Origin of the sequence: Nostoc sp. (genome assembly GCF_041747015.1) — a bacterium.
GTDB lineage: Bacteria > Cyanobacteriota > Cyanobacteriia > Cyanobacteriales > Nostocaceae > Nostoc.
Genome location: NZ_JBGTFY010000184.1, coordinates 1 through 54,158, shown reverse-complemented (window position 1 = coordinate 54,158; position 54,158 = coordinate 1). Strand labels below are relative to the sequence as shown.

73 protein-coding genes are annotated in these 54,158 nt (G+C 41.5%); 38 read left to right on the top strand and 35 right to left on the bottom strand.

Features of this window, described 5'->3' with window-relative positions; translation table 11 throughout:
- Positions 1-41: 41 nt before the first annotated feature.
- Positions 42-176, top strand: a complete 135-nt coding sequence (locus ACEW80_RS15350) for a hypothetical protein (protein WP_373527425.1) — start codon at positions 42-44, stop codon at positions 174-176.
- A gap of 60 nt (positions 177-236) precedes the next feature.
- On the opposite strand, the gene ACEW80_RS15345 is transcribed toward ACEW80_RS15350, so the two are convergent.
- The gene (locus ACEW80_RS15345; RefSeq protein WP_373527424.1) at positions 237-2,078 is read right to left on the bottom strand and encodes a hypothetical protein; all 1,842 of its coding nucleotides are present in this window, start codon (positions 2,076-2,078) and stop codon (positions 237-239) included.
- 5 nt (positions 2,079-2,083) lie between these two features.
- Positions 2,084-3,211, bottom strand: coding sequence for an AAA family ATPase (locus ACEW80_RS15340; protein WP_373527423.1), 1,128 nt, complete (start codon positions 3,209-3,211; stop codon positions 2,084-2,086).
- A 132-nt stretch (positions 3,212-3,343) separates the two neighbouring features.
- Between ACEW80_RS15340 and ACEW80_RS15335 the strand changes: the two genes are divergently transcribed.
- Entirely contained in the window at positions 3,344-3,526 is a 183-nt protein-coding gene (locus ACEW80_RS15335) for a hypothetical protein (protein ID WP_373527422.1), read from the top strand.
- A gap of 5 nt (positions 3,527-3,531) precedes the next feature.
- Here the strand turns inward: ACEW80_RS15335 and ACEW80_RS15330 are convergent, their stop codons facing one another.
- The 7 genes from ACEW80_RS15330 to ACEW80_RS15300 form a co-directional block, all read right to left on the bottom strand.
- On the bottom strand, positions 3,532-4,758 hold the full coding sequence (locus ACEW80_RS15330; protein WP_373527421.1) for a UvrD-helicase domain-containing protein: 1,227 nt from the start codon (positions 4,756-4,758) through the stop codon (positions 3,532-3,534).
- A gap of 44 nt (positions 4,759-4,802) precedes the next feature.
- On the bottom strand, positions 4,803-4,937 hold the full coding sequence (locus tag ACEW80_RS15325; protein WP_373527420.1) for a hypothetical protein: 135 nt from the start codon (positions 4,935-4,937) through the stop codon (positions 4,803-4,805).
- A gap of 26 nt (positions 4,938-4,963) precedes the next feature.
- Complete coding sequence (locus ACEW80_RS15320) at positions 4,964-5,212, bottom strand: helix-turn-helix domain-containing protein (RefSeq protein ID WP_373527419.1); 249 nt, start codon at positions 5,210-5,212, stop codon at positions 4,964-4,966.
- 70 nt (positions 5,213-5,282) lie between these two features.
- Positions 5,283-5,825: a UvrD-helicase domain-containing protein gene (locus ACEW80_RS15315; RefSeq protein ID WP_373527418.1), complete on the bottom strand. Its 543-nt coding sequence runs from the start codon at positions 5,823-5,825 to the stop codon at positions 5,283-5,285.
- A 12-nt stretch (positions 5,826-5,837) separates the two neighbouring features.
- On the bottom strand, positions 5,838-6,665 hold the full coding sequence (locus ACEW80_RS15310) for a KilA-N domain-containing protein (RefSeq protein WP_373527417.1): 828 nt from the start codon (positions 6,663-6,665) through the stop codon (positions 5,838-5,840).
- A gap of 304 nt (positions 6,666-6,969) precedes the next feature.
- Positions 6,970-7,962, bottom strand: coding sequence for a DUF3644 domain-containing protein (locus ACEW80_RS15305; RefSeq protein ID WP_373527416.1), 993 nt, complete (start codon positions 7,960-7,962; stop codon positions 6,970-6,972).
- A complete protein-coding gene (locus ACEW80_RS15300) occupies positions 7,946-8,224 on the bottom strand; it encodes a helix-turn-helix domain-containing protein (RefSeq protein ID WP_373527415.1) in 279 nt (92 codons plus the stop codon). The genes ACEW80_RS15305 and ACEW80_RS15300 overlap by 17 nt, the downstream gene beginning before the upstream one ends.
- A gap of 256 nt (positions 8,225-8,480) precedes the next feature.
- On the opposite strand from ACEW80_RS15300, the gene ACEW80_RS15295 reads away from it, so the two are divergent.
- The 4 genes from ACEW80_RS15295 to ACEW80_RS15280 all read left to right on the top strand — a co-directional run bounded on the left by ACEW80_RS15295 (position 8,481) and on the right by ACEW80_RS15280 (position 10,695).
- A complete protein-coding gene (locus tag ACEW80_RS15295) occupies positions 8,481-8,795 on the top strand; it encodes a hypothetical protein (RefSeq protein ID WP_373527414.1) in 315 nt (104 codons plus the stop codon).
- A 22-nt stretch (positions 8,796-8,817) separates the two neighbouring features.
- Positions 8,818-9,168 carry a hypothetical protein gene (locus tag ACEW80_RS15290; protein ID WP_373527413.1) on the top strand — a complete coding sequence of 117 codons (351 nt, stop codon included), beginning with the start codon at positions 8,818-8,820 and terminating at the stop codon, positions 9,166-9,168.
- A 107-nt stretch (positions 9,169-9,275) separates the two neighbouring features.
- The gene (locus ACEW80_RS15285) at positions 9,276-9,791 is read left to right on the top strand and encodes a hypothetical protein (RefSeq protein WP_373527412.1); all 516 of its coding nucleotides are present in this window, start codon (positions 9,276-9,278) and stop codon (positions 9,789-9,791) included.
- A gap of 58 nt (positions 9,792-9,849) precedes the next feature.
- Positions 9,850-10,695, top strand: coding sequence for a tyrosine-type recombinase/integrase (locus tag ACEW80_RS15280; RefSeq protein ID WP_373527411.1), 846 nt, complete (start codon positions 9,850-9,852; stop codon positions 10,693-10,695).
- A 60-nt stretch (positions 10,696-10,755) separates the two neighbouring features.
- Here ACEW80_RS15280 and ACEW80_RS15275 read toward each other — a convergent pair whose 3' ends face one another.
- Positions 10,756-11,040 carry a hypothetical protein gene (locus ACEW80_RS15275; protein ID WP_373527410.1) on the bottom strand — a complete coding sequence of 95 codons (285 nt, stop codon included), beginning with the start codon at positions 11,038-11,040 and terminating at the stop codon, positions 10,756-10,758.
- A gap of 168 nt (positions 11,041-11,208) precedes the next feature.
- On the opposite strand from ACEW80_RS15275, the gene ACEW80_RS15270 reads away from it, so the two are divergent.
- A complete protein-coding gene (locus ACEW80_RS15270) occupies positions 11,209-12,726 on the top strand; it encodes a pentapeptide repeat-containing protein (protein WP_373527409.1) in 1,518 nt (505 codons plus the stop codon).
- A gap of 12 nt (positions 12,727-12,738) precedes the next feature.
- On the opposite strand, the gene ACEW80_RS15265 is transcribed toward ACEW80_RS15270, so the two are convergent.
- The 3 genes from ACEW80_RS15265 to ACEW80_RS15255 form a co-directional block, all read right to left on the bottom strand.
- A complete protein-coding gene (locus ACEW80_RS15265) occupies positions 12,739-13,374 on the bottom strand; it encodes a tyrosine-type recombinase/integrase (protein WP_373527408.1) in 636 nt (211 codons plus the stop codon).
- A gap of 55 nt (positions 13,375-13,429) precedes the next feature.
- Positions 13,430-13,696, bottom strand: a complete 267-nt coding sequence (locus ACEW80_RS15260; protein ID WP_373527407.1) for a hypothetical protein — start codon at positions 13,694-13,696, stop codon at positions 13,430-13,432.
- Between the two features lie 159 nt (positions 13,697-13,855).
- Complete coding sequence (locus tag ACEW80_RS15255) at positions 13,856-14,287, bottom strand: hypothetical protein (RefSeq protein ID WP_373527406.1); 432 nt, start codon at positions 14,285-14,287, stop codon at positions 13,856-13,858.
- Positions 14,288-14,875: 588 nt separating this feature from the next.
- Here ACEW80_RS15255 and ACEW80_RS15250 point away from each other — a divergent pair.
- Positions 14,876-15,226 (top strand): hypothetical protein, encoded by a 351-nt coding sequence (locus tag ACEW80_RS15250; RefSeq protein WP_373527405.1) that lies wholly within the window; start codon positions 14,876-14,878, stop codon positions 15,224-15,226.
- Positions 15,227-15,460: 234 nt separating this feature from the next.
- Here ACEW80_RS15250 and ACEW80_RS15245 read toward each other — a convergent pair whose 3' ends face one another.
- The 8 genes from ACEW80_RS15245 to ACEW80_RS15210 form a co-directional block, all read right to left on the bottom strand.
- Positions 15,461-15,601: a hypothetical protein gene (locus ACEW80_RS15245; RefSeq protein WP_373527404.1), complete on the bottom strand. Its 141-nt coding sequence runs from the start codon at positions 15,599-15,601 to the stop codon at positions 15,461-15,463.
- 12 nt (positions 15,602-15,613) lie between these two features.
- On the bottom strand, positions 15,614-16,114 hold the full coding sequence (locus ACEW80_RS15240; protein ID WP_373527403.1) for a hypothetical protein: 501 nt from the start codon (positions 16,112-16,114) through the stop codon (positions 15,614-15,616).
- The gene (locus ACEW80_RS15235) at positions 16,107-17,336 is read right to left on the bottom strand and encodes a hypothetical protein (RefSeq protein WP_373527402.1); all 1,230 of its coding nucleotides are present in this window, start codon (positions 17,334-17,336) and stop codon (positions 16,107-16,109) included. The genes ACEW80_RS15240 and ACEW80_RS15235 overlap by 8 nt, the downstream gene beginning before the upstream one ends.
- 208 nt (positions 17,337-17,544) lie before the next feature.
- Positions 17,545-17,985: a hypothetical protein gene (locus ACEW80_RS15230; protein ID WP_373527401.1), complete on the bottom strand. Its 441-nt coding sequence runs from the start codon at positions 17,983-17,985 to the stop codon at positions 17,545-17,547.
- Positions 17,986-18,001: 16 nt separating this feature from the next.
- Positions 18,002-18,238, bottom strand: coding sequence for a hypothetical protein (locus ACEW80_RS15225; RefSeq protein WP_373527400.1), 237 nt, complete (start codon positions 18,236-18,238; stop codon positions 18,002-18,004).
- Positions 18,239-18,343: 105 nt separating this feature from the next.
- Positions 18,344-18,967 carry a hypothetical protein gene (locus ACEW80_RS15220; RefSeq protein ID WP_373527399.1) on the bottom strand — a complete coding sequence of 208 codons (624 nt, stop codon included), beginning with the start codon at positions 18,965-18,967 and terminating at the stop codon, positions 18,344-18,346.
- A gap of 88 nt (positions 18,968-19,055) precedes the next feature.
- On the bottom strand, positions 19,056-19,595 hold the full coding sequence (locus ACEW80_RS15215; RefSeq protein WP_373527398.1) for a hypothetical protein: 540 nt from the start codon (positions 19,593-19,595) through the stop codon (positions 19,056-19,058).
- Positions 19,596-19,680: 85 nt separating this feature from the next.
- Positions 19,681-19,932 (bottom strand): hypothetical protein, encoded by a 252-nt coding sequence (locus tag ACEW80_RS15210; protein ID WP_373527397.1) that lies wholly within the window; start codon positions 19,930-19,932, stop codon positions 19,681-19,683.
- A gap of 169 nt (positions 19,933-20,101) precedes the next feature.
- On the opposite strand from ACEW80_RS15210, the gene ACEW80_RS15205 reads away from it, so the two are divergent.
- From ACEW80_RS15205 to ACEW80_RS15190, 4 genes are all read left to right on the top strand, one after another.
- Entirely contained in the window at positions 20,102-20,620 is a 519-nt protein-coding gene (locus ACEW80_RS15205) for a hypothetical protein (protein WP_373527396.1), read from the top strand.
- Positions 20,621-20,622: 2 nt separating this feature from the next.
- Positions 20,623-21,237 carry a hypothetical protein gene (locus tag ACEW80_RS15200; RefSeq protein WP_373527395.1) on the top strand — a complete coding sequence of 205 codons (615 nt, stop codon included), beginning with the start codon at positions 20,623-20,625 and terminating at the stop codon, positions 21,235-21,237.
- A 117-nt stretch (positions 21,238-21,354) separates the two neighbouring features.
- Positions 21,355-21,504: a hypothetical protein gene (locus tag ACEW80_RS15195; protein ID WP_373527394.1), complete on the top strand. Its 150-nt coding sequence runs from the start codon at positions 21,355-21,357 to the stop codon at positions 21,502-21,504.
- A gap of 618 nt (positions 21,505-22,122) precedes the next feature.
- Positions 22,123-22,398 (top strand): hypothetical protein, encoded by a 276-nt coding sequence (locus tag ACEW80_RS15190; RefSeq protein WP_373527393.1) that lies wholly within the window; start codon positions 22,123-22,125, stop codon positions 22,396-22,398.
- 337 nt (positions 22,399-22,735) lie between these two features.
- Here the strand turns inward: ACEW80_RS15190 and ACEW80_RS15185 are convergent, their stop codons facing one another.
- From ACEW80_RS15185 to ACEW80_RS15165, 5 genes are all read right to left on the bottom strand, one after another.
- Positions 22,736-22,963, bottom strand: a complete 228-nt coding sequence (locus ACEW80_RS15185; protein WP_373527392.1) for a hypothetical protein — start codon at positions 22,961-22,963, stop codon at positions 22,736-22,738.
- Between the two features lie 279 nt (positions 22,964-23,242).
- Positions 23,243-23,410: a hypothetical protein gene (locus ACEW80_RS15180; RefSeq protein WP_373527391.1), complete on the bottom strand. Its 168-nt coding sequence runs from the start codon at positions 23,408-23,410 to the stop codon at positions 23,243-23,245.
- A 16-nt stretch (positions 23,411-23,426) separates the two neighbouring features.
- On the bottom strand, positions 23,427-23,750 hold the full coding sequence (locus ACEW80_RS15175) for a hypothetical protein (protein ID WP_373527390.1): 324 nt from the start codon (positions 23,748-23,750) through the stop codon (positions 23,427-23,429).
- 443 nt (positions 23,751-24,193) lie between these two features.
- A complete protein-coding gene (locus ACEW80_RS15170; protein ID WP_373527389.1) occupies positions 24,194-24,574 on the bottom strand; it encodes a CopG family transcriptional regulator in 381 nt (126 codons plus the stop codon).
- The gene (locus tag ACEW80_RS15165) at positions 24,571-25,215 is read right to left on the bottom strand and encodes an AAA family ATPase (RefSeq protein ID WP_373527388.1); all 645 of its coding nucleotides are present in this window, start codon (positions 25,213-25,215) and stop codon (positions 24,571-24,573) included. Before ACEW80_RS15165 ends, ACEW80_RS15170 begins: the two co-directional genes overlap by 4 nt.
- A gap of 67 nt (positions 25,216-25,282) precedes the next feature.
- Here ACEW80_RS15165 and ACEW80_RS15160 point away from each other — a divergent pair, with 67 nt between their 5' ends.
- The 8 genes from ACEW80_RS15160 to ACEW80_RS15125 all read left to right on the top strand — a co-directional run bounded on the left by ACEW80_RS15160 (position 25,283) and on the right by ACEW80_RS15125 (position 32,364).
- Entirely contained in the window at positions 25,283-25,699 is a 417-nt protein-coding gene (locus ACEW80_RS15160) for a GIY-YIG nuclease family protein (protein ID WP_373527387.1), read from the top strand.
- Between the two features lie 310 nt (positions 25,700-26,009).
- On the top strand, positions 26,010-26,243 hold the full coding sequence (locus ACEW80_RS15155; protein ID WP_373527386.1) for a hypothetical protein: 234 nt from the start codon (positions 26,010-26,012) through the stop codon (positions 26,241-26,243).
- Positions 26,244-26,355: 112 nt separating this feature from the next.
- A complete protein-coding gene (locus ACEW80_RS15150; RefSeq protein ID WP_373527385.1) occupies positions 26,356-26,943 on the top strand; it encodes a hypothetical protein in 588 nt (195 codons plus the stop codon).
- An 11-nt stretch (positions 26,944-26,954) separates the two neighbouring features.
- Positions 26,955-27,938, top strand: coding sequence for an AAA family ATPase (locus ACEW80_RS15145; RefSeq protein ID WP_373527384.1), 984 nt, complete (start codon positions 26,955-26,957; stop codon positions 27,936-27,938).
- Positions 27,938-28,981 carry a metal-dependent hydrolase gene (locus tag ACEW80_RS15140; protein ID WP_373527383.1) on the top strand — a complete coding sequence of 348 codons (1,044 nt, stop codon included), beginning with the start codon at positions 27,938-27,940 and terminating at the stop codon, positions 28,979-28,981. Before ACEW80_RS15145 ends, ACEW80_RS15140 begins: the two co-directional genes overlap by 1 nt.
- A 105-nt stretch (positions 28,982-29,086) precedes the next feature.
- Entirely contained in the window at positions 29,087-30,166 is a 1,080-nt protein-coding gene (locus tag ACEW80_RS15135; RefSeq protein WP_373527382.1) for an ATP-binding protein, read from the top strand.
- 184 nt (positions 30,167-30,350) lie between these two features.
- Positions 30,351-31,406 carry a hypothetical protein gene (locus ACEW80_RS15130; RefSeq protein ID WP_373527381.1) on the top strand — a complete coding sequence of 352 codons (1,056 nt, stop codon included), beginning with the start codon at positions 30,351-30,353 and terminating at the stop codon, positions 31,404-31,406.
- Complete coding sequence (locus tag ACEW80_RS15125; protein ID WP_373527450.1) at positions 31,336-32,364, top strand: hypothetical protein; 1,029 nt, start codon at positions 31,336-31,338, stop codon at positions 32,362-32,364. The genes ACEW80_RS15130 and ACEW80_RS15125 overlap by 71 nt, the downstream gene beginning before the upstream one ends.
- On the opposite strand, the gene ACEW80_RS15120 is transcribed toward ACEW80_RS15125, so the two are convergent.
- The 3 genes from ACEW80_RS15120 to ACEW80_RS15110 all read right to left on the bottom strand — a co-directional run bounded on the left by ACEW80_RS15120 (position 32,365) and on the right by ACEW80_RS15110 (position 35,332).
- Positions 32,365-33,630, bottom strand: a complete 1,266-nt coding sequence (locus ACEW80_RS15120; protein ID WP_373527380.1) for a hypothetical protein — start codon at positions 33,628-33,630, stop codon at positions 32,365-32,367. It abuts the gene before it with no gap.
- 15 nt (positions 33,631-33,645) lie between these two features.
- Positions 33,646-34,554 carry a hypothetical protein gene (locus tag ACEW80_RS15115; protein WP_373527379.1) on the bottom strand — a complete coding sequence of 303 codons (909 nt, stop codon included), beginning with the start codon at positions 34,552-34,554 and terminating at the stop codon, positions 33,646-33,648.
- A 148-nt stretch (positions 34,555-34,702) separates the two neighbouring features.
- Positions 34,703-35,332, bottom strand: a complete 630-nt coding sequence (locus tag ACEW80_RS15110) for a hypothetical protein (RefSeq protein WP_373527378.1) — start codon at positions 35,330-35,332, stop codon at positions 34,703-34,705.
- An 84-nt stretch (positions 35,333-35,416) separates the two neighbouring features.
- Between ACEW80_RS15110 and ACEW80_RS15105 the strand changes: the two genes are divergently transcribed.
- From ACEW80_RS15105 to ACEW80_RS15065, 9 genes are all read left to right on the top strand, one after another.
- Positions 35,417-35,968 (top strand): thermonuclease family protein, encoded by a 552-nt coding sequence (locus ACEW80_RS15105; RefSeq protein WP_373527377.1) that lies wholly within the window; start codon positions 35,417-35,419, stop codon positions 35,966-35,968.
- A 1-nt stretch (position 35,969) separates the two neighbouring features.
- On the top strand, positions 35,970-36,371 hold the full coding sequence (locus tag ACEW80_RS15100; protein ID WP_373527376.1) for a Tfp pilus assembly protein FimT/FimU: 402 nt from the start codon (positions 35,970-35,972) through the stop codon (positions 36,369-36,371).
- A gap of 602 nt (positions 36,372-36,973) precedes the next feature.
- Positions 36,974-37,471, top strand: a complete 498-nt coding sequence (locus tag ACEW80_RS15095) for a hypothetical protein (protein ID WP_373527375.1) — start codon at positions 36,974-36,976, stop codon at positions 37,469-37,471.
- A gap of 112 nt (positions 37,472-37,583) precedes the next feature.
- Entirely contained in the window at positions 37,584-38,126 is a 543-nt protein-coding gene (locus ACEW80_RS15090) for a hypothetical protein (RefSeq protein ID WP_373527374.1), read from the top strand.
- A gap of 360 nt (positions 38,127-38,486) precedes the next feature.
- On the top strand, positions 38,487-38,687 hold the full coding sequence (locus ACEW80_RS15085) for a hypothetical protein (RefSeq protein WP_373527373.1): 201 nt from the start codon (positions 38,487-38,489) through the stop codon (positions 38,685-38,687).
- 603 nt (positions 38,688-39,290) lie between these two features.
- The gene (locus ACEW80_RS15080; protein ID WP_373527372.1) at positions 39,291-39,671 is read left to right on the top strand and encodes a hypothetical protein; all 381 of its coding nucleotides are present in this window, start codon (positions 39,291-39,293) and stop codon (positions 39,669-39,671) included.
- 30 nt (positions 39,672-39,701) lie between these two features.
- Complete coding sequence (locus ACEW80_RS15075) at positions 39,702-40,211, top strand: hypothetical protein (RefSeq protein WP_373527371.1); 510 nt, start codon at positions 39,702-39,704, stop codon at positions 40,209-40,211.
- Between the two features lie 37 nt (positions 40,212-40,248).
- Positions 40,249-41,343 (top strand): hypothetical protein, encoded by a 1,095-nt coding sequence (locus tag ACEW80_RS15070; protein ID WP_373527370.1) that lies wholly within the window; start codon positions 40,249-40,251, stop codon positions 41,341-41,343.
- A gap of 177 nt (positions 41,344-41,520) precedes the next feature.
- Positions 41,521-41,910, top strand: a complete 390-nt coding sequence (locus ACEW80_RS15065) for a single-stranded DNA-binding protein (RefSeq protein ID WP_373527369.1) — start codon at positions 41,521-41,523, stop codon at positions 41,908-41,910.
- A 332-nt stretch (positions 41,911-42,242) separates the two neighbouring features.
- On the opposite strand, the gene ACEW80_RS15060 is transcribed toward ACEW80_RS15065, so the two are convergent.
- On the bottom strand, positions 42,243-42,437 hold the full coding sequence (locus ACEW80_RS15060) for a hypothetical protein (protein ID WP_373527368.1): 195 nt from the start codon (positions 42,435-42,437) through the stop codon (positions 42,243-42,245).
- On the opposite strand from ACEW80_RS15060, the gene ACEW80_RS15055 reads away from it, so the two are divergent.
- Both ACEW80_RS15055 and ACEW80_RS15050 read left to right on the top strand, forming a co-directional pair.
- Entirely contained in the window at positions 42,436-42,789 is a 354-nt protein-coding gene (locus tag ACEW80_RS15055) for a hypothetical protein (RefSeq protein ID WP_373527367.1), read from the top strand. The two genes, ACEW80_RS15060 and ACEW80_RS15055, sit on opposite strands and share 2 nt — an antisense overlap.
- Positions 42,790-42,911: 122 nt before the next feature.
- Positions 42,912-45,176 (top strand): DEAD/DEAH box helicase, encoded by a 2,265-nt coding sequence (locus ACEW80_RS15050; protein WP_373527366.1) that lies wholly within the window; start codon positions 42,912-42,914, stop codon positions 45,174-45,176.
- A gap of 3 nt (positions 45,177-45,179) precedes the next feature.
- Here ACEW80_RS15050 and ACEW80_RS15045 read toward each other — a convergent pair whose 3' ends face one another.
- Together ACEW80_RS15045 and ACEW80_RS15040 are read right to left on the bottom strand one after the other, a co-directional pair.
- Positions 45,180-45,446, bottom strand: a complete 267-nt coding sequence (locus ACEW80_RS15045) for a hypothetical protein (protein ID WP_373527365.1) — start codon at positions 45,444-45,446, stop codon at positions 45,180-45,182.
- Positions 45,447-45,489: 43 nt separating this feature from the next.
- On the bottom strand, positions 45,490-45,852 hold the full coding sequence (locus tag ACEW80_RS15040) for a helix-turn-helix domain-containing protein (RefSeq protein ID WP_373527364.1): 363 nt from the start codon (positions 45,850-45,852) through the stop codon (positions 45,490-45,492).
- Between the two features lie 169 nt (positions 45,853-46,021).
- Here ACEW80_RS15040 and ACEW80_RS15035 point away from each other — a divergent pair, with 169 nt between their 5' ends.
- The 4 genes from ACEW80_RS15035 (at position 46,022) to ACEW80_RS15020 (ending at position 49,038) form a co-directional block, all read left to right on the top strand.
- Entirely contained in the window at positions 46,022-46,873 is an 852-nt protein-coding gene (locus ACEW80_RS15035) for a MarR family transcriptional regulator (RefSeq protein WP_373527363.1), read from the top strand.
- On the top strand, positions 46,866-47,372 hold the full coding sequence (locus tag ACEW80_RS15030; protein WP_373527362.1) for a hypothetical protein: 507 nt from the start codon (positions 46,866-46,868) through the stop codon (positions 47,370-47,372). Before ACEW80_RS15035 ends, ACEW80_RS15030 begins: the two co-directional genes overlap by 8 nt.
- 198 nt (positions 47,373-47,570) lie before the next feature.
- Positions 47,571-48,479, top strand: a complete 909-nt coding sequence (locus ACEW80_RS15025; protein WP_373527361.1) for a DNA cytosine methyltransferase — start codon at positions 47,571-47,573, stop codon at positions 48,477-48,479.
- Positions 48,466-49,038 carry a hypothetical protein gene (locus ACEW80_RS15020; protein WP_373527360.1) on the top strand — a complete coding sequence of 191 codons (573 nt, stop codon included), beginning with the start codon at positions 48,466-48,468 and terminating at the stop codon, positions 49,036-49,038. The genes ACEW80_RS15025 and ACEW80_RS15020 overlap by 14 nt, the downstream gene beginning before the upstream one ends.
- A gap of 173 nt (positions 49,039-49,211) precedes the next feature.
- On the opposite strand, the gene ACEW80_RS15015 is transcribed toward ACEW80_RS15020, so the two are convergent.
- The 3 genes from ACEW80_RS15015 to ACEW80_RS15005 form a co-directional block, all read right to left on the bottom strand.
- Entirely contained in the window at positions 49,212-49,439 is a 228-nt protein-coding gene (locus ACEW80_RS15015) for a hypothetical protein (RefSeq protein WP_196528084.1), read from the bottom strand.
- 170 nt (positions 49,440-49,609) lie between these two features.
- On the bottom strand, positions 49,610-49,900 hold the full coding sequence (locus ACEW80_RS15010; protein ID WP_373527359.1) for a hypothetical protein: 291 nt from the start codon (positions 49,898-49,900) through the stop codon (positions 49,610-49,612).
- A 129-nt stretch (positions 49,901-50,029) separates the two neighbouring features.
- The gene (locus ACEW80_RS15005) at positions 50,030-50,413 is read right to left on the bottom strand and encodes a hypothetical protein (RefSeq protein WP_373527358.1); all 384 of its coding nucleotides are present in this window, start codon (positions 50,411-50,413) and stop codon (positions 50,030-50,032) included.
- A gap of 245 nt (positions 50,414-50,658) precedes the next feature.
- On the opposite strand from ACEW80_RS15005, the gene ACEW80_RS15000 reads away from it, so the two are divergent.
- The 3 genes from ACEW80_RS15000 to ACEW80_RS14990 all read left to right on the top strand — a co-directional run.
- Positions 50,659-53,193 (top strand): hypothetical protein, encoded by a 2,535-nt coding sequence (locus ACEW80_RS15000; protein ID WP_373527357.1) that lies wholly within the window; start codon positions 50,659-50,661, stop codon positions 53,191-53,193.
- Positions 53,194-53,384: 191 nt separating this feature from the next.
- The gene (locus tag ACEW80_RS14995) at positions 53,385-53,654 is read left to right on the top strand and encodes a hypothetical protein (RefSeq protein ID WP_196528078.1); all 270 of its coding nucleotides are present in this window, start codon (positions 53,385-53,387) and stop codon (positions 53,652-53,654) included.
- Positions 53,655-53,820: 166 nt separating this feature from the next.
- Positions 53,821-54,158: class I SAM-dependent methyltransferase (locus ACEW80_RS14990; RefSeq protein ID WP_373527356.1), on the top strand; the 338-nt coding region annotated here is incomplete at its 3' end.

Here is a 54,158-nt window from a genome sequence, read left to right as displayed (position 1 = left end):
ATGCCTACGCAACTACCAATTAAATTACTTTAGCCGCTACTTTGCCTAATGCTGTCTCCAAACGAGTGGTAAATTCTGAGGAGCGATCGCTTAGTTTCCTCTCAGAATTGGGTGGGGGCGATCGCACGGGAGCGCCTACCAGAGGCTATGGGTTAGGCTTAGGCTGCTCTATCTAGAAGCGATCGCTTACTTTCGGAGGGCTGCCGGGATACCTACTATTCATGCGCCGATTTCTACTAATCTGCTAGATATATATCAACAATTGCCGCAAAATTTATATCTTCTAAACTAATATATCCATTCAAATAATCTGGAGATTCACCAATGATTTGAGAATTATTTTGATAGGAAGGGAGCCAAAAGTAACTTTTAACTTCTAGATTTTTAAAAGTATCTTGCTTTTTAATAACCTGTTGTAAAAGATACTCATATACAAACTGTTTTCTAATATCTTTTTCTTTAATATTGCGGTAATTATCATTATCAGTAAAATATTCTTTTTCCTGGTACTTTACATCGATTATCTTTAAGTAAGATACTGCATAAACAAAATTTTCAAACATTTTAATAACAGAGCTTCTATTATCACTATCCTCCGTATATGGTCTAAACAAAGATTTATTAAAAACATTATCGCCGTAGTAGTTTACATCTAAATCATTATACAAAAAAGTTTTAAATTTGCTTGCAGTGCAAATACCTTTTTTTAAAGCTATATAGAAAACATGGTTAAGCTGAAACATCAACCACAGCATCTGGGAATTTAAGTCATCAGAATCTATATACCAAAATGAATAAAAATTACTAGGTAGTTGATAATTAACAGTTAATCTACCTTTTTGAGAGCTATAAAATTTCTCTAGCTCTGCAAAAGTGTGGCAATCTTTACTAGATTGTCCCTCATAAGCTATCCTTAAGTAAATCTCTTTCGCAGAATTAAATGGTGTGCAATAGAAAGCAGTTTTATATCCACGATCATTCCAATCTATGCCAGAATTCATTACATCTTTTTTTAAAGAAAAATTTATTTTTTTGCCCTGTATTTGTTGGTTGAACCAATTAGGAATTATAACTGCATCTGGCACTAATTGAGTATTATTAATTCTAAACACATTAGCTAAATCCAATACCTTGGGACTGGTGTTAGCTAATGCCGCCACATCATCAGCGAGGAATCTGGTATCCATGTATAAGATATACTCTGATGATACTCTCTTAGCTAAGTATGTTAAGCACATCGACTCCCAAACGCTATGAAAGTTCTTGATCCCCCAAATTTTTCCCTCATCCTGTTGAGATAATTCGCCATATAAAAATAATTCAATCGCATTGTGAAACTGCCAGTAATCGGCATCTTTGAGGGGAGTATGCGATTCGATTATCTCCAAGGTATCTTTAAGTATATCTACAGTTAGGGTGCAGTATTCCTGATGAAATAAACTGTACTCTGCACCTACATATCTATGTTGAAAATCTTCTGCCAGTGCTTGTAATTGAGGAGTGATTTCTTCATCCAACTGCTGTTTGATTTCCCAGAGAATGTAGCAGTACATCGCCACAATATCGGTAGACTGGTACTGTATTTGCTGTCGGGGTAGCGTCATGGCATCAACATATACCGCACCATTATTTAAATATACTGCTCGATGTAAATACTGATGGATTTTGCTATAGTCAATTTTCTCAGTTCTTCCCAACCGAAATGACAAGGACAATATCTTCGGCTCGTCATAAAGGTTGAGAATAGCACTAATCGCATCTAGCTTAGAGTAAAGAATATTGCCTTCTTCATCCTCAGTATTTGGCAAGCTGACTTTTTGAACGCTGCCATCACTCTGAATTACCCCATCTCTATCAGCAGTAGCTTGCAAGTACCCCTTTTGAATACAGATATTCTTAAATTGACGCAATACCTTGTAAAGGCAGAAGAATAAATTCCGCTTGCTATTAAATGTAACGAATAAATCCGGATTAAATCCTTTCGGCAAGCAAAATCTTAGTTGTGAGCCGCGCTTGTCTATGCCAACAAAAGAGTATTTATCATTAATTATTGGTTGTAATTCATTAAAATTTAGCATTTAAACTAAAAACCTTCATCAATATCTTCTTTTACAGAAGTTACACTGTCATGCCAATACTCTAATAGATCAACCGTATAGCTCAAGAAATCAGCATAAGTAGCTAAATTAATATTTTCCTTGTTTAACTTCTCTTTAATAAACTTGGCCAATAATTCTTTATTTCTGGCAAATACACTATCCCATAAATAAAACATTAGCTTATCTTTAATCGGTTCCAAAGTCATCTGTTCGCCAGTAGGTTTAATAAACCACCAACCAATTTGCTTATCTTCTATCCTTCTAATACTTTGGTGATGGAGTTTGATAAATTCGTTTACTCCAACAATACAGCGATACCAATTTAAAGTATTGCCATTAGATAAACATAACGTAAGGTTTAATATCTCTGGCGGTATTTGGCTGTTAGTTATATGAGATGTAGAAGGAGCATCTACATACTGCCAACTCCAACGCCTTTTAAAGGCACTATCTAAATAGTATATCGATTCATCTGAGGTGTTGATAGTTCCAATAATCGATAGGTTAGGAGGAATTCTGATTTTGCTTTGTTTTAAATCTTCTATTAACGCATATCCATTATCGTTATCAAATGGAGATAATTTTTTTTCATTCTCTATATCCAAAAAAAATCTTTCTAATGATGAGTCATTGACTATGATCTTGCCGTGATTAGAAACCTCTGTACGATAACCCATTGTATTTAATAAACCCACTAATTCCATCTCAGAGATATCTACTTCATAAGTTGACCAACCATTATTCTCCCTATCTAATAGCTGAAAAATCAACCCAAATATAGCAGATGCATTACCCCGATTTAATTCATCAATTACTAATAAATAGTTTTTCTTGTTATCATCAATTAATCCGGAATATGCCATCCCCAGCACCTGTAGAAAATGACCGAGGTAGTACTTGTATACTATAGAAGTGCCGTTTGATAAAGGGAGTAGCTTACCCATAAAATCGGAGTAAGTATATTCTGGATGAAATACAGTTTTAACCGTATTTGGTAGTGGGTTAATATTAGGGATTCCTAATTCTTGAGCAATCTTGCGTATGTGATAACTTTTACCAGTGCCAGGACTGCCGAAAAGTATCTTTTGGATTGGTTTAAACTGATGTTCCATAATCTCAAACAGTTTTTTGAATAATTAAGCAAACGCTCTCTAGAAAAAATTACAATATAAACTTTTACTGAAATATTAACTAGAGGTAAGGGTCAATGAACTGGCGTTGTAAGTCAGAGTTATAGCCTTGCTTTGACTTATCAGCTTGGTATACTCGTTATCTGTTATGCCGAGGTTGTTGATTTGGTGGTTGGTCATAGTGTGGTGATGGCGATCGCAACCTTCGCTGCTTTTTCCTCTAAGAATGAAATGCGTAGATACAAGAGCGGCTTTGATAGACATCACTCTTCGTTAGTCTCTCAAACCGCCATCTGACTTTTTTAGTCCACACTATCCAATTGTTCAGGAGAAGTTAAAGCATTCTCTATAATGTCAACAATGGAAGTTTTTGTGTTGTATAACATAACCAAATGGTCTTTTGCCCTGGTCATGGCAGTATAAACACCTGCTTTTTCTTGAAAATCTGCATCTGGATCACCTGGGTATTCTTTAGCTTCATCCAATCCGGCAATTATAACTGCATCAAATTCAACACCTTTTAAGGCATTCCAAGAATCAACAATTACATAAGGTCTATCAACTACATTTTTCTCTCTTTCTTGAGGTTTCATTGGTGCATGATGTTCAACACCTAATCTATATAACTGTTTGCTGATATCTTGCCTTAAAGATTTATATTGAGGGTGAGTCAAAATACCAATAGAAGATTTTGGATAACTCACCAAAGCCAATTGAACTTGTTGGGCAATTACCGATCCCATAGTTTCAGTAGATATTTGTAATAAACTTGGCTTGATATTTGAACTTCTAGATAATTTCTTTTTAGGCTCAATAATACTGCCAATGCTAGGGTTTTTTCCCTTTTTCTCAACTTTCATATTTGCTTGAGCCAGTGCTGGTGTTATAAATTGCCAAGCTGCTTCCAAAATTTCTGGAGAGTTTCTGTAATTAATATCAAAAATTTGGGCGCGACCTACGATATCAATTCCTAGCTTTTTCCATGACCAATCTGATCTTCTTCTATGCGACTGTCCATAAACAGACTGAGTGTTATCGTATACAAAAAATAGAGAATTAGTATCTTGATTTAAGACTGCTAATACCGCTTGAAACCATTCATCATAAAAGTCTTGTGCTTCATCTACTAAAATAGCTTGATATTCTATACCACTTTTTTTTGCTAATTCTATAACGCTTTTTCTTGCCTCATCATCTTTATCAAGCTCATAACTATATCCGAATCTATAGCTCCATTTATGAAAAGTTAAGCACTCTATGTTTTTTACTGTACCTTTCTCTCTTAATTTAGACTGGAGCCATACATTCATAAAACGGTTATAGCTCAAAATTAAAATGTTATCAAAGTCCTCAGCAATCAGCTTTTGAACTCTATTAGTTAACACTAAAGACTTACCAGAACCAGCTACTCCCCGCACCAGTGCGTGTTCACGAGTGCTGAAATTTCTAGCCCTATTTTGTTCTTGATCCAAATCTTCTCTTAGCAGTCTTTGATTAACAGTTTGTTGAAAATCAATCCATTGTCCCATGATTTTTACTCATTTGCTTTTTTGGATGTATTTAGTATTAGTAATTAGGTTCTATTCAGTGCGCGACTGGTGTCAATCCAGTAGCCAATGTCAGCAGAGTTTTCGATATTCCTAGAGGATTCGATAATCTCTGCGATCGCACCCAACAGCGTCACCGAACAGCCCCAAAAAGTAGACATCGCTCACACAAAAACTGAGCAAGCAACTAATTCCGCAAATACTTAGCCAACAAATCTTGCCCCTGACTGCCCATCTCATCAAGCTTCTGCTCAATAAGCTTCATCGCCATCGGCGAGGGTGTTGAGCGTCCATTTTCCCAACGATTAATCGTGGTATAAGTAACGCCTAGATTGGCTGCAAATTGTTCTTGCGTTAGCGCAGCCAAAAGCCGCAGATCACGAATGATCTGCCCCACCTCTGGCTGTTTGATAGCCAAGGCTTTTTTGATAGTCATTTAACTTCTAAACTTGATTCACTGTATCTTTAGTAGCTGGTGCTATATTATCTATTACAAGTTAGTCATTTTAAAGCTGCATACACACCGTATATACACTGAAATATGTTTTTATAGTAAAATTTGTTACTTGAATGAAGGGGAGTTTTTTAAGTGATGTTGAACTTAAATTCTTAGAGGAAAAGTTTGGATGGGCGATCGCCTTGCTGCGATATTTCCTCGCTTGATTGGGAGCGATCGCAGCATCGAAAACTTCCTTGACTAGTTCAACACAGTCGGCATCATCGTAGATGACAAAATCTGTTGGTAATCCAAGCTGACGAGCCTCGATCCGCAGTATGGAGGTACACAAACCATGAAAAGTCTTGATTGTCAAATCATGTAATTGATTTGGACAGTACTGAGATAGCCGCTCACTCATTTCCTTAGTAGCTCGGTTCGTAAACGTTAAGCAGAGAATCCTTTGAGGAGAGATGCCCCTATTTATTGCACATAGAACTCGCTCTGCCAAAACACGGGTTTTACCTGTACCAACTGGAGCAAGTACTAAAATTGAGCCTTCAGTATGTGTGGCGATCGCATTTTGTTGAGAGTTAAGTTCATTGCTATACATAAAGAATTAAATTTAATTATTATCTGAGTAATTACTTGATTTAAGCCTTTTAGTCATTGGCTTAATTTCATAACCAATAGCTTCTGAAATTAACTTGCACTCTTCTGGACTAACAAGCTTCCTGACATATTCAGGGAACTTTTCAGGTATGTAAGTTTCTTCTAACCATTCATGAAATTTTCCTAATAATTCATAGGGATAAATATTTGCAAGCTGCTCACCCCTGCTATCTGGGTAACAATGAATATATTGTTCAAAATCAGTGTCAGTTCCGTTCTTTCTTAGCCAATGACACCACGTTCTACCTACTGAACCATCAACAGTAGCTCTATCGTGTAAAGGCGCTCCTTTAGCTTCTAATTTCCTCATTAGTTTGCCTATTTCTTCAAAAACGCACCATGTACCCTTTGGTAATGTTGTCTTTTGCTCAAACATCATTAAGCGTTCATACCAAACACGCTGGTAAGGATGTAAATTTACAGGTTTTTGAGTCGAAGTTTGACCAGTAAAAAGCCATTGCTCTACCCAGTCCGATACCATCATTTCAAACTCAGGTGAGAGCCACATGGCAAAGGAAACAGCAAGCTTAGGATGAATCCAAACTTCCCTGCTTTTACCTTCTCCTTTCTTCTGCACAAGGTCATAAACCTCAATTCCAGTTTTACTAGATAAAAGTTCTAAATACTCAATAGTTCTATCTTTTTCAAACCATTGATTAGGGTTTCTATATTTGCCAACTTGTTGCTCATATGCTTTTGTTAATTTTGTTGCACTAATATAACCATCAAATTTACGTTGACTAACAATTAATTCACCAACTTTGTGTTCAATATATTGCATAAGTATTTTCTTCTAATAATCTTCACTTCTCCAGCCATCAGCTTATACAGATGAGCCGCCCTATCTCAATCTCTGCTTCCCGGTCTTCTACACCTTGATATTTGACATTAAGGTATTTTTGGACTATGCCTTCGACAGATAGGATCTTCGTGGCAGCTTCTAAATGCTTGATGGTAAGTGGAGAAAGCTAGTGGCAACATCGAGGTTAATTTGCTTCTCGTCTTCAATTTAGACTTTGAGGATAGATTCTGGTTTATGTTAGTAATTGTCGATGTAGTTAAGGAGGAGGAGTATTATGTATCTCCTACGTATATTTATCTCTATTTTCCTGACAATATTTTTCAGCTTCTTTTACCCATAATTCATACCAATACCAAGTTTTAGCTACTTGAACACCAAAAGATTTTTTCGGCTCTTTTGCATTTAAAGACTTCCATAATTCTGTATGATGTTGCATTGCAAATTTTGAGAATCCTTTTTGGTTCATTTGTTCAACAATCTCTTTAGGCAAAAATTTCTTTTTTTCTGTTTCTTTAATAACTGTATAGGTGGCGTTGACATCTTTTGCAAGAGGAGAATCTGCCTTGATAAATTCAATAACTTTATCAGCTTGTCCTTTGTGGTTAACAAGTTTTGCTACAAATAAAACTCTATAAGCAAACTTTGGGCTGTTGTATTCATCTTCTGACAACTTAGCATCAAATCCTTCAATAAGTTTTTTAATATTGTTGGGTAGGTCTTTTCCTTCCTTCAAATTATCAACTTGATATTCATCAATGGATGAAAATTGAAGGCTAAAAGATAGATACTTTTCTATGCCTTTATCATCACCAAAAAGCTGCTTAATGTAAAAGTTATAGTTCAGACAGCAGGCTTGAAACCTAGCACTTAAATATTTATCTATTTTAGTCGTCATTTGATGTTCAATTTCATGACGCAGAAGAATCAAAAATTTAAGATTGTTAGCAGTGTCTTTATCTATAGGAGTATAAATATAATTTAGGCACTGCTCAAGCTCCCAGTGCTTAAATACTCCTGTTTTAGTTCTCAAATATCTTCTCCTTTTTCCTATACTTGATTGGTTAAAATATATATATTTAATTTTCTTCTTCCGATAATAAGCATGAAGTAAATATGTCCATGCAATGCACATAATTACAATGAATATTTCAGATTTAAAAGTTATTTGTGGATTATTAAATATTTGAACGGCAGCTAGAGCAGCTTCTCTGGATTTAAAGATTAGTGCATCTGCTACAGAAGCAATTCTTCTTTTACGTTTAAGCTGCTTTGCCATTACCCCCTAACCTTTGCTCACCAAAATACTTTTGCTTTAAATCCTGGCTTTGTTCACCCAAATCGCGTAGATTATTTTCAATCTTCTCCATCGCTAGCGGTGACGGTTTAGAGCGTCCATTCTCCCAACGGTTAATTGTTGGGTAAGTAACACCTAAAGTAGCTGCAAACTGTTCTTGCGTTAATCCAGTCAAAAGCCTGAGTTCACGAATGAGCTTACCAACTTCTGGCTGTTTGATAACTAGGGGCTTTTTTGTGGTCATTTAGCTTCTGAACTCAAATAACAAACTTGATGTAACACTTGATATATCATTTGCTTTATATTAACTACACCTATGCTTATGTGTTCTCCGTAAAAACTCGGAATTTTTTTGAATTAACAAGATTTTAAGCAGTTTCGTCCAACTGAAAAGGCATAGAATGCGATAACTTCTCTACGAGACGCTCTTGCGTTCGTTAAGCTGCGCGATCGCCCCCTTCGCCCCAGTTCTTTTGGAATTTAACAAGCATAAATTATGTATGCGTGCGTGCGCTATAAAGGGCGGCTCTATGCGATCGCCGATAGCGTCACGGAGAGCGAGTCATCTTCCATCGCCCTTGACTATCCCCATCAAGCAAGTATCACAGCTAACCAGAGAAATTCTTAGAGTCAAAGTTGGGAAACAGCGATCGCACTTTCTTACCCAAGCTAGGCATCGCACCTCATCAAATGGGAACCCTGGTAATAGTTGCGTTTCTCACAGTCATGAAATTCTTAAACCGCTACGCTATCGGTGTCGCCCCTCTCCTAAAATTCTTAGAGGAAAAGTTGCACACTTGAGGAGCGATCGCTAAGAGTACTAGATAAACTGATGCTATGCCTAAGATTCCAATGTGCGATCGCTGTCTCCTTTACGCCCACAATCCCCACCTCGTCTGTGCCGTACATCCGGCGGGGGTTAACGGTAACACTTGCCTAGACTTTCGAGAAAACCCCAACGCCGAACCAGTAGAACTGTGGGAACCAGAAGGGGCAAGCTACTACAACGGTGAATTAATACTGCAACCACAACACCGATTGACGCAACAGCAACAGCTAGAACTGGTAGATACCCATCCTATGTTTACGGGCAGGTGTCCTCGGTGCAATGCTGAGTTTGACCGGGACTGGTCAGCACGGGTGCATTGGGATTGCTCGGAATGTGGCTGGATGGATGATACTGTGTAAAGTGCGATCGCTCCCCCCTAAAGCTCAAGTTTCCTCTAAGAAAATAGCGATCGCTCCTTATCGCTTTTCATCTATCATCAGTTTATTGCTATCAAAATTGATATCAAATGGCTGACCACAAGACCCCACCAAGCGAAATGATTCGCGTGCCTACTGCCTTAATTCCAGTAGTCAAAGAACTATCCAAACTGCACAGAGAGGGACATACAATTGCCTTGCTGCAAGGCTTAGAGGAATTGCTCTCTAGGTTTGATAGCAATATTGATATCGATGTTGCACCTAGCAGCAAATCAGTTTTGCAGCTGGAGAAGAAGCTAGAAACCAAACTAGAGGCTATCTCTGGGCAGTTAGAAAAATTGTCACGGGCTATTTCATCAAATAGATACAACAGTCAACCCAAACAAAGAAGACAAGCGCACCCATACCAACAGCCCCAAGTTGAACTCCTTGCATTACCTCCTGAAAACTTAGCACCGCGACTAGGTTTAACAGCGTCAAGCCTCACAACTGAAAAAGAAAAACTCACCCCCAAAGAATTTATCAGTTGGACTCGTAACCGTGACCCTAGAGGCATAGGTTGGGAATGGAATGCAAAAGACGGACTTTACCATCCGGTGAAATAATTTCAACTGTCCCCTAACTTGGGGTTTAATGTAAGAGCATTCAACATAAGAATGGGCAATGTTGAATACTCCAACGCTCACTAACACCGAACTCATCGACCTTTGGCTCCACGGTAAGAGCAAAAACACCGTTGACGGCTACCGCCGCTATGCCGAGCGGTTTTTTTCTCATGTCAACAAGCCCCTCTCTGATTGCACCCTTATGGATTTTCAATTGTGGGTGATGACACTAAGTAGTTCTGACAATTCCAAGCGGGTAGCAGTGGGTGCAATTAAAAGCCTGTTTTCCTTTGCTAAACAGTTGGGGGTGATATCGGCTAACTTGGGAGTGTTAGTTAAATCACCCAAGGCTCATAACCGATTGGCAGAAAGAATTCTCACCCAAGAGGAAGTACAATTACTGATAAATTCCACGACAAACCCCCGCGATCGCACTATCATCCGTTTACTTTATTTTGCGGGTTTGCGGGTAAGTGAATTATGTAGCCTCAAGTGGCGTGACCTCAAAGCGCGGGGTGACGGGGGGCAGATAACAGTATTTGGTAAGGGTGAGAAAACGAGAACTGTGCTGGTGGGTGCTGGTATTTGGCGGGAGATTAACTCTTTAAAGGGTTACGCTAAACATGATGACCCAGTGTTTGTTTCAGCTAAGGGTGGTCATCTGTGTAGGTCGATGGTTTTTCATATAGTGCGGAATGCTGCAAACCGCGCTCTTATTGAGGGGAATGTATCACCCCACTGGCTTAGACATAGCCACGCTTCCCACAGTCTTGATAGAGGAGCGCCAATTCACTTGTTACAGAAAACGCTGGGGCATAGTTCGGTGGCGATTACTGAAATGTATCTTCATGCCAGGCCGACTGATAGCAGTGGGTTGTATTTGCTCGATGATGATGATGAGTAGGGATGCGATTTTCTTCTTGATGAAGGGCGTAGCTTGCCGCCGTAGGCATCGCAATTAAATTTAAGTTTCATCATCTAACTCGGCTAAAATCTTATCAAGCCTATCGTTAGTGTCCTTGGCAAGCTGAACGCATCGGACGCTTGCAGCCATTCCACCAGCAGCCGTGACTGTTCCTTCTCTAACTTTTCCTAAAAGCAGAAGTCCAGCACCTACAAGACCAATGCAAGCAGACAATGCAGTTGCAGTTAATGCAAGATTAAAACTGTAACGGGCTTGTCTCAAGCGTTCTTGAGCAATGCTTAATTCTATTATTGAGTGAGAGTTAGGAGTTGGCTTATTATTCATGGATTTTGCTCCTGAATTGAAATTTCATACTTCTAATGTGGAGCAAAACCCTTGCAATACTGACTATACAATGATTTTGTTGTAACTAATTTGTGACTATCCTATGATTACCCTATGCCCTAGTTGTGACTGCGTAAATAATCGCTTATAAAAAACTCTAGCCAACCTATGACAGACCCAAGCCTTGGCAGAAAAAAAAGGAAAATTACCATCATCGCCTCTTCAAAAGGTGTTGAAATAGCAGAAAAGGCTTTGGTAAGGCTAGGATTTGATTCAAAAAGCAACTTTGCAAAGTCTCAACTTTTAGCTCGCGCTACAGTTACAAAATTTTTTCAATATGAGCCTATTCAGCTTGATTCCTTTAAAAAGATATGTAAAGAACTGAAATTAGATTGGAGAGAAATTGCGGGAATAACAGAAGAAGAACAATCAGAGCAGTTAGAAAGAAACGATTGCAGTAATTTAGATACTAATAAGGGGGTGGAACCTGTGCAGACACTTCGCCGTAAAGTGACTGTAATAGATGAACCAAGTCAAACAATTCTAGTTGCTATTGTATTAGAAGGTGATATAAATTCAGTTCCAAATCATAAAATTCTTGAATCGATTTTACGAGAGTATTCAGGAAAAACCATCAAAATTCTTGATGTTCAAAAAGGCAGTATTAAATTATTCGTAGAGGGTTCTCAAGAGGATATCGAACGGCTTATATCTCTCATAGACTCAGGAGAACTAACAACAATTAGCGGTTTCCCTGTTAAAGATATTCAAGTTTTAAGCGAAAGTTCAGAGGAAGACGAAAGTAACGAATCTGATGATAAGTGGCGTTTAGTGCAAGAGATTGCCAGTAAAGCAGTTAAAGGTCGAAAATTAAGGGATGCGGACTTGAGCGATGCGAACTTGAGCGATGCGGACTTGAGCGATGTGGACTTGAGCGATGTGGACTTGAGCAGTGCTGACCTAAGCGGTGCTGACTTGAGCCGTGCCGACCTGAGCCGTGCCTTCCTGAGCGGTACCAACCTGAGCCTTGCCTTCCTGAGCCGTGCCTTCCTGAGCCTTGCCTTCCTGAGCCGTGCCAACCTGAGCCTTGCCGACCTGAGCTTTGCCAACCTGAGCCGTGCCAACCTGAGCCTTGCCGACCTGAGCAGTGCCAACCTGAGCCGTGCCAACCTGAGCCTTGCCGACCTGAGCAGTGCCAACCTGAGCTTTGCCGACCTGAGCCGTGCCAACCTGAGCCGTGCCAACCTGAGCCTTGCCAACCTGAGCAGTGCCTACCTGAGCCTTGCCAACCTGAGCCTTGCCAACCTGAGCCGTGCCGACCTGAGCAGTGCCAACCTGAGCCTTGCCAACCTGAGCCTTGCCAACCTGAGCCTTGCCAACCTGAGCCGTGCCAACCTGAGCAGTGCCAACCTGAGCAGTGCCAACCTGAGCCTTGCCGACCTGAGCTTTGCCAACCTGAGCTTTGCCAACCTGAGCTTTGCCAACCTGAGCTTTGCCAACCTGAGCGGTGCCAACCTGAGCGGTGCCAACCTGAGCGGTGCCAACCTGAGCGGTGCCAACCTGAGCGGTGCTATTGTTATGAATGCCTTGTTTGGAGGGAGTGTAGGTCTTACAAAGGATGTCGAGCGTGACCTAGAGCGGCGAGGTGCAATTTTTGGCGATCGCCCTCCAGTTCCAGTTTCTTAGAGGAAACAAGCGCTAACGCCCCAAAATTTCTAACTGTACAGCAGCACGGCGTTTTCTCTCCTCTCCCCGACGGTCATACCGTGCAGTTATGGCAGGGTTTGAGTGACCGGCCAAACTTTGCACAGTTGCAATATCTGTACCAGCTGTAAGCAGGTCTGAAACAAATGTACGCCGCATATCATGAGGCGAGAAATGCTCTATCCCTGCTTCTTCACCCCGTTTCTGCAAGATAAACAGAACCGCCTGGGGTGTAAGCCTTTGCTGAACTACGCGCCCAGACTTGTTAACCTGACACAGCAGCGCTCCAGGTGCGAGGGTTCTAATTTCAATCCAGTCATTAACAAGAGCGATCGCCCCCGGTGACAAGTAAACAGTCCGATCAACTCTTCCCTTACCTGACCTAATTTTTATCTCACCGTCAGATTTAAAGTCCTTCAAATCGAGTTTGACCACCTCAGCCCGACGCAAGCCAGCACCGCGAAGAATGGCTATTAATGCAGCATCACGGAAACCCGCCGGGGTGCGATCGCTAAAACAAACCTTCATTAACGAGTCAATTTCATTTTGACTTAACGCCCGTCCCCTCAGTTCCTTGGACGCTTTCACGCTGGTGATATCAACTGCACGAGCGTAGTCAACAGGTGACATCAACTCTAACCGCAGCGCTTCCTTCAAAACTCGCCGCAGCGCACACAAGACACGGTTAACTGTAGCGGGTTCCTGTAGCGGGTTCGTAATTTTTGATAAGTGCTGCTCGAATGGCGGCGGTGTGTTTGTAACGTAACTCTGCCCAGTTAAGGGTTAAATAATCTGCCTCGCCATTGGTTAAGAGTTTAGCAATTAGGGAGAGCGATCGCTTCATTGTCGGCTCAGACCCCGGCGAAAGTGAAGCAAGATAAACACTAGCTGGGTGTTCCGTCAGCGAGGGCGGAATCCTCAAAACCAGCGACGTAACAGTATTGGTAAACATCACTTATCAAAATGGGTGTTCTAGGAAGAGTTATTCCGCACAGTAATATTTTGATAAGTAATCTACAATAACACTAGCAGCACACAGCACTAAGTATTTTAAAAGGGGCAATCGCCCCCAGAAAATCTTAAAAAAGGAAGTCAGAACTTTCCATCACTGCTATTGCTTACTAATAAACACTTGAGAACTTAATAAGAGACTTTTTAGGACTTCAAGAGCTGCTTCTACCTGTAGTCTCTTATCTTCAGTAAAAACGCCAGTTACGGCAAGAGTCTGTTTAGCTTCTGTTGAATTTAATTCTTCAAAAGAACCTTCAGGGAAGTGAAAATCTACTCTTGTACTATCATTATTCGACTTATCGATTCCTATCCATTCAACAAGTTCTTGCCATTCAGATATTCCAAGAGCATTGCACAAGCCGATAAAGCTAGAAGCTCTAACTGGCTTGCCTTGTAAAAACCGTTTTAAAGTAGATTCTGAAATCATGGACTCATCTAACCAAACCACTGATGTTTTTGTCCACCCTTTCATTAGCCTAGTCTGTTCAACTCTGATCTGACCTTCTTCAGAAAGCTTGTAGGAAGTGTTCATAGTACCTAGTCTTCTATTTTAAAAAAGCTGCCAACTTTTTATTAAAAATTTCTCTCATCATAGCGTAAATAAGTTTAAAAATATAGTTCAATTATGTGTCATTTGCAAAAAATAAAATGACCTAATATTTTTTTTCAGTTTTACTTGACTTATTTTTGATGAGATATTATAGTTACATTAATCTAAGTTGCAAAAATTAAATTGATTCGTGGAATTTGTGAAAGTCATAGGTTAAATATTTTGTAAACAGTTAAACAGTCTAAACAGTTTAAAAGAAGTCAAAAATAATGAAAACCCCAGTACCTAGTCAAGCTGCCAACTTTAAAAGTGTATGAGGGTTTCTAGACTACTGTTGCTGCAAAAACTTGTTCCTTGCAGCAAAAATACGTAATCTTTTGATAATAATAGTTACAGTATTGATGGCTCAACAGTAAATTGAGTTCTTTACTTGTAAGCTGTTTGCAAAAAACAATTATGAACTAAAAAAGACCTAAATCTAGGTCTTTTTTTATTATTCAGTTAATGCTTAAAATGATTATGAGATCAAGTTGGCAGCTTGGCTATTGTTTAGTACTGGAGTAAGAAATCATGAGAACTTCTTCGAGCGAGTATACAAGTTCTGACTATACAAATATGCCTAGTGAAACTCTTCAAAATATGCTAATAAAGCAGCCGGTAGAGGAGTACGAAATCGTTGGTATAGTCGAAAAAAATGCTCTAGAGATAAAAGATGTTTCGGAGCAGATGTCTACTTATAACCCTCTAAAGTATTGGATGAAGCTAACTATTCCATTCTTAAAGCCGGGCGGTAAATATGTTGCTCTCATTTTGTCTTTGGGAGTCGTCTCGATTCCTTTAATGATAAGTGGTAATGTTTGGGTAGCTCCCATACTTGCTACGGCAGCATCCATTGTTGCTATTTGTGCGTGCTGGATGTAAATCTTAACAGTCCAATACATTAGTTCTGATGGGTTAAGAGAATAAGGGAAGTACAGAACCAGTACAGCTTCGGCTGTGGTGTACTCCCTTGTTTTCTTCTTTCTCTAATCTGAACCCTTACAAGGGTAGAGCAGATAATAGCTGATGCTGGCTTTGAGCTTTTTCATGCCAATATTCTTAGAGGATATCGCCGAGCAGTCCACCATAGGCAGACGCTCGATAACTCGCTAACGCTTAATTCTGCTCAATACTATTAATATCTTCTTCCCAAATAATAAACCCTCTTTTTTCCATCTCCTTAAATGATTCTTCTTCAAACAAGCAGAGGGTGTTATCTGGTAAAAGTCTCAGCATAATTTTAATTAGTATTCTCATAATTCTATTTTCTTAGAGGAATTTCGTAAAAAAATAAGCTGCGATCGCTGCTACTAAAATAATTATTCCCGCAATCAACAAAGCAGAGCCTATTTCCGGCACTTCAAACGCTAACCCAGCTTCATTAAGAAAAATCACTTCAATATTCATTCGCCTAAAATCTCGCGCCACACGCGTGGCTTGCTCATACTCTGATGGATCAGTTGGCGCAAGTCCCACAACTACACGGCGTTTAGGAAATATCCAAAACAGTTTAGGGCTATAAAAGGTATAAAGCTCAGTCTGTGCCACAGCATGAAAGATATTATCACGGGTTAGCCACTTTTTCACCTCATATACTGTTAGCCAAGTGCTGATATCAATCCGCCGCATTGATGCGGGAGTTTTTACTACCACTTCATGAGGAGCAGCGAGAAACCACCAACGCTGTAGCCGCTTTTGAATGAGTAATTGTAAATCTCGTTCTGCCCAGTAATCAGGAAGATAGCGATCGCAGAATTCCAAACTATTCATGATTCACCTTTTTCTTAATCTCAACACCAGCATCAATAAGGATTGTGCGTAACCTTGCCCTAGCGCTGCGATATCCGCTACTATCCCCGCTCTTATAACCCCATACCCTCAAGATGAGCGCTTTTTGGTTTCTAACAGGTGGGTCATGGAAACAGTAGAGGTATCCTATCCAGTCGCGCTCCATTTGCCGAATTGCACCGAAGGGGGGAAGCTTCGCCGAAGGCTCTACGAACCTCATTAAACGTTCGTCGAACTCCTTACTAGGTTCTATCGAACTTGGTGCAAATGTTTGCTGTGTAGGAGTTTGAGCAAAATTGTCAAATGATTCGCTTTTTACTATCCGAAGGTTCGGGGGGTTCGGCGTGGGGTTCTGTGGAGGTTCGCCGTCTGGGATATTGCCATAAGGCATCGCAGGTAAACGCACCATTTCTTGAGGCTTAAGCCATATCTGCACAGCACCGCGTAGGGTGGCAAACTTAGGAGCCTCGGCTAATTCCATCTCAATGTGTAGATAATTAGCCCATTTTTCAATTGCTTTCTGTCCACCGTCCTGGGGCTTAAGTCTTGTTACTACATAACCATCAGGATCAATGCCAACGCCTTTAAATTCACAAACCACACGCTTCACCAGCAATAGTTCCATACAGTGACGGACGAGAATCATTTCAAAACTGGAACCTTCGGGGAGTGCTGGGGCTTCATACTGTGCAAGAAGCGATCGCAGTTCATCAATTTCAGATTCTAAAAGGTCAATTTTAGATTGATACTGTGCGATCGCAACTTCAGTTTCCTCTAAGAATTTCTGTTTATCCTTCTCAAATTCAGAATTAGTACTCTCAATACTTTGAGCTAATTCTTGCTGGCGTTCTGCCAATACCTTATTAGCCGTTTCTATTTGTCTTTCTAGCTCTTTCTCACGGGTGATAATAGTTGATTCCCTATTATTCAATTCTTGCTGATGAACCTGTGTCAAATCTTCGAGTTTACGAGGTAATATGGCAATTTCTGAATTTAGTCTTTTAACCTCTCTGACTAAATCGCTACGACGAGAGTTTAGTTTAGTAATGGAGTCAAATATATTAGGTGAAATCTTCCAATAGAGTAACCCACACAATACACCCAAGCCACGAGCATACAAACTATATTGCCCATCCAGTGCAGGATAGGCAACAGTAGAAGCAATATTAATTGAGGCTAGAAAGTATTGTAATGAGGGTTTCATTGCCGTTTATTTAGCGATAATACCAAGCCTAAAATTATCAAAATTGTGCTAGGAACTAAGGGTAAAAGTAGCAATCTATTAGTTGATGAAACAAATTTAAACAGGTCGAATAACAATGAAAAAAGCATTAAGAAAGTGGTGGTTAATACCACCACATATAAAGTAAGATTCATTTAAGCTAACGCTGTACGCATCTCATAGGAAAAATTTATCTTTCTTCTTTAACCTTGGCTTTACTTGTCACAGTTCCTACCAAATCAATCACTTCAGCAGTAGTAGGAGCGATCGCTTTCGCCATAGAGCCAGGATTTATCCCAACTGCATAGGATTTCTTAACTAATCTTTGTCGCCATCCAATCTCGTTAAGTACACCTGCCGCCTGAGTGCCTTTGAGGTTAGTTTCTGCAATACCTTTCTTTTCTTTATCAGTCTGCAACTTAATTTTTTCAGTTTCTAGTTGAACCTCCTGACGCTGCACTTTTACTTCCTGCTTATCAGCCCATTTTTCAGCAGCTTTAGTTTTAGAACGTTCACCGCGTAGTGTATGCGATCGCTGTTTCCCCTTTTCAATGTGTACACCAGCTTGATAAGTCATTTCATCAATCCATTCGGTTTGATTTGATTGAGTTTGAGCCTTTGTTGTAGCCATGTTTGTCTCCTTAAAGTTAGTAACCTTTAACAATCTTTCCTAACCAATTAGGAATTTCCTTAAACTCCCACACTTGCACTTTTTCTTGGCTCTCGCCTTTAGATGCAACACTGATACAGTGTTCTTTAAACTCTGCCCACTCTTCAGCATCATCACTAAAAGTAGTACTTACAATCTTGTGGCGATCGCCTCCTCCAGAAGTTGAATAATGAACATAGGCGTAATTACTTGAGTTGTTGTTTTGTTTGCTCATATTGAAAGTACAAATTTTGCCCCCAAGCGTGTAGATAACCTGAAATAGTGAACTGTGCAAACCAGATAAGACCGAGTGCGATCGCAACCACAAATCTGTGTGCAGTTAAGACTTGCGACGGGAGCGTGGATCTAGGGCTTTTCCCAAATTGCCTAAACCGTTTTTTATGGTATCACTTGCCCCAGTAGTGACTTCCTCTAAGAAAGTCGCGCCGATTTCATTGCCTAAAGCCCTGCCGGCCTGCCGCAAGTTTGCAAGGTTTAAATCCAGAAAGCCACCCAATTCATCAATATCAGTAAAGGTACTTTCCTCACGTTCCAGCATCTCAACGTCAACAACTTCAACAGGTACGATGGCGGCGGGTGCATCAATTCGTTTTTCTGGAAGTCGGTTATATCTCTCCCAAACCTGCTTTTTATAAGTCTCAATGCCAATGCGTTCAGGGTTGGACTGCATCAGAGGTTTTCCGCTATCGTCCCTCAAGATGATACAGTCAGGCGATCGCATAGGAACTTTAGGCGATATTGCAGCCTGAAGGTTGAAAAACTCCTCTCTAGCCCAGGCAGTAAAGCGATCGCCATCTTTTAAATCTGCGACCTTCCACCAGAAAACCTCTTCAAGCTTAGGAAGCCAGTTAGTTCTAATATTTGTGTCACTTGTCCCCAATTCTTTCGCCAAGTCTACAGCTGTGTAAGTTAGTTTTATCTGTTTACTTGCTGTGTCTGCCATTGCACATCCCCTATTTGTGGTTTGGTCATGATGTGATTTACAAGGATGATTGAGAGGGCGATCGCACCACTAATAACTAGAAATTCCATCAAGCCGCCTCCTGAGTATCTATCCCTGCCTCTATCAGTTGAGGCTGATTTACTGATGTTAGAAAGCCTTTGTTTCTTAACCTGTTTCTGAAACTCATCAAAAAAGTAGGGTTAATTTCTTGCATAGCTTCTAAGGTAGAAATTGTTGCACCTTTATAAGCTGCTTTAATATCTGGATCGTTGAGAATTTCTGGGCTTCTCATAACATCGCCCCACATCTGAAAGTACAGCATATAAAAGCTTTTAGCATCTCGCCGTAAAGCATCCTCTACGCCACTAGCAAGAAACTCTTGTCTCAAAGTGTTGAGCATCTCATTAACGACAGGTACATCATTCTGGGGTGTTTCGTTGTATGAGTTAAGCGCATCTTGTACAGTGAAGCCCTGTTTAGTTAAGGGATAAATCACCCTCAGCATCTCAAAATCTTCTGTAGAAATAGGCTCAGTAGTTGGTCTACTAACTTGTTCTAAAATTGCGCGTAGTTCTGCAACATTATTAGCCTCTAACTGGGCTTTTGCCTCTCTGAATGTTAATGACATAAGCAAATCTATTTAGATATGCTTTAACAATAAAAAAGCTGCTTCGTAACAGCAATGTACAATGTACAATTTTTGGCTTAATTTTCTAGGAAACTGTACAAAGTACAGATTTAATAAACTTTTCCCTTAAAGGTGGATTTTCTTTAAATCGTTCGTCTAGTGTTGCCAAATGTGTAAGAATTTGTGGTCTTGGATTACGCCTGCCACATGACCAAGAATTTACAGCGTCAACACATACACCTAATAATCTTGCTAAATCCTCATGTCTCATTGGATGGTTACTAAGAAAATCCTGTAGTGATAAGGCTTTAACAACAAAGTCGCTATTTTGTTCCATAATAAAACTGCCTCCAAGTGCTTTTGGCGGAACTGCCTTTTGGTGGGAGCGATCGCGTCTTTGCCGGGGCGATCGCTTTAACTTTTATATCACAACTATAAACCTTTGGGATAAACTTAGAGCATTACAAGATAAATTTAGAGGTGATACTCAAGGGAAAACAGGCTAGATGGCTTATAAATTCAATGTTTCTACTTTCTATGTGACACCAGACCACCTAGAAAAGATGAGAGAGTTTTCTGAGGCATCAGGACACTCGCAGCAAGACTTAGTAAACCAATTCACCAGGGGGCATATTACAAACCACCGTTCACATTATGAGCAATTGGCACGGTTAGATTTGATAAAACGCGGGATGGATACTGATGAGTGGGTAGAGGTAGTAGTTGGTGAAGGCTTTAAAGCGCTACCTCCATATAAAGAGCAGCCAGTGGCTGAGGAGATTGGTCAAAATCCATTGGGGCATATTATTTTGCCAAGTAATTTAATTGCTCAAGATGGTAATTATATGCACCTGGGAAAACAGAACTTAATTTTGGTAAAGACAGCGCATTATTTTGATGGCTCAAGCATAGCTAGATTTATTTCTAAAATCATCTTTGACCATCTAACTACTAGATGGAAGAAAAACTATGCTCGTCAAATGGAAGCAGAAAAATCTAATGATTGGTTAAAAGGAGATAAATAACAATGGTGCAAGCTTTACAACCACTGACACTAGAAAAAACTCAACAAGCTGTTGATATGATTCTTGAGGTATTGGGAGAACCCACTGATGAATGGCAGCATCAGGCGTTAGCAAAATATAAAAATGGTGATGCGATCGCAACTAAGGAGATTTACGCCAGTCATCTCAGAGACTTTTACTGCAAGTGCTTAGGATTTTTAGCAGCTCTCACTTCCACAACCAATCCGCACAAAGTTTTATCAGCTGCGGCCAACGCTGCTGCTGACCACGCACAGGTGAGAACTTTAGATAAAATCAGTGAGGGGAACGCGATCGCTTTTGTTTCCACTGACCCAGTAGGCAATGCAACCCAAAATATTTTAAGATTCCTTACGCCCCAAACTAAATACCATCAACTCGCGCTAGCTTCCAGAACTAATTACGATGCTCTAAAAGAACTTGAGAAGGAAAATCCAGAGGATAATCTAATCAAAGTTTTGTTGTACCTAAGCAAAGCAAAACCAGATTCATCAGCACTTTTTACCATCATCGCGGAGGCTGGCACGACCACGGCGCTCTACACCAGAAGTTTAGAGCATCAAAAAATTACTGGTGCGATCGCTGCTGCACTTAACTAACAATTTTCTTAGAGGATGCATGGCGATCGCTATCAAGTTGCGTAGGCGCAGCCCCACGTTGGCGCAGCCTCTCGTAGAGAAGCGATCGCTATCAAACTAATCACAATATTTAAAAAAATGCCAGAACAAAAGACTCAGCCTCAACCATTACAAAATCTCTTTAAGCCAATCAAACCGCCAAAAATCAGCGAGAATTTATTGCCAGCGCTTAGTGATATCCTTCAGCCACCACCACAGGCTAAGAACAACAATCGCCTTAATTCTTAGAGGAAAAGGGCGATCGCTGTTTATGGGTGCGATCGCCTTTGTATTTGTACTATTCTATTAATCAATAAGATTTACTTATAAATATTCTGACTCACAAATTAAGGGTCAACCCTTAATTTGTGGGGGTAAGTAGGGGTAAGTAGGGATAACAGGAGGGTAAAATATGGACAAAGTAGGAATAAAAAATATACAAGAATCTAAGAAAAACAGTTTTAATTCAAGCAAAAATGTATAAGATTCAAAAATACGCCAAATACTACCAAATCACCGTTAAGTGATTTTTCACCTAAAAAACGAGATTAATTTTCCAGATTAACATTTTTCAATAATCAACATTCATAAAAAAAAAACTAACTAAATAAAGTATTAAAATTACTAATTTCTCTTGTATGCTAGATACTATGTACAAAGAAACCTAGTACTGATTCCCGTCAGTTCTAGGCTCTTTGCTATTGCTTATGTTAATACTGATTCCCGTCAGTATTTTTATTTATAGCTAATAAGAGGACTAATTCTCATTAGTTCTAGCTTTTAGCTATTTTTCTCTAGTTCACCAAAGTTATCATTACTGGTTCCCGCCAGTAGTGAGCTTTGATATTGTTTTTGGCGCGTACCAAAATGATAACAAAAAATCAACAAAATACAAAAAGTGATTTCTTGCCTGAAACTAATACTGAAGTTCCAGCAATTAACCCTAATGAGCGATCGCCTTCAATAATGCAGCCAACACTATATGACTACTTGACTATCTTGCCAGTCATTATTACTGCTGCTACACCATTAATTCTTGGACTAAGAAGAAAACAAGCAAGTGACTTACTCAAAAGTTCGCATCCTACTAAGAAGCAAGATGAACAGACGACAAAGGACAATAATGATGTAACTGAGAATTAAGCAGGTAATATCTACGCCAAGTAACGCCAAGTAAGTCACTTACAAAACTAAAGCCCCAACTATTAGATTTTTTAATAAATCAATAAAGTAACTTTAGTAAACCTTGTAGGACTACGTTTCAAAACTTTATGCTGATCGCACCTAATCGCCTTTTCCTCTAAGAACTGCTTTTTGGGGCAGTGCCAGGGCGATCGCCATTATTCTTAGAGGAACATGGCAAAAAAACCTGCTCATAAGTGCTATGAGCAGGCTTGAAAGTAGGATGTGTGGGCGATGTCTACGATGGGCTGCACCTACGCACTAGATCGCCTTTTTGATTTTCAGCTAGTGCTTAAAGCTATTTGGGTGAACAAGCCAGCTTTTCAAGTCGGATGTGTGGAAGTGGGAAAATTTTAACATCCAGTTTAGCACCACACTCTGCTGTTGCCATAACCCAAATCCCCGCCAATGCAATTGCACCAGCAACAATAAGCGTGACTATCCCAGCTTTCTTGTCTGGATCTGGCTTATTAGGCTCCTTGCTAGAATCTGGTTTTTTCTGTACAGTGTTGGTCAATGGTTTCATTCCTTAAACTGAGGCCAATTGAGAACAGAGATCAATTAGGTGATTATTTGGTCAATTGGTACTGGTAATACCAATCGAACCTCACCTAATAGCTCTGTTTTGCGTTTCAATCAGATAAAGGCTTAAGAGGCGCTGTGAACTATAAATTATGGCGCTTCTTAATTTCTCTAAACTGATTTAAGCCATAGTATCACCAGTTCAAAGATTTAAGCTAAGACTTTAACGCGATCTGTGGTGTAAATAGTGCGCCCGCCTTTGTTTTTGGCTAAATTTCTTCCATCACCTCATGGGAGAAGAGCGAACAAAAAAACGCGATCTAACTGCGATCGCCTTTGCTTTTGAGTCTAGAAAAAGTGATTCTTCCAGAAGAGAACCAGAACCACAGGCTGGATCAGGGAGTGAAGGAAGAGGAAAGGCGACCAGAACGATCGCCTTCATTTCGGACACGCATTTCCGAAATGACCTATTTAGCTGCTGTCTCAGGTGGTTTGCTGCAAGCCTCCTTTTTAAGTTGAAAGTCCAAAAGGGACGAAGGAGAAGACTTGAAGTTCACTGATGCTCCGCAGTTAGACGACTCGACTACAAAAAGAACGCGCTGCGCTACTACTGCACTAACAACTCCACTAACAACAATGCCAGCTATTAAAACAAGAGGTGAAGTTACTTTGAGCTTTGCTTTTCCCAAAGTGCTTTTGACTCTCGTAGCAAGGTTAACCTTGGGCAGGTCAACCTTTGGCTTATCATTAGGGTTGGTGTTAGTTTGCTTAGAATTGGCTTTGTTCGCCATATTTTTTACTCCATGTAATGTATTCGACTTTGAAAGCTGGTTTGGTTGCCGCCAGACCAGTCTTTTGTAGTGTTTCTGTGACTGCAAAAAATGCGCGTCTTCAGTAGTAGTGTCACCACCACACTTAGTAACTCTGTCAACTGACAGCTGTAGCTGTTATTCCCAGAGTTCAAAAATAGAGTTCCTATTCAATAAAATGTCCGGTGCTTCCGACCTAAGTTGCCCATTTAAGTTGTTGCGGGGAGTATCACCACCTCCTGTAATAAATTTGTCAACTTGACTAAACTGCTATTCCCAGCTTTGCTTAACCTCACGGTTATCGAAACTTATTTGCAGTTTCAGCAAATCAAGCCATAAAAAGCAGGCGATCGCAGTCATTACAACCGGATCGCCTCATAAATACTTATTTACTTAAATACTGCATTACTGCATCAATTACTGCATTATTCTTCTACATCCTTAAGTGCTTCATCCAACAGAAGCCGCACAATCTCAACCTTTTTCCTGCTTGTCTTAGCTGCCAGCACAGATAACTTACGATGCATTGATTCAGACAAGTCAACAGTTAGTCTAATTGTTGGCTCTTTGGAAGGTTGTTGAAGTTGAGACATGAGATTAAACTTAGCTGGTTGCGGATCGGATATAGGTGATATAGGTAATATAGATTGTGATATAGATTCCTGCTCTAGTATTGGCTGAGTCTCGCTTTGAGCTTCTGAGTTTACAGTCTCCTGGCTTGGTAAATTTTCCCGCAGCGTTGATTCACGATAGACAAACTCATGAGCTAGAGCATCATCCAGGGGCTTTCGCTTTTTGGCAGTCATGGCAACATCCCCAGAATTTCCTTAAATAACCGCTCATATTCCCGCGCTGACTCTGCTGCTTGACGGCCAGGTAAATCCCAAATTGTTGCAGCTTGACCAAAAGTATCTGCGATCGCTTGTTTCTGATGAATCACTGTTTTTAGTACAGTTGCCTCTTTGGTTTTTGATAGAAGTGCGATCGCTTCACCTAATAACTTTGTACCCTTAACAGCACGACTGATGAATATAGCGGCTTGGGGCGCACCACCGCGAACAGACTGAGCTTGTCTGATTAACCTAACAGCATCACTCGCTGACTGCAAATCTAACCCTGTGGGCTGACAGGGAACTACAGCTAGATCGGCTCTAAATAATATTGCTCTGCTGGCCTCAGATAAACCGGCTGGCCCATCTATTATTAGATGCTCACATTGTGCTGCTAACTCTGGGATTTGCTCTAAGAGTTCGTCGGGCGATCGCAGTACAGTTGTGGGGACAGGGTTTTCCTCAATCGACTGAAGCCAAATCGAGCTGCTACGTTGAGCGTCGGCATCTAGCAAGTGAACTTTACGACCCTTACGAGATAACCAACAGACTAGATGGACGGCAGACGTAGATTTTGAGCAGCCCCCTTTTTGATTGACAAGGGCAATTACTGACATACTGCATTACTGCATTAATTACTGCATTAAGTATATACTGTATTAGACAGGATATTGCCCATTAACAATGATTGACGTTCACAGGCTGCCATCATTGCCACTGGTTAACCTTTCCCAGTTGCCTAAGTGCAGTTGTATCTACTTTGTAATACACAACTCACGTATCATTTATATTGGTCAAACTATTAACCTAGCTGACAGATGGACTGGACACCACAAGTTAAGCCAGTTAACAAAGTTGAATGATGCTGTAATTGCTTGGTTGGAATGCAGCGATCAAAGTCTCCTTGTTGAGATTGAGTCAGCCATGATTCAGCATTTTCAACCTGAATTAAACAAGCAGGGAGGCGGAAAGCGATCGAACCCTGACTATCGCCAAACCACCATCTATATAAATAAGCAGATTGAGAAGCGGATGAAAGCTGCATTCTTAGAGGATGGGATTGAGGACTTTTCGCAATGGATTGAAGAAAATATAGAGTAATGATTACAGGAGCATAAAAAAATGATAACAGTTCAAGTTAACCACCCTAATACAACAGCTTTTACCATCCTTTAGATAAAGCGAGTATCCAGATGTTTAGGGCAAAAAGTACGGTATACCGAACCTTAACGGTAGAAATAACCGTTGCAAGAAGTGCAATATTATAAATAGAACCTCTGAGCAAACACGTATTAACAGTACGTAAGTTCAGAGGCTCTCCCAAATTCTGACTGCAATCAGGATGAGGGTATCAAATTAAGTAGGTTTTTGTTTTTTCATCGCAGTCTTAAAAGTCTGCGCTAATTTTATAATGGCACAATCTCGTAAGTCTAAATTTTCCATATCAGCTGATCTTGCAATTCCTCAAGCAGCTGTTGTTGCGATGCTTAGTTTTTTGTTTGGTGCAGGTTCTGTTTATGGTGTTATTCGCAATGAGCAAAGTCAGCACCAATCAATCAATCAAAATCAATTGATTGAGCAGCAGTGTCAAGTATTACCACAGAGAAAACAAATTCCTACACTACGTAGGGATATGAAGGACTAGTTAAACGTCATAGTCTGGTGAAACTTCACAATACAACCCGTGGTTTCACCAGACTATATGCCGGATTGTATGCCAGATAATAGAGTAAAAACTGGTATACATTTTTACTTTTATGGCAGACAACGAACCTAATAATATAGAAACTGATGTTGAAAATTTGAAAATTTCAATATTAGAATTACAAAAAAAATACGAGATTGGGCGCGATCCACTGTACGCCAGGATGCGCTACCTACAAGTCAAGACTTGGAAAGTGTCGGGTAAGGCTTATCTAGATGCCGGACAGGTAGCCCACATGGACGCACTACACGACCACATCAAATTGACCGGACGCATGGAAGGCTACACAATACCCGATCCTTCTGGCCCACAAAATGAGCAACCAGAAACGACAAGCGCGATCGCCGTCCAAGAACCTCAGCAGTTAGAAACTAAACCAGATTACACCACAGGGCAACGCCAGCATCAAAGTTCTGAGATGGAAGCGATCGCTGCTCTTGTCCGTTCAGCACAAGGCAAAGCAACGGGTTTCATCATTGCTGAAAATATGCTGACCAATCAATTTATTGAGAATCCCGACTCGCTACCAGAAGAATTAAGAGAAAAAATCAAGGAATCTGCAAAAGTTCCAGAAATCGACCCTTTCGCATACGCCACCACGTTGACCAATTTCGCAAAGGGTTATTCAAGAGCGGCCTAAGATTTCTTGGCATGGTGGCAGCTGGAGCAATTATCGCTATTAATGGGCTAAATCCCTTATCACTTATAGTTTTAGGAGTGGGCGGAACAATAGCGATCGCTCATTCTATCATTTCTAAAGTTTCCTCTAAGAATGATGAGACTCAGCACCCAGCACCAACAATAGAGATACCCGCCACAGGAGAATTCAAAATCTACCGACAAGCTGAGTTAAACCGAACTATAGCTTCACTCAAAGCAAATGGTGCAATTTTGATTGCTGGGGAAGACGGGAGTGGTAAGTCTGTACTAGGTAATGCAGTAATTGAGAAGCTGCAAGCTGAAGGGTTCATGGTCGCGTTCGTTGAACCAACCACACCTAAACAAATGCTCTTGGAAATTGCCCACCAGTTTGATATACCAGTTGAAAATCTGGAGGGAAAATCATTAACAGTTGACAAACTTAAAAGAGCGATCGCAGGATTCTTAGAGGAAAATACAGCCTTCTTAATCCTCGATGATGCTCACGCTTGCGATGTCAAGTTTAGGATGTGGCTCAAGCAGTTACGCCGTAATCATGCACCTATGCTACTTTTGGCGACAGACCCGCCGCGCAGTGACATCTTTATAAATATTCCCCGAATTGAACTCAAACCCTTGCCAGAGTATGCGATTAGAGAGATTATGGTGCAGGCCGCGGCGGAGAGAGCGATCGCACTCAAACCCTCTGAACTATCCAAGCTCCAAGAACGCGCCGGGGGAAATCCGATGTTAGCGGCGAGGGCTGTCGATGAGGAATATTTAGGAATAGAGATGGAGGGCGCTGATCACAGAAGATATTTTGACATCACACCTCTAATACTCTTAGTAGGTGTCATTTTTGTAATTATGAGGTTTATTGGCCTCGGAACCAACGATCAGGCATTGTATATTTTTGGAGGGATTGCAGCTGCTATCTTCCTGGGAATTTCCCGCGTACTGTATCAATTACCACCAGAAGATAGGAGGATACGCTAGTGCTAGGAATATCTCACCTATTAATTAGTGGTACAGCTACCAGTTTGCTGCTTGGAACAGCCAGCCCGACAATTATCGCAGCAGGTGCGATCGCAGGACTCCTCCCTGATATTGATATCTCAACATCACCCGCCGGACGTGTCCTACCCTGGATAAGTTCATTTCTTGAGAGCAGAATGCCTCATAGATCCTGTACTCATAGTTTGGTTGCGAGTGGTGCGATCGCAATTATGGGATACACCGCAGCGCTGTTTAACCCCAGTTTCCTAAACCTCGCTCACGCCTTGAGTGTGGGCTATTTCTTTGGATGGTTTGCAGATATTTTTACTCGTGGTGGGGTGGAGATGTTCTGGCCTTCTCCGGTGCGTTGCGTCTGCCCAGGAAATCGTAACTTGAGATTGAGAACTGGCAGCAATGTAGAGTATTTTGTCCTCGTTGTTTTGATTGCGATCGCACTTGGTACTTTCAGCGTCAATAACTCCGGCGGAATCCTGACCCAGTTCAACCGCCTGATTGCATCTCCATCTGGTGTACAGCATATTTTCAATGAGTCTGGGTCAACTCATTTAATTAAAGCCAATATCAAAGGGGTGAGGACAGGCGATCGCTCTAAAGTTAATGGGCAGTTTCTCATTATCCAAGTCCAAGGGACAGGCTTTTTAGTTCAATCCGACGACGGGCGGATTTACAAAGCTTCAACTGAGCCTGATTCCCAAATATTCTTAGAGGAAATTACCGCTGATGTTGGGAAGCCAGCCATCACCAACATTGAGGCGTTGACTTTGGAGGATGAACCGATAGGACAGGCGATCGCACAATTTAACCGCACTGGGGCAATGGTGTTTTTATCGGGTCAGTTAACTGTTGACGGGTTGGAAACTTCGGGTTTACCGCGCGATCCGTACCAATTCCCTGTAATTAAGGCTACTGATACCAGCATAACTCTAGAAGCTGCACCCCTTGCAATTGTTCAAAGTAAGCTCAGTGAAGAGTTCGCCACAGGTCAGTTGCAAGTGAGGGTCATTAATAGTTCTAGTCAATAACTCCCCACTCCCCTTTTTCTACTCCCCATGCCAAATGACAAATGACAAATGACAAATGACTAACTCCTGATTCCTAACTCCTAACCCCTAACTCCTAACTCCTAAATGAAACCATTACCAACCGCTACATTAAAACCTAACCAAACTAAAAAATCTGCCATAGAGTCAGTAACGGGCGGCATTCTCTTAGGCGACAACATTTATTGGAACCCTACAACACTACCTAATGGCCACCTTGCGATTATTGGCGCGTCTGGTAGTGGTAAAACCCAAACTCTTAAAGCGATCGCTTATGAACTTCCAAAATTTATACCGAGCATACACTGCATAAGCATTGATTTTCATGGCGATTTAGGACTACCAGGTGAGGTATGTTACCCGCTCAATATGGAGTCACCTTATGGTATTAACCCGTTAATAGTTGATTTAGACACTAAAGGCGGTGGGCCAAGTTTACAAGCGATCGCAGTCGCCGCCATCTTAAAAAAAGCCCTCACAATGGGCGTAAATCAAGAAGGCTTAATCATAGATATTCTGACCACTTGTTATAAACAGAGGGGGATTATTCAAGATGAACCAACAACTTGGAAACAGCAGCCCCCAACCTTCGCTGATGTGAGAGAAGAAATAGAGGCTAGGATTGAGGACGGTTGTAAGGAATCATCAAAACTTGCTTTGAAGCTTGCGGCAATGTTTGAGTATGGTATTTTCAATCGTCCGCAGCCGTCGCTTAATCATCAAATTATTCGGTTTGATTTGTCGGCATTGGGTAAAGTGCCGGGGTTGGCTGCGATCGCGGCTGAAACTTTGATTAAACAGGTGATGGATTCTCACCGCATCATGGGAGAAATTGAGGGGAGAATTCCTAGAAGTTACTTCTTTATTGATGAAGTCAAAGAACTTAAATCATCCAGAACTTTAAATATTGTTCTGGGGGATGGCCGTAAATATGGGCTTTGTGCTGCGATCGCTTCTCAACGAAATGCCGAAATAAGTAAAGAAGTCATTGCAAATACTGCAACAAAAATCATTTTACCTGTTGATCAAGCAGAAGTTAAAGCAGTTGCCTCATGCTTCCGTTTTTCTGATAGTTTAATATCTGGCTTGGAACCACTTCAAGCTTTAGTTAGAATGGGTAAAGATGGGTATAAAGTTAATATAAAACCATATTATGAACGTATTTAATAAGTTTGATAAGAATAATTTAATTACATATTCTTTTATAGGAATAACTGCATTAGCCCTTTTCACTTTTAATCAGAGTTCTATAAATAAGGCTGACGCTGCGCGAAATGCGCCACCGGGGATACTCCCCGTGGTCACTTTCGCTAAATTAATGCCTGTAGTAGAAGCGGAAACAGAAAGTTCAGTGGACGATTCAGCAATATCAATTTTGCAGCAAAACCGTCCTCTAAGAATTTCTTTGTCAGTCGATAACCCATCATTTCTTAAGGTAAAAGTTGGTCAGCAAATTAAACAAGGTGATGTAATCTCTGACAATTCACTAGAGCGATCGCGCCTAGACAAACAAAAACAATCCGTCAAACTCCAGGTTGATAACCTCAAGGGTAAGGCTATTCCTAAACCTTTTGAGCCAAAATTAACGGTAGGTGTGAAGCGATTACCACCGGCTATTTTCTCAGAGGAAGAGGCAGCGATCGCACAGTCTAAGATGAAGCGATCGCAATCTCAATCAATCCTAGAGACACGTACACAGCTATTAAATACTGATGATCCAGAGCGCAGGGCAGAGTCGGAGAATGCCGAAGCTGGATTACAAATTGCTGCATCCAAGGTAACAGAACAAGAGCAGATGATCCAGTCGATGCGCGATCTAAAATTATCACCTGAGATTTTGCAACATGAAGAGGCTGAACTTAAAAAGGTGCGATCGCTTCTCGATCAGGCTAACTCTACTCTCGACCAGAGCAAAGCCAAACTTAACGCTTCTGCAATCCTTCAACAACAAGAATTACAACAACTACAAATAAATGTGCGGTTAGCTGAATCTGAATTACAAGTTGCTGAATCTCGTTACACTGCTTCTCTTAATCGCCGTCAACTTACAGAATATGATGCAAATCTCAATGAGGCGAGGCAACAGCAGCAGGAAAACCAGACTCAACAAGAATATTCCCGGCAACTGCAACAATACGCCCAGTCACTTAGAGATAGGGATTATCAACTAGCACAGCTGAATATTTCACTTTCCAATATTGAGGATAAACTCGCACAAATCCCGATGCTGAGAAGTCCCCGCAACGGTTACGTTAGGAGAATTAAGCCTTGGACTGGGGTAAATGGCAAGTACATCACAACTATTACTATTAGCGCTGCTGATTTTTCCTCTCTTGATGGGGGAAGCGATCGCCTTACCAACAATACCGCCACCAGTCAAAATCCCAGTACCAGAGCTACCCGTTAAACCTGTAATCCCGACAATTCCGACAACTACGCTTTCTCCCACAACTTCACCACCAGCCACAGAAAATACACCAGACGATACCACGCAAGACGAGCAACCCCAGGAGAATTTGTCACCAGACGAGGCACCGCAAGCTGATCAAGATGCTGACTCAAAGTTGCCGAAAACTGAGCAGAATCCTTTTACCAAGCCTAGTATTGATGTCATTCTTGAGAGAGAAATGAATGATGATATGTGGAGATTATTAAAAGGTGGATTGCCATGTTTAGAAATATCGTCGATTTGTTTGCAACAGTTACAAGATAGAGCTGTGAGTCAATCACCTTTACTCAAGGAAATTGACACTCGTGTTGCTGAGGCAAATTCTAGAATTGATGAGGCGAAAGTGAGGAATAAAAAATCAATTCAACTTTCTATCTTGACCCCAGGATTGCAATATTTATTAGGCCCGACTCCAGTAGCAGGACAAGCACAAGCACCAGGAACAGGATTAATTGACAATATTGTAGGGATATTCAGTGGAAAAACCAGTTTAATTAATGGGTTGTTGAGTGTAATCGGTGTGCCGTTTTTTCAAGGAACACAGGGCGGGAATGCAGACGCGCAGCGCAATGCGATCGCTATCTCTGATATTCAAGTTAAAGTGGCTGAATTGCAACGCAGCCGCGCACAACTCGCCGACACAATTCGGGATAAAACAGCTGAATCACTCATCAGTTTTGACGAGGCGAGAACCGATTTTCAAACATCTCAGGTTGTAGGGTCAAGAGCGATTGATCAGTTCAAAGTTTTTGAATTGCGTTATGTAAGGGGTAATAGCGATACAGAAACTTACCTGACCAGACAGAATACTTTGGATAATCAGAAAGCCTCGACGTATAGAGCATGGGCTAAGATGCGGCGATCGCTATTTACAATTAAATTGCTTGTTCTCAGCGTTAAGGATGCTGAAATCTGATTATTTACATGGGGCAATTGAGGGAATGTAAACAAATTGAAAGTTAAAATAATCAGGATAATCCTGAATATCTGCCCATTCTCCATTAGCTTTTTTATAAAGTATCGCAACGCTTGCTGGATCACCTTCATAAGTAGCATCAAATCTAAAATTATCAAATTGTGCCCATCCACCAGAATCAGAAGTTGCATATCTATCAACCCATCCAAGATTTCCAGCTGGATAAGCAAGGAGTTCTGTATTAGGTGGTAATCCAATAACTACAAGGGTTCCACCATACTTGCACATTTGGCCTGATACTGGTGTTGGTTTTGGCGTAATACAATTTGGCGGAGTACCTGTAGTACCTGATGGGCAAGATGCCGGAGGCTCCACTGGTGGCGGCACAGGTACGCAAGTTGGAGGAACGCCTATAGTTCCTACAGGGCAAGCTGCTGGCGGCGGTGTAATGCAATTAGGCGGAGTACCTGTAGTTCCTTCTGGGCAAGTTGCACCACTACCGCCTCCACTGCTACCGCCTCCACTGCTACCACCTCCACCACCAGAATTTGGCGGTGAACTCCAAGAAGTTCCGCCACCACCACTGATACTTGCGATCGCTGCACTTGCTGAAAATGAAACAGGATTTTGCGATCGCCATGTAACCGCACTCACAGCAGCTACTATAACCGGGGCAGGAAACGCCACAAATAATTTACCCTTTCTGCAAGCTATACCCCCACCTGATTGCAGCCCTGAAAGCACAAAAGCTTGATTATCAATAATAACTGCACCAGGGCGCGGCTCACCTAATTTAAAAGATAAAAAACCACAAATATTAGCTCTAATACTTCTTGTTGGGGCTGTGGTCAGTAGTCTAATAGTTTGGGCGCTACTTGGTGATAATCCAGAGATATAGGTAGTCCCCTTGTCATCTGTCCAAATTTCCCTTTCAGCCTTGATTGTGCCGTCACACTTTACGGTTTCCTTAATCGGAATATTTGTATTTGTAAAGCCGTAAGTATCACCTTTTTTTTCATCTTTAATTTCAATGCGATCGCTTGCTTTTATCGTCCCACTTGCAGCTATTCTTAATATTCCGCAACTATTAGAATTAGCTGCTCTAATTATCGGCATCCCACCTAAATCAATAGTATATTTTGCATTAGCTTGCAAGCCTTTTATATGGAAATATCCATCAGTTCCAAGATACCCCTGCATTTGAGCTAGAGCAGATGTTGGAGTTAAAGCAATAAAAGTAAGAATAAGTAATAATTTTTTAAGCACTTTTCCTCTAAGAATCTAATTACAAGTTGGTATAGTTGAAGTTTGTTGTAAAGCAGCCCAAACGATTGGAAAAGTTAATCCTTGGCGGCTAATTAAAAAAGCTGATGGGCTTCCAATTTGAGTGCGATCGCTAATCAAACAAGCTTTAGAAGTAACTGTATAAGTCTTTTTCTGCAAGGGGTTAACAGCATTCGTAACTGTATAAGTTCCTGGCGGAATACTCGAAACTATCAAGTAATTCCCATTCTTTGCTACTACAGGCTGGGCGGTAAGTGAAGTTGTAGTAGTAGTTGTTGTAGTGGTTACGGGCGGGGTAACAGTTTGAGTAATTGCATTAGCGATCGCATCTCTGGGATTAAACCCTAGAGGAAAATATAAAACGCTTTTCAAACACAATAAAGGATCTTTAACTGGAAGAGCAGAAAACGCAAAATCTGCTCTGCTTGCTGTAATAGTAGGCAGATTAAGAGTTGATGCTAAAAAGTTGCGAATTTGTACAAATCCACAAGCATTAGCAGTCAGTTGCTTTTTTGCTTTATGATTTGGGTAAGATATTGTGTACGCTGCATTTGGAGTTTTACCAGTGATAGCAATCGCACCTGTGGGAGTCTCAAAGATTTGAGGATATCCCGCCAGTTCTACACAAGTTTTAGGCAATTCACGAATATTAAATTTAGAAGTTGGCGTGACCGTTTGATTCTCTATGGTAAAGGTTTCATCAGACCTAACCACAATTAAGCCACATGAACTAGCCTGAATAGCTCTTTCTAACGACTTTGCAACTTCGATTTCTACAGGTTGATTTGGTGGTAATGCATATAAAAATAACGAGCTATTTTTATCTTTAAATGCTGCGGCTTGTTGTGCAGTTACAGGCAATTGCAAGAAAATAAGTACGGTTAGTGTAGTTAGGAGCTTATTCATAGTTTTAAGCGAAAAGTGAGTGCGTCACGGTTTCCCGAAGTTGCTCCACTTGGGCAAAGCCCAAGACCGCACTTCTCTTCGTGCGCTCAACTTTTTAAGAAAGCGATCGCTTATTCTTAGAGGAAAAGGCAGCGATCGCTGTAATCAATTACCAAGATGCAGGGACATAACCGTAAGGAGTGCCGTCAATCGTGCGGCAATAAGGAGCAGTTACAGCATTTGGTAAGGTTGCAAGAGTGTAGCTAGTCGCGTCTACCATGAATGATGTAGGCAAGGATAGTCCAGTAGTTGGGCGTAGTACACCAAAACCACAAGCGTTTACAGTTACAGTCCGGGTTGTTGGTTGAGGCAAACTAACGGATACAGCAGCATTAACTGTTTTCCCAACAATTACAACTTGATTGCCAGCTGTCTTAAAATTAGCAGCGCGAGGCTCCATAAAAGCCCCACTTACACAACTAGGAAGAGATTGAACTGGAAGAGTAGATGCATCTACTGCAACACCATCAATTTTTAATCCTGCAAAACTTCCTGTTGAGGGAGATGAAATTCTAACTTCACCACAGCTACCAGCAAGCCTAGCGGTAGGTCTATCTGCGCTTCCAAGACTTACTTGAATTCTACTAGCAGGTGTTGCCGAAAATACAACTACTGTACTACCGTTATCCATAGCCTTATATACAGTGGCAGATTGATAAGGAATCGCAGCAGCAGAACCTATATTAGATGCGATCGCACCCACACCAACCAAAAAAGCCAAAATACTTTTAATTTTCATATCGTCGTAACACCATTGACAATTTAGTATGCTGCACTCATCTTAGAGTAGTAATTATTACTTTGTTAAGTGTTGATTCTAAGTATGAAAATTGGTCAACTTCACACAACAAAAATTTATATTTCGATTTTGCTATGTGCGATCGCTACATCTGGGTGTAACCGATTACACACAGCTAATCCACCGATGGCAAACTCTGAAGAATGGCAAGTAATTCGAGTGTCAGATGGAGATACGATCACAGTTCGCCAAATGGACGGGCAAGAAAAAAAGTTAAGACTATGTGGGATTGATGCCCCAGAAAAATCACAGCCTTTAGGGAAAGAATCAAAAGCTAATTTGCAGCGATTAGTTGATGAGATTGATAAAACTGTGATGGTGACAGAGATTGAAAGCGATCGCTATGGCCGCACTGTAGCTGAGGTTTTTTCCTCTAAGAATGGAGTTGAAAAAAACTTGAACTCTGAGCAACTATCAAGCGGAAACGCATATATCTACACTCAATATGTGGGTTCATGCCCGAATAAAATTGCTTTTGGGAATGCGGAGGCGAAAGCCCTTTCTGGACACTTGGGTGTATGGTCGGGTAACTTTGAGAAACCTTGGGATTATAGAAAAAGACTTCGTGGTAATTAATATGAAAAATAATCAGGGATTTACCTTAATTGAATTGCTTGTAGTTATTTTGATGATTGGTATTTTATCTGCGATCGCAGTTCCTAGCTGGTTGGGATTTGTCAATAATCAAAAACTAAACAAAGCGGCTGATAGAGTTGCTCAGGATATAAAAACGGCTCAATCAACCGCTAAAAGATTAAAACTTCTACAGGAAATTCCTACTTCTTCTGTGGATAACGTTTTGATAACCTACCCATCTCCTCAATTGCAATTTGATTATCAGGGTGCTGTAAAGGGTAATACTCCTTATAGAATAAATTTAAGCATTGGGACAAAACAATATTGTGCTGTTGTAATGACTAAACTTGGAGTAGTTATGATGGGCAAAAATACTCAAACGTGCGATCAATTATCGTTATAAAAAATGCTCCAAGACTTGGGATTATCGCAAGCAGCAGCGTAGTAGGTAAAGAAATTAATTAATATTGTTCCAGCGATCGCTGTCCGTTCCAGCGCTGGAAGCACTAGCGGCCAAGTTTATCAACTCCGCTCACGACCCTATAGCTTCCAGCACCTCCACTCCCCTCGATCCCCTCCACGTTCGGCTCACTGCGTTTCGGTGTTGGCAGTTTGTGTTCCATTGGTATCGAAAAGATTGCTGTTGCTTCGCAGTTTCTATTCCCTTCAGTGTGGAGTACCACACCGAAGGAGTCTTTTTTTAGAACCAAAGAGCTATCTTACCATGCCCGAAGACGGGCATGGAATAACTCTTTTTGGGGTTCTAAAAAAAGAATAGCAAATTGTTTTTTACTAAGAGATAAAAAACAAATTGCAGGAGGAAGAAAGAAGAGAAAAAAGGAGAGGTAAAGGTATCTCTGCAATCAAGAAAGATGCTCAAAGATAACCAGTTTCTGCATTCTTTCTTCACTGCTCGCTCACGCTCGCACCCGAAAAAAACATGTTCTATAGCGCGTGTACGTGCTATAGTTAGCTATTATCAGATTTTTGCAGGGCGAAAGCTTTATGTTAAATAGAATTGGTTTTGTTGATAAAAATAAAGTTTGGGATTTTGTTAAATCTCAAGAATATTTATTAGAAGCTGAAAGATGGAATAAAAAACCAAATGTTAGCGGTAGAAAATGTTTATGGTTTGGTTTAGGAGTCGAGCTAGGTTTAAAAAGCTCGATTTTTGAAGGTATTAAAATTGATAATGGATTAAAACAAAAATGTGATTATTTATGGGGTGGAAATGATTGGAATAGCATTTTATTATATAAATATCAAGCAGGTTGTGAGCTTAAAAATCACGTAGATCGGGATATTTTTGATAGCAAAGTTATTTTAATTAATATCAGCGAGGATAGTTTGTTAGGTGGAAATGTTGAGTTTTTTTATGATGGAAATATCGAAATTCTCAGCAATGGGGAGGTTATAGAATTTAACAGCAAAATATCTCACGGGATAAAAAAGCTTAAATCTGAGCGCTGGAGTTTAAGCATCAGAAAGATCCTCACTTCGTGATCCTCACTGCTCGTGGGTCTTGCGCTGCGCGTCTTGCCCCACTTCGCTGATCGCAGTCGCAGTGCAAAAAGAAACCCAGTTTTTAAAAACAATAAAGGTATTATTTTATACTATGCTTTCCACCACTTTCAACTACTACACCTGCTTTGGTTTCTCCGGCTCCCGTAAGTGGGGTCAATCTCCAGCCCCGTTATCTAGCGCTGCTGCTGCTGTTCCCCCTGGCTCCCGTGTTCTTGTCGGTTGCGCTGCGGGTGTCGATGCGTTTTTCCGGTTGGCCTTTCCTACAGCTGAGGTTTTCAGTGTTGCGTCTGGTCAGTGGGGGCGCGGTCGTGGGGCGTTTGCGGCGCGGTCTGTGGCGTGTGTTCGTGCCGTGGTCAATGGCGGCGGTTTATGGGTTTCGTTCCCTAGTTCCCCGTGTCCAGTTGGCCTTGTTCCTGCGGTTTCTCAGTCGCGCTGCTTTTCCGGCTCCGGCTCTGGCTCTTGGGCTTCGTTGGCTTTTGCCCTTGGCTGCTCGTTGCCTTGCGTCGTCTTTTTGGGGTCGTTGCCTGTTCCTGTGGCGTGGGGTCTATCGCCTGTTCCTGGGTTGCCTGGGTGGTTTGGTTGTCCCCAGGTTCTCGCCCCGTCTCAGTCTCCAGTCCAGTTGCCGCTATTTTAGTTTGCAGGGCGGCCACTTCCCGCCCCAGCTTCTCAACGATCGCATCTCTACAAAAATCCCGATAGCGATCGCCCCCAGCTTTTTTTATTTCCTCTAAGAAACGCGGGGTCACTCGAATTGTCAGCGCCTCGGTTTTCTTCTCTTCATTCCCATAGTCAAACTTATATTTTGTCCCGAAATCAGGGTTTCCCCCCGGCCTGCCTCTACCACCCATATTTTTAGCCATAATCTGCATTTTTATTCTAGTTCGTGTACACGCTATATTATTAAAGATTCTGTGAAGACTAGCCTATATTAGCGCGTACACGCCCTATAAATGATATAATTTAAGGGTACCCGACCAAGGACAAAGGCGAAGCCATGACATCTGATAAAACTTGCACAGCATCAATTTTCATCCCCAGCATTAATGATTACGTGGAGATTGTTGGCGGAAAATGTGAACAAATTGATGGAAAGCAATATTTACGAATTATTTGTGCAGATTCTAAAGGCAACGAAGTTTGTTTAAATCCCTCAGATTTAGATGTTTACTTCAAAAGATTTGTTGTTCCTTTTTAATTAGTTAATCTCTGCGATCGCTTCTTACGGGCGATCGCTCTCCCTTCATCCTCTAAGAAAATTACAAGGTATCCGAGCATGACTAAATTTATCGTAGGCAAAACTTACCAATGTAGATCAATCTGTGATCATGAGTGCGTATTCAAATACGAAATAATCGGGAGGACAAAATCATTCATCACCACAAAAAACCACAACGAAATTACAAAGAGAAAGGTTTATCTAGACGGTAGTAAAGAATATTGTTATCCGCAAGGGCAGTTTTCAATGGCTCCAATTTTGAGAGCAGATTCAATAGCTAATTAAGTCTAAGCGATCGCTCCTCATGCGATCGCTCTCTCTTCATCAAGAAAAGAAAATCACAACCATAGGGCAATGACAATAAAATTTAAAGCTGATCTAACCGACACAGAAGGCAGAGTAAGGATAATCGAAATTGAACTCAGCAAAAGAATAACTAATTGCGAGTTTCGGCAGATTATCGAAAAAGAACTACCAGGGTGGAAGTTACTTAGTACCTGGAATTAGTTTAACGCGCGTAGGTTTTAATTCATAAGCGATCGCACCTCTTCATCAAGAAAAGAAAAACTAAGGTATCCGACCATGACAGAAGCAGAAAAAAGACTAAATGTTTACTTCCAAAATAGAGAAGGCGTACAAGCGGGAGACGCGATCAGACTAACTCAACCCTGGAATACTTTAGAGGCAGGAAAAATTGGCATTATTGGCGGAATGCGGCACAGAAAATTAATTTCTGGCAGCATAATCTTTAAATACTCTGCCTTCAGAGACGACAAAGTTGTAAGTTGTTCTGGTGGCCCAGGCACAATTACAACTGATACAAAGTTATTAATTCCAACTGGCGAAAAGATTCTAATTTGGTTTTGGAGATGGAAGGATGGATACCCAAGAGCAAGTAATGGTGAGGATTACGGGGTAATGGTTAACGTCTGGGAGTGGGATGGTAAATCAGAACAAGACTAAATATTACGGCTAATGATTAAGCGATCGCTTGTGGTTGCGATCGCTTCTCTTCATCCTCTAAGAAAATCACAATCACAATCACAGGGCAATGACAATAAAATGGTAAAAATCAAACTAGCGGTAGTCAGAAATAACGGGGAAATCTTGAAACGCGGGATTTATGGAGCATCTAAAGATGCTGCTAACCGCGCACGTAAAGCGGCAGAATTCGCTAAAAATAAATGTTTTGAATCTAGCTTGAGTTGCAAGCTTGAAGAGTTTGATATTACCGCGATCAACGTCTCACACATTGACTTAAATTACTGGACTGAGCGCTACGAAATTAGACCTGCTACCTGTTATCACACCAAGGAGATATACTGGCGCGTATATAAAAATGGTGGCATCCCGATGAAGTCGGGATTAAACGATCCTACATTTACCGAGCAAAAGGCTAATGAGTATTTTGCAGAGTTGCTAAAAGTGAAAGTCTGCAAGCCAAAAATGAAAGTATATTTTATAGAGTTCGCAGACGGCACAAAACTTCGGGAAATTGCATAAGTAATCAAAACTAGCGATCGCTTCATCCTCTAAGAAAATGCACTCGACCCACTGCGCCTTAGCTGTAATCAGGGAAAAATACTTCTCCCTACTACCGGATAGTGCGATCGCACCTTTAGAAACTGCTATCCAACTGTCAGAAAAATATCATAAAACTTGGTGGTCAATTTGGTGGAATTCTTCAAATGTTCGTACCAAAAATCGCATTAAAGAAGAATGTAACCATCTGGCTTTTGATTGCTACACCGCCATGATGCAATGTGCGATCGCAATCAATACCCACGCTATCACTCAGTCAGCACTTAATATCAAGCCGCCTAAACTCTGGGCAGCAATAATCAAAGAGCTTTCCCTAGCTTTTGAATGGATAGAAAAAGACAACTATTCCGAAATAAATCAACGCCAACTAATACTAAATCTGGAAAATCCAACCATGACTAGATTCTCTGCGATCGCACACACCCGCGCCAACTACAATTATTCTCCTTTTCATCAATCTTTATTGCATGAGAACAATGGCGAAGATTATGCACTTCGACACATTTACAGTTTAGAAAATACCAAAGTATTACTTACAAAATGGGGATGGTCAGCAGAAGAAATTAAAGCTGGAATTGACCATGCAACAATTGACGTTTATAAAAATCAAGTTTATTTGCATATTTCTAATAAGATCAGCAAGCGTGGACAGCTGATTAAAATTCGTGGCATATCTCGTTTCATTTCTAAAGCTGACTTTGTAAGCGTGTTAATAGAACGCTGCTGGTCAAAGGCTGACCCCTACAAATTGCAGCCTGGGGATAATTGGGATGAATTAGTCGCAATGGGTAACACTGGTGATTTTTACGAACTTAAACTTCACCGATATGAAGTAACTTGTACTTGTCATGCCTACAGTGGTATTGAAAAAGCTTTTGCACAGGATGCAGTTGCAACTAAACATTTAATGCTGCATGACACTGTAAAAGGGCAGATACCTGATAAACATATCTTCGCAGTGTGGAAATATTTAGGCGCACAGACTTTACAACAGTACGAATACTGCTGGATGGAGCGTAAGGAAGCTGCTATGAAGGAACAGGATAAATGCTCATGGCAATATGACCCTGAACCAGAGTTATCGGACTGGTAAAACCCTTGTAAAACATTTCTGGCCGCCAGCCCACAGCCATAAGAGAGGGTATCCCAGGAAAAGCATAGGTGGAAAAGCACAGGTATCCGACCAAAGAACTCATGCACATCCAAAAAAACTCATGCACATCCTGCAAGACAACTTTATTTTAACACCACTCATCAAGAAGAATCTACCATGACACCAGAACAAACTGATCTTTGGCTTGAAATTCAAAACCGCCAAATGCTGGCACTTGAGCAAATAGCTGATTGTTTAAACAAACTGACTCCTAATACTGCGCCAAACTATCAGCGAAACATTGAGGAATTTAAGCGTTTTGACTGGGCCAGCATTAATGCAACTGTTGAGCGTAGCGATCAATATGGAGCCGCTATACTGACTTGGAAAGGATATCAGTTTATTAGGCGATCGCCCTCTAATAAGTTTGGCGCTGCTGTTTGGTTCTCGCGCTGCACTGGTAAAGATGATGCAGGTGAAAATGTCTATGAACGCCTGATTACTTTTAAACCAGTCTCAGATAAAGAAGTCGAGCCATTACCTGAGAAAGTTAGCCGATATTTGTAGTCCATGTCTGCGACAGGCATAAATGCAGCCAATTTTCTTATGTGTTTCTTCCGGCCAAAAATGTAACTAGGCTTGTAACCAGGCCAGCACGAGTAACCGCCGCGTTGCCGCAGCAGTTTCTTTTTCTTGCTGTGTCTGGTTGCAAGGGCTGGCTGAGGGAAAGTTGCATTTTTGGCCGGTTCTCTGTTGGCGTAGTTTACCTTTCCGTAGCGTAGTTTACCGCCGTAGGCATCGCTGATCATGATCGCATACGCGAAATAAGAAGCTGTTGCAAAGCCGTTTCTTTTCTTGACTCCCTCCGGTCGATTCCCCCCCCGCCCCAAGGGGAGCGCTCATTGCCGCAGGGCTACCCCGGCTGTTTTAGGATGGCTACGCGTATCAAGGGCTTCGCAAGTGGCGAAATATTGTTGCTTCGCAGTTTTTATATCTGGGGAAACCCCAGACCCCATCGCCACCCTTGACACGCTACGCAAGAAAGAAATAGCCGGGGGTTTGCCCTGTCGTCGTTTCGCGTTGAGGTTGGCCATGTCTGCTCTAGTTGCTCGTCGGTCGTTCGTTGGTTGTCCCGCTCCGTTGGCGGCTTCAGTTCTTGAGTTGGCGCGTTTGTTCCCTGGTTTGGGGCTTGCGGTGGTGCGGCCTTCTGCTCGTGCGTTTTCTAGTTGGGTGTGTGTTTGTTCGTTCGCGTCTGAGGCGGCGGCGGTGCGTTTTGCGGGTGTTGCTGCTGGGCGGTTCTTTGGTTCTGGTTCGTTCTGTGTTGTTCGGTTTACAGGGCGGCGGTGGCGGGTTTCGGTTCCTTGCCTCTCTCCTGCGGTGGTTGTGCGGGTGTGGTTGGGTCGGCGTCGGTTGGCGCGGGGTGGTCGGCTAGTTCTCGCTGGCTAGTTGTTTGGGGGGCTTTGTCCTCCCCTTTTTTTGGGATTTTTTTATATTTATTATTTAATTAATCTATATGCTGTGTACAGTGCATATATGGTATTATCCAAGATAGTATTCGACCAAAATCTATGCCTAATTACCATCCCAAAACAGAGCATCTACCAAAACAAAAAACAGCGTGGCAACATCTGCCAACTAAAGCAGTAAGAGTGCCTGAGATATTCTTAGAGGAAATAGAGAAGTTCGCGCGATCACTGGATAACGGTTCATCGCTCGATAGTGGTCTAAATCCTCTGGTGCGATCGCTACGCGAACATACTGTTGACTTAGAATCTGTGCTTGGTGCGGTTAACTCTTGGAAATTAGAGGAAATTGTCAAACTACAATTAGAACTGCCTGAAATCATCACCAAGAAGAAAGAAGAAACTAGCGATCGCCGTTTAGAGCAAGCAATCACTTACTTGGCTGATAGGTGCGACGGCGCATTTAGTCAGGACGGAGCAGGATTTAATGGTGCTGATACTGGCTTTGGACATTGGTTAGCAACGCAAGTTAAACTGAATTTGCCACTGCTACAGGCTCACGCGATCGCTGCATTAAAAATGATGAGAAAGTATGCCAAACAGCTTGAGCGTGGCGGTTTGTCGTTGCCTGAATGGGATGCGATCGCTCACCAATACCCCAAAAATTCAATACCTGTACTTATTCAAAATGATGAAGGTATAGATGTACTTCCAGAGCATAGGCTTGAGATTAAGGGCGAAAGGATTGCTGTGTACGCCCCTTACGATGAAAGCGGTAAATTTCAGCGTGATTGCAAGACTATCATTGGGTATGAGTTTGAAAAACTTGATAAGGATAATAAATTCTGGAGTTTTCCTCTAAGAAAAATTGAGGAAGTAGTAGAAAAGCTTACAGACAAAAGCTTTTACATTGCACCAGGGGTAGAGGGTGCGATCGCACTTGCTCAAATGCAGCGCCAAGAGGAGGAACAAGCATTGGAAGCGGTAGCGCTGGCAGCAGCTGATGGGATAGTAAGTTTAGTCAGAACTGCCAACCTAGACGCACCTTTGGCTAATGGCTGGTATCTGCGGGATTACCAGAAAAAAGGTGTTGAGTGGTTGCTTGCTCACCGTCGCGGTGGTATCTACACCGGGGGCATTCTTGCAGATCACATGGGGTTAGGTAAATCGCTTGAGGCATTGGTTGCAGCAAGAGCAATGCAGTGTACACACGATTGTCCGGTGTTTGTGATTGCACCTGTATCTGTGTTAGATAATTGGGTACGCGAGGCTGAAAGGGCAGAGGTAAAAATCGAGTGTTTTAGCTGGGCTAAGATGCCCAAGCCGTTAAATAATCAAAAATATGTGCTGATTTGTGATGAGGCGCATTATGCCCAGAACATTAACAGTCAGCGCACCAAGAAAATGGTAGAGCTAGCGCACCATGAAAACTGCTTAACAACATGGCTATTAACTGGTACTCCTATCAAAAATGGTAGACCCATCAACCTCTACCCGTTGCTTTTTGCAGTCAATCACCCACTGGCAGCTGATAAGTGGGAGTACGAGCGTTATTACTGCAATGCTAGACACAAGTCTGTTGGTAGTAAATCAGTTTGGGATAATAGCGGTGCTGCTCACTTAGATGAATTAGCCGTAAAAACTGAGGATGTGATTTTACGCCGGACAAAAGCTGAGTGTTTAACCGAGTTACCAGCTAAAACCAGACTATTTAAGAAAGCTGTACTAGAAGCAAGTGCAGCCAAATCATATCAGGAAAGGATACGCTCACTCGTGGACGACTACCGCCGCCGTGCAAAACTGGGTGAAGTTGATGAAAATGCAGAAGCGCTGGTAACTCTGAATATCCTGCGAAAGGTAGGGAGTGAGTTTAAGGTTGATGGCGCGATCACTCTTGCCGAGGAAATGTTAGAACAAGGTCAGCAAGTTGTAATCTTCACTGAATTTGTAGAATCAGCGAAAGCGATCGCATCTAAACTTAACGGGTTACTCTTGACCGGAGACACTAAGCCAGAAACACGCCAGGGATTAGTAGATCAGTTCCAGGCTGGTGAAAATAAGGTATTCGTTGGAACTATAAGAGCCGGTGGTGTTGGCATAACCTTAACAGCTGCTAGTAACGTGATTTTGGTTGATCGGGCTTGGACTCCGGGAGACTGTGAGCAGGCCGAGGATAGATGTCACAGGCTGGGGCAAGAAAATGCTGTGTTTGCAACTTGGTTGCAGTTGAGCGAAATTGATAAGGCAATTGATGGCTTATTGATTCAAAAACAGCAGCGAATTGAGCTTGTATTGAAGGGCAAGCGCAAGACTTTGCAGGGTATTAATTCCGCTTCGGATTTAGCAAAAGAGTTATTAGCTATCCTCTAAGAATTAACCCCCTCCCTCTGTCTTATCTTCTGATGAGTCTTGGGAGGAAATTTTTTTAGCGATCGCATCCAATATCGTTGATATCTGGTCAAGGCTATTTAAATTAACTTGGTAGACATTCGTAGCATGAACTTGATTAGAGCCTATTACTACTTGTAAGCCAGGTTCGCCCAGCAGATGCTTAATTAATTTGGCTTTTCCCTCAGCATCCAAGCGATCGCTATTTTCCATTAATTTTTCTAAAAAATTATCCTCACCTTGATCTACCACAATAAGCGCCTAAGTGTATATAAAAAAATAAATACTTCGGACATCATACTGCTACTTGCAGGTCGCTAGTATCCGTATGATTACCTGACATAGCCCCTGGTTGTAATACCCAAGCGGCGATCGCGTGCAGCATCTCTGCTTTCTCTTTTGGGGATGCAGTCTGAATTAATTGCGCTAGGCTCATTTCAAAAATACCCAGTCTTCCGAACGCGGGAACTCGGCAATCTTCAGGTAAGACATTAAGAATTGAAAAGTAGTCACCCGCTTTAATATCTTGCTTCCCGTTCATAAAGCGGCTAAGTACACTGTTATCAATGCCAGCAGCAGCAGCAATTTGTCTGGCAGTCATGCCCTCTTTAATAGCCTTGTTTACGGCATCTATTAGTACTTGCTGGTGATTTATCATTTTTGTTGCAAATATACAAAGCCTGCACTATATTTGTAATATAGCAAATTAATCTTCTGTCCACAAGGGTAATTACCCTCTGTTTTCTGCTGCCTTAATACTAAGAGTCAAGTTCCCCAATCATTTGCGGTGATTGGGGACTCATTAGCTTGCTTATTTACCTACTTCTATGATACCGAAACCTGAAAGAGATTCCAACACAAAAATAAGCGGGAAATTTTATCCCCTACAAAATGCTGAATGGGTAAAGGCTTGCAAGGAGCTAACCCGTACTCAATTAAGCGTTCTTTATTACTTGAGAAGTGCTGATCCTTACAGTAATGGAATGAAGATTAGAGCCTCAAGAATAGCTGATGAGCTACAGATATCAAGGCAAGCAGTTTACAAAGCTATTGATGCACTCTCAGAAAAAGAATACATCGAGAAAGAAGACGTTGAATACAGTTTAAAGCTGCGATCGCGTGGCTGCCTATGTGACAGTTTAGAAAACCGTCCACAACTGTCGCCGTCAGTTGACAGTTGTAAACTGGAGGCGACAGTTGTAAATGCAGGGCGACAGTTGTCAACTGACGGCGACACTTGTAACCTGGGGGCGACAGTTGTAAACGCAGGGCGACAACCGGAGGCTGAAACCCTTGTAGAAGAAGAGTCCCAAAGCTCTAAGATTAATAAGACTTATTCAGACTTTAAAAAGACTCTCTCAGAAGGGGAGAGAGAGGAATTTTTAAAATTTGGAGAAAATAAGGCTGCACAGCTACCAAATCCCCCTACTCTCCCCCAGCGCTGGATAGAGGCAAACTGGGAGGAGTTAGCAGCCCAGTGGTACAAGTCCAAGGGGCAAAGTAACAGGCAGCAAAATTCAAAGTGGGAGACTGACCCGCGAACCCATGATTGGCTAGCCATCATCGAGGAGACGGGCAACCCCCTAGAATTCGCGTCTGATAAGGAAAAAATAGAGTTTGTAAAGTGGTGCAAAGAAACCAAGCAGTTTAGCTGGTTGAAGGAAGGTGAACATGACTGACCTCCCAACCTTTGAACGGCTGCCAATCAACGAGCAAACCGAGAATGAGGATAAGGAAATTTGGCAACCATCCTGGCATTGCTTCTGCTGCCAGGACACGGGACAGATTCAAAGGCACTTAGTAAACCTAGTAATTCCTGATTACGACCCAAACCGCGATCGCATCCCCGTTTGTCAAGGATGTAATAAATTTGACAACTATCATCTCAAAGAATACGGGGTGTTAGATTTGCGATTTGACTTGTACATCTCCAAGAAACTAGATGCGATCGCTCGTGATGGGTGGAAAAAAACCACGGAGCAGCAATTTGAGAAGTATAAAAAGCAACTTGATATTGCAACTGGTGCGATCGCTCAGTCTCACAGTTTTGCAATATCAAATCGCACTTCTAATGATGAGCGCGAAGTGCAGCAGCGCAAGGCTGAAGTAGAGGCCATTACCCCCGAACAGTGGGAAGCAATGAATAAAGCTTACTCAGTAGGTAAAAAAGATGAGTGAAATTTCCTCTAAGAAAATATGGGTTGTGGGCGATCGCTTTCAATCCAGGCAGGATAAAAGCATTATTTCCACGCTGATAAAAATCAGGGAAGGTGGTAAAAAACCTTACACACTTCAGCATAACAACGGGCGGAAAGTCCATTGTGATGAATCTTGGCTATTAGATATGAAATTCTTAGAGGAAAGGGAAATCGCACCGTGCAACTCAAACACGCCAGTTTCTTCGCAGGAATCGGAGGCTTTGAACTTGGAATTGAAGCAGCCAGAGTGTCTGACTTCAACGGCAGTTCCTCATGGGGGAAACCACGCCAGTTTCTTCAACGGGGGGAACCCCCGCAACGAACTGGCTCCCCAAGATCGGACTGCCTCATCAAAACTGAACTCTTCATCGAAAATAACCCCGACGCTCAACGTGTCCTCAGCTACAGATTTCCTAGTATCTCCATCCACAGTGATATCAAGAACTACTACCCTAAATCTGGAGAATTTAACCTCTACACAATTGGATTTCCTTGCACGGGAACCTCAATCGCAGGGAACGGTACAGGGCTTGACCACCCAGAATCAAAACTCTGGTTTGAAGCCCTGCGGTGCATCGCCGACGGTCGCCCCAGCTTCATCATCATTGAAAATCCTACAGGACTTGTCAACAAAGGATTACGAGCAGTTCTTGGGGGACTCAGAATGGTTGGCTATGTCTGGGATGATCCGCAAATCATATCAGCTGCGGAACTCGGATCGCCCCAGCGAAGAGAAAGGCTTTTCATCATTGCCTACACCAACAACATACTGCAAAGGCTCAACGGGATGCAGACCAGCTGGAGCGACCAGATTGGAGCAGAAATTGAGGCCATATATAATCAAGGGCGACAAGTTAAACCCAGCTGTACCAGGGTGGATGATGGGCTTCCCCGTTGGCTGGGCGGAATATCCTTTGATGGATACTGGAGAAACAATATCAGTGCAGCTCCCATTTACCCCGGAGTACGCCACCATCTCAACAAACGACGGGATTGTAACGACCTCTACGCCCGATCAGTTTGCCCCCTCCAAGCCGCGATCGCAATTAGGCGAGTCTGTTACCTCGCTAAACTTGCTACAGATTAAACAGTCAGATTTAAAACTAGACCTTTATATATGCAACTCTTCGTTAAGCGTTGGCAAAATAACTGAGGTTTGGCAGACTTGTTTTACTGTTGATTGGAACAGTGAAATTAAGTGCTACTTCTGGGAAAGAGACAAGGAAAAAGTTGATCAACTAGCGATCGCACCCCAACACCTAATTGATAAATTCTTAGAGGAAAAGTTAGGGTGTGAAACAACACCAGAGATTTTCTTAGAGGAAACTGAACGCGCAGCAGCTTCTACCAAAAAGCCAAAAAGCAGACAGCGTAAAGGTTGTTTGTATAAATATCTTGAAAATAAAAAGCTGAAGGATGGAACCATCGCATCTTACCCCCGTGTAATCGGCCACAGACAGCCCGATAATCCTACTCATTGGCGCTGGGGGTTTAACTGGGAAGAGAAGATAGACGGGGAATGGAAGGGGCGGAGTATTGGAAGTGTGCCGTTGGGAGCGATCGCACTGATCCAGTCAATGCAGAATGAGGGTGTGCCACTTGAGGAAATTATCGATTTTATTAAAAGAGCTAAAGCAAAGAAATGACTTTATCAAGCGAGGAAACAAGCGATCACACAGTTGGTAGCTTTCATGTTCTCGCTTGTGCGATCGCTTTGCGAGCATTCAACCATAAGCTAGTCAGGCTCTAGGTTCGGCAATCTTTTACTTGAAGTTACATACAGGGGGTAGGGGATAAAACAGCAGTTTTGCAGCCATATTTAACGCAAGGATTCTAAAATAATTGTTATTGTCATCAAACACAACAGAATAATTCCCAGCTTACAAAACAAATTTCCTACAAAGGGCAGCAGGACTACCACAATGCTCAAAGCTTCAAAACTCATTGATAGAATGTAGACGATCGTAAACCAAAATATTCCTAGCAAGAAATATTTGAGGAATTTAGCAGTCAATTTGAATAGACGACTATCCTGATTTTTTTTCATGCCTATCAACTCCAATATTCGACTATTTCTCTGAAAAACAGTGTGCTGAAATGCTGTCTATATAAGTCTTTTCGTTTGGAAGTTTACCCGACGGCATTTCATAAGTTCGTAGCGTTTATATAGGCGAATGTGTAACACTTTTACAAACTTATGAAATCCTGTATACTGTATTAAGCAAATTTCAGGTCAAGCAGCTTTAGCTCAATATTTGGTAGTTGTGGGTCAATTAGACACTCCGCAGAATGACTTTTAACTTGGACTTGTAAGCCTAAAGGCGTAACTTGTACACTAACAATTCCATCAAACTTTGCTAGTACAGCTAAAAGGGTAGTTAGCAAAGCTAAATAAGCTAAATACTTAAAGTTTTGATTGTTGAGTAAATTCATTTTTTGCCCTGCAATTAATTTGTTCTGTTGGTTCTCAGAAACCAAAAAACGGATGTGCTGAAGCTTCAGCAGCATCCGTCGTGGTTATTTCCATCGATGATGTGTTAATAGAAATTTATTAGGTTAGGTTGTTCAGAATCACTCTCACACGAGATTTATTTCAAAAATTCATGAGGTGTAGCTGTGCTGATATCACCTCTAAACTTAACAAGGTTTAATTCCGTGGATTACCGATGGGCAAAACAGGAATCCATATTCACCGTCCTGTCCACGATGCAAGATGCTAATAGTCGCATAACCTTGTTGTAGACGAAAAGTCTCAAACAATGCGCTATCGAGCTTTGTGATAACCTGTTTCACAGTTTCCAAGGTTTCCCTCTGTCTAGACAGCGAAGTCGTTTTCCAGACAGCTAGGTCTTCTGGCGCAATCAGAAAATTTTGCAAATCTCCACACCAGCACTCAACTTTGTACTGACCTTGATTAGGGTAGCACCGGATTTGCATCAGTCCAGTGTTGTTAGATTGCTCAAATCTAGCTATCTTTTGTTCGCAGTAGTCGAGGATTCGCTCTACCGCTTTGGGAGACATAAACTATTCATACACTGTAAATTCCAAATACATATACTAATAAAAGGGCTTATATTATAAAAAAGTTGTAGCATAAGCTACAGAATTCAATATTTTCCTAAATAATATGTAAAAAAATGGTCATTTTTTGCTATCCCGAAAGTCATAAATTAGCAAGAATTTGTATAATAAAATACAAAAAACTAACAGCATGGTGATTTAATGTAAATATCATTTACATTAAAGCTATGCGTAGAATAAAAGCCATGAATAAAGAAAGCACTGGAGATCAAGAAGAATTACGGGAAATGCTCCACTTCTTCTTAGACAAAATGGGAGCAACGCAGGTAGAACTATCGGAAGGGATGGGTGTTAGCCGACCAGTTGTGATTAAATTTTTGAATAACGAGAAGAACGAGAAGAAGCAACGGTTGCCGGTTGACCGTCAAAGCTTGATCAAACTGTGTGAGAGTCTTCACAAACGTAGAGCATCTAAAAGGAAATCAAAAATAGAGGAAGAAGAAAAAATTGAATCTAATCCTGATGAATTGCGAGAGTTACTAGGAGAGATTGGAGCTGACGAACTACTGGAGTCTGCTGGCTTTTTGCCAGAGAACACCAGTACTATCAGAGTGACCCAAGAAAGGTTTTTTCAAGTTGCTCAAGTAGTTGCATTGCTGGAGTTTTTGAATTTTGAAGATTTACGTCCTACAACTCAAGAGTTTTTAGCGATCGCCAGTAACAAGATAGCTATTTCAAGTAACAAGTTTTTTTCAGAGGATTCTGAGTATCAGGAGAATGACTCTTTAGGGTGTTTGATTGAAAAGCTACGGGAACCTCACCCAACCTTGGGTTTAAAACTGAAACTGGAGGTGATTGAGAAGCTGCGACGAATCTGGGAAACACTAAAAGCTGGAGGTAAGATAAAGTTCACCAAGCAAGAGGCGATCGCGCTTTTCCTTAGTATTGCCATTAAGGAGAAAATGCCTAGAGATGTAGCTAATCTTCGTATTAGAGTTCAAAAGTTGGAATTCCGAACTTTATCCAAGTATATTAATCAGGACGAAAAATATAGCGATGTATACCATAAGTTCGTACAGATTGCTCATCAAGCAGAGCGCGAGCTAAATACTCCGGGTGCATACTTAACAACGCAATTAGAAGCACAGTCGCTCGATTCGCTCAGTCCAGTGATTATGGCGATAGTAACTTGTAGTTTTAGTCATAATGACAGTTCTAGTGAGCTTCTCGAATGGATGTATACCTCTAGCAACACAATAATGGAGAATGCTATCGGCGCTTGTAGCCTGCACATGGGCTTTAGTGAGGAAATAGCTAATATGACTCTATTAACAAAAACTCTAGACGGCAGTATTGACTCTTTAGTTGAAACAACAGTAACTCTAGGAAATAAGCAACAGTATCAAGGAATTTGGGTTGACCGGGATTCAATGATCACTATGCTGCAAGCGATTGTCTGTGCTGCAAGACAATGGTTAGCAGATCGGGAGTGGAATCACGAACTCAACTTGGAAATCTATAGTTCAGCATTTAAAGCTCTCTCTGATTTAAGGAAACGAGTAACTATAGCAAGGAGGGCTTTTCAGAATTTTCAATTCCTTGATAAAGAGTGCCAATCAGCTGAGATTAAGAGTATTGCTAACACAGCTAGAGATGAATTGAAAAAAATTCCCAAAGAGAAGATTTATTATTCGTATCGACTCAACTTCTACCGATGCTATTTACTTGCGAAACGATTGGAGTTAAGACAATCAAATTTTCAAGGTAATATCAGTAATGCACAACTACTTATTCAAGAAATCAAAGAAGTCTTTGAGGAAGACCAGCAAGTAAAAGAAGAGGTTATTCCTATCCAGGCTCTAATTCAGTCAGATATCTATTTATATGAGCTTTCCTGCGGACATGAGTCAAATTTATTTGAATCCAGTAAGAGGAGTAAGTGGCTGGGATTAGAAGAATGGGATAGTAAAATTAGAGGTGCAATTAAACCTGGATCTTGTTATAAAGATGCTGGTTTGGATGTTTATAAAGCCTTGTCTGAAATTTATGGAAATATCGCGCGAATAGAGCTTTACTTGTGCGACGACCGAAATATTCTAGAAAAAGCCGCAGAGTATTTTCTGAAAGCAGCCCACTATGCATTACGTATTGGTTTAACTCAACGTATGGCTCGATGGGTAGCTTTGGCAGGACGAGTATGGGTAAGACTTGGAGATGATAAGTTGTCAAAACAGGCATTACATTTTGCCGAGAAATTTGCTAATGATGATTTAACAACTGGTCACAGTGAGAATTTTCGCCAAGCAGTTCTTTCAGAAATTAATTTGCTTCAGGGAGAATATCAGCTTTTGATTCAAAATAATCCTATCGAGGCTTTAGAATATTTTTTAAAAGCATTGAAGGGGTCTGTATACTTAGGCTTAAACCGTCGGATATGTGATGCACTATTCAATATTTATATGTGTTCAAAGAAGCTTGGCAACTATAGTACCAAAAAAGGACTTAGCAGTGTATTTCAAGGAGAATATCAGTTAATTGAATCCAACAAAAGTGAACTGAATAAAATGAATAATTCCACATCCGAGAAAGTGTTAGATTTACTATGTAGCTTATGGAGTAGAGAAGATAATCCTACTTGGTTTCAAGTGCGAGGTGAGTTTTCTAAACTTGCGGCAGATATTTGGCAAGGATGGCATCTTGATACTAAGCCAGGAGCAACGACAAAACATCCAATCGCCGAGCGGATTGAAAGCGAATCTTGGCTTTGTCAAGTTAATTAAGCTATATTATTAACATCTTCTAAGTGAGTTAACTGCCACTCCAACAATACGTCCTACTTCGGGAGCAAAACGAAAAAGTTTTGCGTAATTCCTGTCAAGGATAAAGAGCGATCGCTTTTCCTCTTTGAATAAACCAAGCGACTACTTTTACAAAGCTCAAAAATCGCGGGTCATTTTTTTACTTTGAGGCGATGCCTACGGTGGTAAACTACGCCCTCTTCAATTTCTTAGAGGAAACAAGCGATGCCTACGGCGGGCGGGTACGCCATCGCATACCACCGATTTTCTCCCTTGAATTGGGGCGCTCGCTCCCCTCGTTTCCTCGCTTGATCGCCGCTAGGAGTGCGATGGCGTCTACGCCCGCCGCAGGCATCGCACACTTTCCAATGCAAGCGATCGCTTTATCGTCGGGTTTGAAGCTGGGGATTAAACAATGCTTCCCTCGTCATCTTAGAAGATAAGTGTAATTTGTGTAAATTAATACCACAAAATTTCTTAGAGGAAAGTTGAGTTATTGACTTTTCCTCGCTTGAATCTCAAGAATGGGAGCGATCGCCAACCGGGGGCGTAGCAAACATAGCATTGCCACACAACGTTTGCACCAGTTTTTAGCCAAAGGTCAGTTTTATGTTTGAACAACAACCTCAAAATTTACAGCTTCATGTTAAACAGTTGGCTACTGAAGCAATAGACAAATCAGAGCCATCGGCATGGTTTGAAGTGTTATATGCTGAATCTAAAGGTGATACAGCAAAAATTCCTTGGGCAAAGTTAACTTCTCACCCTTATCTACAAGATTGGTTAACGAATCATCAACCGTTCGGTTCTGGGCAAAAGGCGCTAGTCATTGGTTGTGGTTTGGGAGATGATGCCGAAGCTTTAGCTCATCGAGGGTTTGAAGTAACTGCTTTTGATATTTCACCGACAGCGATCGCTTGGTGTCAAGAGCGATTTCCAAATTCGAC

Coding starts and splice junctions, on each gene's coding strand:
- ACEW80_RS15345 (WP_373527424.1), bottom strand. CDS start 2,078: ATGCTAAATTTTAATGAATTACAACCAATAATTAATGATAAATACTCT.
- ACEW80_RS15340 (WP_373527423.1), bottom strand. CDS start 3,211: ATGGAACATCAGTTTAAACCAATCCAAAAGATACTTTTCGGCAGTCCT.
- ACEW80_RS15330 (WP_373527421.1), bottom strand. CDS start 4,758: ATGGGACAATGGATTGATTTTCAACAAACTGTTAATCAAAGACTGCTA.
- ACEW80_RS15325 (WP_373527420.1), bottom strand. CDS start 4,937: ATGTCTACTTTTTGGGGCTGTTCGGTGACGCTGTTGGGTGCGATCGCA.
- ACEW80_RS15320 (WP_373527419.1), bottom strand. CDS start 5,212: ATGACTATCAAAAAAGCCTTGGCTATCAAACAGCCAGAGGTGGGGCAG.
- ACEW80_RS15315 (WP_373527418.1), bottom strand. CDS start 5,825: ATGTATAGCAATGAACTTAACTCTCAACAAAATGCGATCGCCACACAT.
- ACEW80_RS15310 (WP_373527417.1), bottom strand. CDS start 6,665: ATGCAATATATTGAACACAAAGTTGGTGAATTAATTGTTAGTCAACGT.
- ACEW80_RS15305 (WP_373527416.1), bottom strand. CDS start 7,962: ATGGCAAAGCAGCTTAAACGTAAAAGAAGAATTGCTTCTGTAGCAGAT.
- ACEW80_RS15300 (WP_373527415.1), bottom strand. CDS start 8,224: ATGACCACAAAAAAGCCCCTAGTTATCAAACAGCCAGAAGTTGGTAAG.
- ACEW80_RS15295 (WP_373527414.1), top strand. CDS start 8,481: ATGCGTGCGTGCGCTATAAAGGGCGGCTCTATGCGATCGCCGATAGCG.
- ACEW80_RS15290 (WP_373527413.1), top strand. CDS start 8,818: ATGCCTAAGATTCCAATGTGCGATCGCTGTCTCCTTTACGCCCACAAT.
- ACEW80_RS15285 (WP_373527412.1), top strand. CDS start 9,276: ATGGCTGACCACAAGACCCCACCAAGCGAAATGATTCGCGTGCCTACT.
- ACEW80_RS15280 (WP_373527411.1), top strand. CDS start 9,850: ATGTTGAATACTCCAACGCTCACTAACACCGAACTCATCGACCTTTGG.
- ACEW80_RS15275 (WP_373527410.1), bottom strand. CDS start 11,040: ATGAATAATAAGCCAACTCCTAACTCTCACTCAATAATAGAATTAAGC.
- ACEW80_RS15270 (WP_373527409.1), top strand. CDS start 11,209: ATGACAGACCCAAGCCTTGGCAGAAAAAAAAGGAAAATTACCATCATC.
- ACEW80_RS15265 (WP_373527408.1), bottom strand. CDS start 13,374: ATGTCACCTGTTGACTACGCTCGTGCAGTTGATATCACCAGCGTGAAA.
- ACEW80_RS15260 (WP_373527407.1), bottom strand. CDS start 13,696: ATGTTTACCAATACTGTTACGTCGCTGGTTTTGAGGATTCCGCCCTCG.
- ACEW80_RS15255 (WP_373527406.1), bottom strand. CDS start 14,287: ATGAACACTTCCTACAAGCTTTCTGAAGAAGGTCAGATCAGAGTTGAA.
- ACEW80_RS15250 (WP_373527405.1), top strand. CDS start 14,876: ATGAGAACTTCTTCGAGCGAGTATACAAGTTCTGACTATACAAATATG.
- ACEW80_RS15245 (WP_373527404.1), bottom strand. CDS start 15,601: ATGAGAATACTAATTAAAATTATGCTGAGACTTTTACCAGATAACACC.
- ACEW80_RS15240 (WP_373527403.1), bottom strand. CDS start 16,114: ATGAATAGTTTGGAATTCTGCGATCGCTATCTTCCTGATTACTGGGCA.
- ACEW80_RS15235 (WP_373527402.1), bottom strand. CDS start 17,336: ATGAAACCCTCATTACAATACTTTCTAGCCTCAATTAATATTGCTTCT.
- ACEW80_RS15230 (WP_373527401.1), bottom strand. CDS start 17,985: ATGGCTACAACAAAGGCTCAAACTCAATCAAATCAAACCGAATGGATT.
- ACEW80_RS15225 (WP_373527400.1), bottom strand. CDS start 18,238: ATGAGCAAACAAAACAACAACTCAAGTAATTACGCCTATGTTCATTAT.
- ACEW80_RS15220 (WP_373527399.1), bottom strand. CDS start 18,967: ATGGCAGACACAGCAAGTAAACAGATAAAACTAACTTACACAGCTGTA.
- ACEW80_RS15215 (WP_373527398.1), bottom strand. CDS start 19,595: ATGTCATTAACATTCAGAGAGGCAAAAGCCCAGTTAGAGGCTAATAAT.
- ACEW80_RS15210 (WP_373527397.1), bottom strand. CDS start 19,932: ATGGAACAAAATAGCGACTTTGTTGTTAAAGCCTTATCACTACAGGAT.
- ACEW80_RS15205 (WP_373527396.1), top strand. CDS start 20,102: ATGGCTTATAAATTCAATGTTTCTACTTTCTATGTGACACCAGACCAC.
- ACEW80_RS15200 (WP_373527395.1), top strand. CDS start 20,623: ATGGTGCAAGCTTTACAACCACTGACACTAGAAAAAACTCAACAAGCT.
- ACEW80_RS15195 (WP_373527394.1), top strand. CDS start 21,355: ATGCCAGAACAAAAGACTCAGCCTCAACCATTACAAAATCTCTTTAAG.
- ACEW80_RS15190 (WP_373527393.1), top strand. CDS start 22,123: ATGATAACAAAAAATCAACAAAATACAAAAAGTGATTTCTTGCCTGAA.
- ACEW80_RS15185 (WP_373527392.1), bottom strand. CDS start 22,963: ATGAAACCATTGACCAACACTGTACAGAAAAAACCAGATTCTAGCAAG.
- ACEW80_RS15175 (WP_373527390.1), bottom strand. CDS start 23,750: ATGGCGAACAAAGCCAATTCTAAGCAAACTAACACCAACCCTAATGAT.
- ACEW80_RS15170 (WP_373527389.1), bottom strand. CDS start 24,574: ATGACTGCCAAAAAGCGAAAGCCCCTGGATGATGCTCTAGCTCATGAG.
- ACEW80_RS15165 (WP_373527388.1), bottom strand. CDS start 25,215: ATGTCAGTAATTGCCCTTGTCAATCAAAAAGGGGGCTGCTCAAAATCT.
- ACEW80_RS15160 (WP_373527387.1), top strand. CDS start 25,283: ATGATTGACGTTCACAGGCTGCCATCATTGCCACTGGTTAACCTTTCC.
- ACEW80_RS15155 (WP_373527386.1), top strand. CDS start 26,010: ATGGCACAATCTCGTAAGTCTAAATTTTCCATATCAGCTGATCTTGCA.
- ACEW80_RS15150 (WP_373527385.1), top strand. CDS start 26,356: ATGGCAGACAACGAACCTAATAATATAGAAACTGATGTTGAAAATTTG.
- ACEW80_RS15145 (WP_373527384.1), top strand. CDS start 26,955: ATGGTGGCAGCTGGAGCAATTATCGCTATTAATGGGCTAAATCCCTTA.
- ACEW80_RS15135 (WP_373527382.1), top strand. CDS start 29,087: ATGAAACCATTACCAACCGCTACATTAAAACCTAACCAAACTAAAAAA.
- ACEW80_RS15125 (WP_373527450.1), top strand. CDS start 31,336: ATGGGGGAAGCGATCGCCTTACCAACAATACCGCCACCAGTCAAAATC.
- ACEW80_RS15115 (WP_373527379.1), bottom strand. CDS start 34,554: ATGAATAAGCTCCTAACTACACTAACCGTACTTATTTTCTTGCAATTG.
- ACEW80_RS15110 (WP_373527378.1), bottom strand. CDS start 35,332: ATGAAAATTAAAAGTATTTTGGCTTTTTTGGTTGGTGTGGGTGCGATC.
- ACEW80_RS15105 (WP_373527377.1), top strand. CDS start 35,417: ATGAAAATTGGTCAACTTCACACAACAAAAATTTATATTTCGATTTTG.
- ACEW80_RS15100 (WP_373527376.1), top strand. CDS start 35,970: ATGAAAAATAATCAGGGATTTACCTTAATTGAATTGCTTGTAGTTATT.
- ACEW80_RS15095 (WP_373527375.1), top strand. CDS start 36,974: ATGTTAAATAGAATTGGTTTTGTTGATAAAAATAAAGTTTGGGATTTT.
- ACEW80_RS15090 (WP_373527374.1), top strand. CDS start 37,584: ATGCTTTCCACCACTTTCAACTACTACACCTGCTTTGGTTTCTCCGGC.
- ACEW80_RS15085 (WP_373527373.1), top strand. CDS start 38,487: ATGACATCTGATAAAACTTGCACAGCATCAATTTTCATCCCCAGCATT.
- ACEW80_RS15080 (WP_373527372.1), top strand. CDS start 39,291: ATGACAGAAGCAGAAAAAAGACTAAATGTTTACTTCCAAAATAGAGAA.
- ACEW80_RS15070 (WP_373527370.1), top strand. CDS start 40,249: ATGCACTCGACCCACTGCGCCTTAGCTGTAATCAGGGAAAAATACTTC.
- ACEW80_RS15065 (WP_373527369.1), top strand. CDS start 41,521: ATGACACCAGAACAAACTGATCTTTGGCTTGAAATTCAAAACCGCCAA.
- ACEW80_RS15055 (WP_373527367.1), top strand. CDS start 42,436: ATGTCTGCTCTAGTTGCTCGTCGGTCGTTCGTTGGTTGTCCCGCTCCG.
- ACEW80_RS15060 (WP_373527368.1), bottom strand. CDS start 42,437: ATGGCCAACCTCAACGCGAAACGACGACAGGGCAAACCCCCGGCTATT.
- ACEW80_RS15050 (WP_373527366.1), top strand. CDS start 42,912: ATGCCTAATTACCATCCCAAAACAGAGCATCTACCAAAACAAAAAACA.
- ACEW80_RS15040 (WP_373527364.1), bottom strand. CDS start 45,852: ATGATAAATCACCAGCAAGTACTAATAGATGCCGTAAACAAGGCTATT.
- ACEW80_RS15035 (WP_373527363.1), top strand. CDS start 46,022: ATGATACCGAAACCTGAAAGAGATTCCAACACAAAAATAAGCGGGAAA.
- ACEW80_RS15030 (WP_373527362.1), top strand. CDS start 46,866: ATGACTGACCTCCCAACCTTTGAACGGCTGCCAATCAACGAGCAAACC.
- ACEW80_RS15015 (WP_196528084.1), bottom strand. CDS start 49,439: ATGAAAAAAAATCAGGATAGTCGTCTATTCAAATTGACTGCTAAATTC.
- ACEW80_RS15010 (WP_373527359.1), bottom strand. CDS start 49,900: ATGCTGCTGAAGCTTCAGCACATCCGTTTTTTGGTTTCTGAGAACCAA.
- ACEW80_RS15005 (WP_373527358.1), bottom strand. CDS start 50,413: ATGTCTCCCAAAGCGGTAGAGCGAATCCTCGACTACTGCGAACAAAAG.
- ACEW80_RS15000 (WP_373527357.1), top strand. CDS start 50,659: ATGAATAAAGAAAGCACTGGAGATCAAGAAGAATTACGGGAAATGCTC.
- ACEW80_RS14995 (WP_196528078.1), top strand. CDS start 53,385: ATGCCTACGGTGGTAAACTACGCCCTCTTCAATTTCTTAGAGGAAACA.